The sequence below is a fragment of the Desulfurivibrio modestus genome, assembly GCF_044068625.1.
GTDB lineage: Bacteria > Desulfobacterota > Desulfobulbia > Desulfobulbales > Desulfurivibrionaceae > Desulfurivibrio.
Genome location: NZ_JBIPKH010000001.1, coordinates 56511 through 112970 on the forward strand (window position 1 = coordinate 56511; position 56460 = coordinate 112970).

General features: G+C 62.0%; 50 protein-coding genes and 2 tRNA genes (2 of these 52 running past the window's edge). 35 read left to right on the top strand and 17 right to left on the bottom strand.

The window, feature by feature from the left end:
• Positions 1-472 carry the beginning of an ATP-binding protein gene (locus tag ACHHRT_RS00275; RefSeq protein ID WP_395496659.1) on the bottom strand. It extends 1112 nt beyond the left edge of the window, so the window shows 472 of its 1584 coding nt (coding positions 1-472); the start codon lies at positions 470-472; its stop codon lies off the left edge, out of view.
• A gap of 248 nt (positions 473-720) precedes the next feature.
• Here ACHHRT_RS00275 and ACHHRT_RS00280 point away from each other — a divergent pair, with 248 nt between their 5' ends.
• Both ACHHRT_RS00280 and ACHHRT_RS00285 read left to right on the top strand, forming a co-directional pair.
• Positions 721-1629: a phosphate/phosphite/phosphonate ABC transporter substrate-binding protein gene (locus ACHHRT_RS00280; protein WP_395496660.1), complete on the top strand. Its 909-nt coding sequence runs from the start codon at positions 721-723 to the stop codon at positions 1627-1629.
• The gene (locus ACHHRT_RS00285) at positions 1626-3902 is read left to right on the top strand and encodes a response regulator (RefSeq protein ID WP_395496661.1); all 2277 of its coding nucleotides are present in this window, start codon (positions 1626-1628) and stop codon (positions 3900-3902) included. The genes ACHHRT_RS00280 and ACHHRT_RS00285 overlap by 4 nt, the downstream gene beginning before the upstream one ends.
• A gap of 67 nt (positions 3903-3969) precedes the next feature.
• Here ACHHRT_RS00285 and ACHHRT_RS00290 read toward each other — a convergent pair.
• The 3 genes from ACHHRT_RS00290 to malQ form a co-directional block, all read right to left on the bottom strand.
• Positions 3970-4045, bottom strand: a tRNA-Glu gene (locus ACHHRT_RS00290).
• A gap of 43 nt (positions 4046-4088) precedes the next feature.
• Positions 4089-4682, bottom strand: a complete 594-nt coding sequence (locus ACHHRT_RS00295; RefSeq protein WP_395496662.1) for a flavodoxin family protein — start codon at positions 4680-4682, stop codon at positions 4089-4091.
• A complete protein-coding gene (gene malQ, locus ACHHRT_RS00300) occupies positions 4683-6230 on the bottom strand; it encodes a 4-alpha-glucanotransferase (RefSeq protein ID WP_395496663.1) in 1548 nt (515 codons plus the stop codon).
• Positions 6231-6461: 231 nt separating this feature from the next.
• On the opposite strand from malQ, the gene ACHHRT_RS00305 reads away from it, so the two are divergent.
• On the top strand, positions 6462-7793 hold the full coding sequence (locus ACHHRT_RS00305; RefSeq protein ID WP_395496664.1) for a sigma-70 family RNA polymerase sigma factor: 1332 nt from the start codon (positions 6462-6464) through the stop codon (positions 7791-7793).
• A 3-nt stretch (positions 7794-7796) separates the two neighbouring features.
• A complete protein-coding gene (locus ACHHRT_RS00310) occupies positions 7797-10361 on the top strand; it encodes a DNA internalization-related competence protein ComEC/Rec2 (RefSeq protein WP_395496665.1) in 2565 nt (854 codons plus the stop codon).
• Here ACHHRT_RS00310 and ACHHRT_RS00315 read toward each other — a convergent pair.
• Complete coding sequence (locus tag ACHHRT_RS00315; RefSeq protein WP_395496666.1) at positions 10348-11430, bottom strand: type IV pilus twitching motility protein PilT; 1083 nt, start codon at positions 11428-11430, stop codon at positions 10348-10350. The genes ACHHRT_RS00310 and ACHHRT_RS00315 overlap by 14 nt on opposite strands.
• A gap of 110 nt (positions 11431-11540) precedes the next feature.
• Between ACHHRT_RS00315 and ACHHRT_RS00320 the strand changes: the two genes are divergently transcribed.
• The 4 genes from ACHHRT_RS00320 (at position 11541) to ACHHRT_RS00335 (ending at position 14723) form a co-directional block, all read left to right on the top strand.
• A complete protein-coding gene (locus ACHHRT_RS00320; RefSeq protein WP_395496667.1) occupies positions 11541-12419 on the top strand; it encodes a PHP domain-containing protein in 879 nt (292 codons plus the stop codon).
• On the top strand, positions 12416-13801 hold the full coding sequence (locus ACHHRT_RS00325) for a sigma-54-dependent transcriptional regulator (RefSeq protein ID WP_395496668.1): 1386 nt from the start codon (positions 12416-12418) through the stop codon (positions 13799-13801). Before ACHHRT_RS00320 ends, ACHHRT_RS00325 begins: the two co-directional genes overlap by 4 nt.
• 103 nt (positions 13802-13904) lie before the next feature.
• Entirely contained in the window at positions 13905-14291 is a 387-nt protein-coding gene (locus ACHHRT_RS00330; RefSeq protein ID WP_395496669.1) for a DUF948 domain-containing protein, read from the top strand.
• 39 nt (positions 14292-14330) lie between these two features.
• Positions 14331-14723: a YtxH domain-containing protein gene (locus ACHHRT_RS00335; protein ID WP_395496670.1), complete on the top strand. Its 393-nt coding sequence runs from the start codon at positions 14331-14333 to the stop codon at positions 14721-14723.
• 54 nt (positions 14724-14777) lie between these two features.
• Here the strand turns inward: ACHHRT_RS00335 and ACHHRT_RS00340 are convergent, their stop codons facing one another.
• The 5 genes from ACHHRT_RS00340 to ACHHRT_RS00360 all read right to left on the bottom strand — a co-directional run bounded on the left by ACHHRT_RS00340 (position 14778) and on the right by ACHHRT_RS00360 (position 20281).
• Entirely contained in the window at positions 14778-15635 is an 858-nt protein-coding gene (locus tag ACHHRT_RS00340) for an NAD(+)/NADH kinase (RefSeq protein ID WP_395496671.1), read from the bottom strand.
• A 1-nt stretch (position 15636) separates the two neighbouring features.
• Positions 15637-16461 (bottom strand): pyrroline-5-carboxylate reductase, encoded by an 825-nt coding sequence (proC, locus tag ACHHRT_RS00345; protein ID WP_395496672.1) that lies wholly within the window; start codon positions 16459-16461, stop codon positions 15637-15639.
• 193 nt (positions 16462-16654) lie between these two features.
• The gene (lpxC, locus tag ACHHRT_RS00350; RefSeq protein WP_395496673.1) at positions 16655-17635 is read right to left on the bottom strand and encodes a UDP-3-O-acyl-N-acetylglucosamine deacetylase; all 981 of its coding nucleotides are present in this window, start codon (positions 17633-17635) and stop codon (positions 16655-16657) included.
• Positions 17636-17879: 244 nt separating this feature from the next.
• The gene (gene lpxK / locus ACHHRT_RS00355; RefSeq protein WP_395496674.1) at positions 17880-18965 is read right to left on the bottom strand and encodes a tetraacyldisaccharide 4'-kinase; all 1086 of its coding nucleotides are present in this window, start codon (positions 18963-18965) and stop codon (positions 17880-17882) included.
• Complete coding sequence (locus ACHHRT_RS00360) at positions 18962-20281, bottom strand: 3-deoxy-D-manno-octulosonic acid transferase (RefSeq protein ID WP_395496675.1); 1320 nt, start codon at positions 20279-20281, stop codon at positions 18962-18964. The genes lpxK and ACHHRT_RS00360 overlap by 4 nt, the downstream gene beginning before the upstream one ends.
• Before the next feature lie 17 nt (positions 20282-20298).
• Between ACHHRT_RS00360 and ACHHRT_RS00365 the strand changes: the two genes are divergently transcribed.
• Positions 20299-21015 (top strand): 16S rRNA (uracil(1498)-N(3))-methyltransferase, encoded by a 717-nt coding sequence (locus ACHHRT_RS00365; protein WP_395496676.1) that lies wholly within the window; start codon positions 20299-20301, stop codon positions 21013-21015.
• A gap of 6 nt (positions 21016-21021) precedes the next feature.
• Here the strand turns inward: ACHHRT_RS00365 and murJ are convergent, their stop codons facing one another.
• Positions 21022-22629 carry a murein biosynthesis integral membrane protein MurJ gene (gene murJ, locus ACHHRT_RS00370; RefSeq protein ID WP_395496677.1) on the bottom strand — a complete coding sequence of 536 codons (1608 nt, stop codon included), beginning with the start codon at positions 22627-22629 and terminating at the stop codon, positions 21022-21024.
• A gap of 223 nt (positions 22630-22852) precedes the next feature.
• On the opposite strand from murJ, the gene ACHHRT_RS00375 reads away from it, so the two are divergent.
• Positions 22853-23347, top strand: coding sequence for a MogA/MoaB family molybdenum cofactor biosynthesis protein (locus ACHHRT_RS00375; protein ID WP_395496678.1), 495 nt, complete (start codon positions 22853-22855; stop codon positions 23345-23347).
• A 9-nt stretch (positions 23348-23356) separates the two neighbouring features.
• Here the strand turns inward: ACHHRT_RS00375 and purM are convergent, their stop codons facing one another.
• Positions 23357-24418, bottom strand: coding sequence for a phosphoribosylformylglycinamidine cyclo-ligase (purM, locus tag ACHHRT_RS00380; protein WP_395496679.1), 1062 nt, complete (start codon positions 24416-24418; stop codon positions 23357-23359).
• Between the two features lie 278 nt (positions 24419-24696).
• Here purM and ACHHRT_RS00385 point away from each other — a divergent pair, with 278 nt between their 5' ends.
• The 11 genes from ACHHRT_RS00385 to ACHHRT_RS00435 all read left to right on the top strand — a co-directional run bounded on the left by ACHHRT_RS00385 (position 24697) and on the right by ACHHRT_RS00435 (position 32955).
• On the top strand, positions 24697-25356 hold the full coding sequence (locus tag ACHHRT_RS00385; RefSeq protein ID WP_395496680.1) for a zinc ribbon domain-containing protein: 660 nt from the start codon (positions 24697-24699) through the stop codon (positions 25354-25356).
• Positions 25357-25470: 114 nt separating this feature from the next.
• Positions 25471-25547, top strand: a tRNA-His gene (locus ACHHRT_RS00390).
• A gap of 415 nt (positions 25548-25962) precedes the next feature.
• On the top strand, positions 25963-26988 hold the full coding sequence (locus ACHHRT_RS00395; RefSeq protein ID WP_395496681.1) for a helix-turn-helix transcriptional regulator: 1026 nt from the start codon (positions 25963-25965) through the stop codon (positions 26986-26988).
• 119 nt (positions 26989-27107) lie between these two features.
• On the top strand, positions 27108-29414 hold the full coding sequence (locus ACHHRT_RS00400) for a putative monovalent cation/H+ antiporter subunit A (protein ID WP_395496682.1): 2307 nt from the start codon (positions 27108-27110) through the stop codon (positions 29412-29414).
• Positions 29402-29818, top strand: coding sequence for a Na+/H+ antiporter subunit B (locus ACHHRT_RS00405; protein ID WP_395496683.1), 417 nt, complete (start codon positions 29402-29404; stop codon positions 29816-29818). Before ACHHRT_RS00400 ends, ACHHRT_RS00405 begins: the two co-directional genes overlap by 13 nt.
• 2 nt (positions 29819-29820) lie before the next feature.
• A complete protein-coding gene (locus ACHHRT_RS00410) occupies positions 29821-30168 on the top strand; it encodes a Na+/H+ antiporter subunit C (RefSeq protein ID WP_395496684.1) in 348 nt (115 codons plus the stop codon).
• Positions 30165-31664 (top strand): Na+/H+ antiporter subunit D, encoded by a 1500-nt coding sequence (locus ACHHRT_RS00415; protein ID WP_395496685.1) that lies wholly within the window; start codon positions 30165-30167, stop codon positions 31662-31664. The genes ACHHRT_RS00410 and ACHHRT_RS00415 overlap by 4 nt, the downstream gene beginning before the upstream one ends.
• The gene (locus ACHHRT_RS00420; protein WP_395496686.1) at positions 31661-32140 is read left to right on the top strand and encodes a Na+/H+ antiporter subunit E; all 480 of its coding nucleotides are present in this window, start codon (positions 31661-31663) and stop codon (positions 32138-32140) included. The genes ACHHRT_RS00415 and ACHHRT_RS00420 overlap by 4 nt, the downstream gene beginning before the upstream one ends.
• Entirely contained in the window at positions 32137-32415 is a 279-nt protein-coding gene (locus ACHHRT_RS00425) for a monovalent cation/H+ antiporter complex subunit F (RefSeq protein WP_395496687.1), read from the top strand. Before ACHHRT_RS00420 ends, ACHHRT_RS00425 begins: the two co-directional genes overlap by 4 nt.
• Positions 32412-32750 carry a monovalent cation/H(+) antiporter subunit G gene (gene mnhG, locus ACHHRT_RS00430; RefSeq protein ID WP_395496688.1) on the top strand — a complete coding sequence of 113 codons (339 nt, stop codon included), beginning with the start codon at positions 32412-32414 and terminating at the stop codon, positions 32748-32750. The genes ACHHRT_RS00425 and mnhG overlap by 4 nt, the downstream gene beginning before the upstream one ends.
• A 34-nt stretch (positions 32751-32784) precedes the next feature.
• A complete protein-coding gene (locus ACHHRT_RS00435; protein ID WP_395496689.1) occupies positions 32785-32955 on the top strand; it encodes a hypothetical protein in 171 nt (56 codons plus the stop codon).
• 7 nt (positions 32956-32962) lie between these two features.
• On the opposite strand, the gene cooS is transcribed toward ACHHRT_RS00435, so the two are convergent.
• On the bottom strand, positions 32963-34852 hold the full coding sequence (gene cooS / locus ACHHRT_RS00440) for an anaerobic carbon-monoxide dehydrogenase catalytic subunit (protein ID WP_395496690.1): 1890 nt from the start codon (positions 34850-34852) through the stop codon (positions 32963-32965).
• Positions 34853-35066: 214 nt separating this feature from the next.
• On the opposite strand from cooS, the gene ACHHRT_RS00445 reads away from it, so the two are divergent.
• Positions 35067-36539: a ketol-acid reductoisomerase gene (locus ACHHRT_RS00445; RefSeq protein ID WP_395496691.1), complete on the top strand. Its 1473-nt coding sequence runs from the start codon at positions 35067-35069 to the stop codon at positions 36537-36539.
• 74 nt (positions 36540-36613) lie between these two features.
• Here the strand turns inward: ACHHRT_RS00445 and ACHHRT_RS00450 are convergent, their stop codons facing one another.
• The 3 genes from ACHHRT_RS00450 to ACHHRT_RS00460 are packed head-to-tail and all read right to left on the bottom strand — an operon-like array spanning position 36614 to position 40088.
• On the bottom strand, positions 36614-37183 hold the full coding sequence (locus ACHHRT_RS00450) for a response regulator (protein ID WP_395496692.1): 570 nt from the start codon (positions 37181-37183) through the stop codon (positions 36614-36616).
• Positions 37180-38898 carry an ATP-binding protein gene (locus tag ACHHRT_RS00455; protein WP_395496693.1) on the bottom strand — a complete coding sequence of 573 codons (1719 nt, stop codon included), beginning with the start codon at positions 38896-38898 and terminating at the stop codon, positions 37180-37182. The genes ACHHRT_RS00450 and ACHHRT_RS00455 overlap by 4 nt, the downstream gene beginning before the upstream one ends.
• A 2-nt stretch (positions 38899-38900) precedes the next feature.
• Positions 38901-40088: a deoxyguanosinetriphosphate triphosphohydrolase family protein gene (locus ACHHRT_RS00460; protein WP_395496694.1), complete on the bottom strand. Its 1188-nt coding sequence runs from the start codon at positions 40086-40088 to the stop codon at positions 38901-38903.
• A 215-nt stretch (positions 40089-40303) separates the two neighbouring features.
• On the opposite strand from ACHHRT_RS00460, the gene ACHHRT_RS00465 reads away from it, so the two are divergent.
• The 4 genes from ACHHRT_RS00465 to ACHHRT_RS00480 are packed head-to-tail and all read left to right on the top strand — an operon-like array spanning position 40304 to position 46004.
• Entirely contained in the window at positions 40304-41320 is a 1017-nt protein-coding gene (locus ACHHRT_RS00465; RefSeq protein WP_395496695.1) for a histone deacetylase family protein, read from the top strand.
• Positions 41317-41961, top strand: a complete 645-nt coding sequence (locus ACHHRT_RS00470; protein ID WP_395496696.1) for a CBS domain-containing protein — start codon at positions 41317-41319, stop codon at positions 41959-41961. Before ACHHRT_RS00465 ends, ACHHRT_RS00470 begins: the two co-directional genes overlap by 4 nt.
• Before the next feature lie 60 nt (positions 41962-42021).
• Positions 42022-44118 (top strand): acetate--CoA ligase family protein, encoded by a 2097-nt coding sequence (locus ACHHRT_RS00475; protein WP_395496697.1) that lies wholly within the window; start codon positions 42022-42024, stop codon positions 44116-44118.
• Positions 44119-44123: 5 nt separating this feature from the next.
• Entirely contained in the window at positions 44124-46004 is a 1881-nt protein-coding gene (locus ACHHRT_RS00480; protein WP_395496698.1) for a GNAT family N-acetyltransferase, read from the top strand.
• 71 nt (positions 46005-46075) lie between these two features.
• On the opposite strand, the gene ACHHRT_RS00485 is transcribed toward ACHHRT_RS00480, so the two are convergent.
• Positions 46076-46816, bottom strand: a complete 741-nt coding sequence (locus tag ACHHRT_RS00485) for an AP2 domain-containing protein (protein WP_395496699.1) — start codon at positions 46814-46816, stop codon at positions 46076-46078.
• Between the two features lie 466 nt (positions 46817-47282).
• Here ACHHRT_RS00485 and ACHHRT_RS00490 point away from each other — a divergent pair, with 466 nt between their 5' ends.
• From ACHHRT_RS00490 to tkt, 9 genes are all read left to right on the top strand, one after another.
• Positions 47283-47690 carry a MazG family protein gene (locus ACHHRT_RS00490; RefSeq protein ID WP_395496700.1) on the top strand — a complete coding sequence of 136 codons (408 nt, stop codon included), beginning with the start codon at positions 47283-47285 and terminating at the stop codon, positions 47688-47690.
• A 129-nt stretch (positions 47691-47819) separates the two neighbouring features.
• Positions 47820-48185 (top strand): 30S ribosomal protein S6, encoded by a 366-nt coding sequence (rpsF, locus tag ACHHRT_RS00495; RefSeq protein ID WP_395496701.1) that lies wholly within the window; start codon positions 47820-47822, stop codon positions 48183-48185.
• A gap of 77 nt (positions 48186-48262) precedes the next feature.
• The gene (rpsR, locus tag ACHHRT_RS00500) at positions 48263-48502 is read left to right on the top strand and encodes a 30S ribosomal protein S18 (RefSeq protein WP_395496702.1); all 240 of its coding nucleotides are present in this window, start codon (positions 48263-48265) and stop codon (positions 48500-48502) included.
• 21 nt (positions 48503-48523) lie between these two features.
• On the top strand, positions 48524-49450 hold the full coding sequence (locus ACHHRT_RS00505; RefSeq protein WP_395496703.1) for a DUF2232 domain-containing protein: 927 nt from the start codon (positions 48524-48526) through the stop codon (positions 49448-49450).
• 35 nt (positions 49451-49485) lie between these two features.
• Positions 49486-49974: a 50S ribosomal protein L9 gene (gene rplI, locus ACHHRT_RS00510; protein WP_395496704.1), complete on the top strand. Its 489-nt coding sequence runs from the start codon at positions 49486-49488 to the stop codon at positions 49972-49974.
• A 97-nt stretch (positions 49975-50071) separates the two neighbouring features.
• On the top strand, positions 50072-51445 hold the full coding sequence (gene dnaB, locus ACHHRT_RS00515) for a replicative DNA helicase (RefSeq protein WP_395496705.1): 1374 nt from the start codon (positions 50072-50074) through the stop codon (positions 51443-51445).
• Positions 51446-51556: 111 nt separating this feature from the next.
• A complete protein-coding gene (leuS, locus tag ACHHRT_RS00520; RefSeq protein WP_395496706.1) occupies positions 51557-54046 on the top strand; it encodes a leucine--tRNA ligase in 2490 nt (829 codons plus the stop codon).
• Between the two features lie 14 nt (positions 54047-54060).
• A complete protein-coding gene (lptE, locus tag ACHHRT_RS00525) occupies positions 54061-54618 on the top strand; it encodes an LPS assembly lipoprotein LptE (protein WP_395496707.1) in 558 nt (185 codons plus the stop codon).
• A gap of 46 nt (positions 54619-54664) precedes the next feature.
• Positions 54665-56460, top strand: partial view of a transketolase gene (tkt, locus tag ACHHRT_RS00530; RefSeq protein ID WP_395496708.1) — the 5' portion only. The gene runs 205 nt beyond the window's last position; 1796 of the gene's 2001 nt are visible here — the first part of the coding sequence; its start codon is at positions 54665-54667; its stop codon lies beyond the right edge, outside the window.

The following is a 56460-nucleotide window of genomic DNA, read 5'->3' on the forward strand; positions in this document are numbered from 1 at the left end:
CCTCATGATGTTTCTGCAACGAAAGCAGCTCCCTGGTGATCTCCCGCCCAAAAACGTCATCAACGCCCAGAACCCGGTGTTCCGGCAGAATCCGGCCATGATTTTCCAGATCCTGAAGGATGGTATCCAAGTGGGCGGAAATTTTGCCCTGGCCGCTTTTGGCAATGCAGGCGTCAGCTCCGTAGTCGGCAGGATCAAGCCCAACCTCGGCGGCCACCGACGAGATAATCACCAGGCACACCCCGGCCAGTTGCGGGCGGGAACGCACGATCCGGCAGATTCGGCCGCCATCGATGTTGGGCATCACCAGGTCAACGAAGATCAGATCCGGCACAAACCCCTTCAGCACATCCAGGGCCGCCAGCCCATCCGCTGCGGTGCGCACTCCATGGCCCAGCTTTTCCAGCCGGGAGCTGATCATTCTGCGCACCAAGGGATGATTGTCCACCACCAGAACTTTCTTCACCTTCATCCTGCCCCCCTTTTTGCCATAGCTAACCATGCCTGAATAGTAGCAGAGATCGTAATAATGGGCAAAAGAGGGCCCCGCAGAGATAATAGTAATTTTTTTAAAGATAATCTGATATTTTAACAAAGAGAGCAACACGCAGGCGCCACCGTGGCTTGACAGTCATTGCCGGCCTGGCTAGAGTACCTGAGGTTGAGCAAAATCAAAGAGGCGCTGTTGCACCGAATACCCGGCAGGGGAGACTTGAGGATATGGTCGCGCGAAATTGGTTGCTGCTGTTGTTGACCGGGCTGCTGCTGGCCGTTGCTTCCCACCGCCCGGCTCCGGCCCTGGCCCAATCCCCGGAAGAGATGGCACCATTGCGCTTTGCCATCGTGCCCTACAAATCACCCCGGTCATTGGCCGAAACTTACGACCCGCTGCTCCATCGCCTGGAAGAGCGGCTGCAGCGGCCGGTGCACCTCCTCTCGACCAGGGATGTAGCGACCTTTCTCCACCGGGGCCAGGCCAGGGAGTACGATCTGCTCCTGGCCCCACCCACCCTTTTGCTGCAGCTGGAGGAGGCCGGCTACCGGGTCATCGCCCGGGGCGCCCCCGATTTCCGGGGCGGAGTGGTGGTCCTGGCAGGCAGCGCCATTCATGAACCGGCCGATTTCCGGGGCAAAAGGGTGGCGGCCATCGGCCGCCACTCCTATGGGGGTTATCTCTTTTTCCACCACCGCCTGGAGGAGGCCGGCATCGATCCCCACGAGGAGCTGGAACTGTTTTTCACCCGCCAGGTGGACACCATTGTGTACGGGGTTTTAAGCAGTCGCTACGACGCCGGGGTGATCAGACTGGACACCCTGGAAACCCCGGCCGTCTCCCCCTTCCGCCAACGGCTGCGGGTCGTGTTCGAATCGGTTGATATTCCCCAGTTTCCCTTCATGGTTAAGGGGGAAATGGACGATCAGGCCGTGGCCGTCATCCTCGAAGAACTGGTCAAGCTGGCCCCGTCAAGTCCCGAAGATCTCAAAATTCTGCAAAGCCTGCAGGTTAGCCGAATCGAACCGGCAACCACCAACGACTACCAAGAATTTCTGCGGTTGATCAAACAACCGGCAAACAGCTTTTGCTGTTCAAACAAGCCTGGGCCGTCGGACGCAAGAGAAGCCGAATGAGCACCAGATCTTTTTCTTTTACTTTGCGGACCCTGCTGCTTATCTACTGCACGGTGGTCACCCTGCTGCTGACCACGGCCCTTCTATTCCTCCACTCCCGCCTGTTCGAGCAGTACGCCGTCGACCGGCTGACGGCCCACGGCAAAGCGATCACCCTGAACACCGCTTTCTTCGTGGCTGATGACCTGATCACCGAAAACTACGCCGCGTTGCAGGATTTTGCCCTCAGTTTCGCGGCCCGAGCCGATATCGAGGCACTGCTGATCAGTGACCAGCAGTGGCAGATCATCACCTCTTCTGAGCCGGAACTGCTGGGAACCACCATGGAAAAGTTCCCTCCCGGCGTCTGCCTGTTGGTCGATGGGGATTTCAATGTCCGGCTCAGTGCCACCGGTGAGCGGCTGTGCGTCACCTCACCGGTAATTATCGGCCGGCAAACCCTGGGACATGTGCGGGTGATGCTCTCCACCACCCCCATGCTGGCCCGTCTGCACCAGTTGCAGCGCCAGGGAATTATGATCGGAGCAAGCTTCTGGTTTCTGGCCATGCTGGGCGGCTACCTGATGGCCCGCCGCCTCACCGGGCCGCTACGGCAATTCATGACCGCCACCGAGAGCATCCGCCAGGGTGATTTCCAGGTCGAAATTCCCTCCGGCAGACCGATTCGGGAACTGCATGGTTTCGCCCTGACCCTGCGGCGAATGGCGGCAACCATCGGCCGGCGCGAGCGGGAACTCGCCAAAATGCGCAACTATCTGCATAACATCATCGAGTCGATGCCCTCCTCGCTGGTCACCATCAACGACCAGGGCGAGATAACCCAGTGGAACGGTGCCGCCACCGAATTCACCGGCATTCCGACCACCAAGGCCCTGGGCCGCAATCTTTATGAAATCGTGCCCCTTTTCAGCCGTTACGCCGAGCGGTTGGCGGAGAGCAACCGTTCTCGCCAGCCGGTCACCCTGCACCGGGAACGGCTGGAGGGTGAGAAGGAACAGTTCTGCAACCTGACCTTTTTCCCCCTGATGGCCAACGGGGTCGACGGGATGGTGATCCGCCTGGACGACATCACCGAAATGGAGAAAAAGGAGCAGCAGCTACGCCAGGCCCAGAAGATGGAAACCATCGGCACCCTGGCCGGCGGCCTGGCCCATGATTTCAACAATGTCCTCACCGGCATCATGGGCAACCTCTCCCTGCTTCGCTTCAAGCAGAAGAGCGGTCAGGCCATCGAAAGCGCGGAACTGGCTGAATACCTGGGCCAGATGGAAACCGCCGGCAAACGGGCAACGGATATGGTGCGCCAGCTGCTGACCCTGGCCCGGCGCCAGGAAACCCGGCGGGTACCGGTGGATCTGTTGCTGACCATCAAACATGTCCGGGCCATCTGCGAAACCACCTTCGACCGTTCGGTGCGCCTGGTGGTCCAGGTTGCCCCGAAGTTGCGCCAGGCCATGGTCATGGGCGATCCCACCGAGATCGAACAGACCTTGCTCAATCTTTGCGTCAACGCCCTCCACGCCATGACCTTCATGCGAGCCGCCAGCGAGTGGGGCGGCACCATCAGCATCAAGCTGACCCCGGTGGAGATCGGCCCCGACCTGCTGCACCGCCCCGAAATCAAACCCGGCTCATACTGGCGGCTGGCGGTCAACGACACCGGGATCGGCATGGACCGGGAAATCAGAGAGAAGATCTTTCTGCCCTTCTTCACCACCAAGGAGCGGCATGAGGGCACCGGGCTGGGGTTGGCCATGGTTGAAAGCATCGTCCGCCAGCACAACGGCCATGTCATGGTCTATTCCGAGCCCGACCTGGGCAGCACCTTCTCCATCTACCTGCCCCGGATGGAACAGGCCGACCAGACTGAAAACGGGGAGGAAAATATCCCGGCCATCGAACCGGGATCAGGGTTGATTCTGGTGGTTGATGATGACCCCGTGGTCCGTCAGCTGGCCGAAGAGGCCCTGAAAATCCTGGGCTATCAGGTGCTGACCGCCGCCGATGGCCTGGAGGCTTTGGAGGTCTACCGCCAGCATCAAGCCGAAATCAGGGCGGTACTCCTCGATATGGCCATGCCGGTGATGTCGGGGCGAGAAGCCTTTCTGGAGCTGCAAAAGATCAATCCCGAGATCCTGGTGGTGATGAGTTCGGGGTTCCGCCAGGATGAGCGGCTGGAGGAGGTGATGCAACGGGGCGCCCGTGCTTTCCTTCAAAAACCCTACGACCTGACCAGCCTGGCCCAAACCATGGCGCACGTTCTGCGTAGCTAGTCGGCCGTTAACGGGCAACAAAAAAGGGTTGTTAAGAGCAGGCTCTTAACAACCCTTGACTGTTTGATGGTGACCCCTACGGGACTCGAACCCGTGTTACCGGCGTGAGAGGCCAGCGTCCTAGACCGCTAGACGAAGGGGCCATGCAAAAGCGTGGGCTCTATCTACCTTATGTGCGGCCCAAGGTCAAGCTGATAATGTTGCCAGCAACTTTCGGCCCCGCTCTCCGGCTTCCCGCAAAGCCTCGGGGCGGGCGGCGGCATCCAGGCGCTGTTCCAGGCCCCGGACCAGCAGTTCACCGCCATGGGCAAAACCCATGGCATCGAAAGCGTACTTGGCGGTGAGAATGGCGCCGTCAAAAACCTTGGCGCCACTGGTGGCGGCCACCGCCAGCAGCAAGCCGCGCCGGGAAGGATCGGCTGCTCGCCGACCAGGTCCTCCCGGCACCCGCCAACGGTTCCAGAGGGCCTGGGTACGATCCACCATGGCCTTGGCCTGGGCGGTGATTCCATAAAAATAGATGGGGGAGGCCAGCACCACCCGATCGGCGGCAATAATTTTTTCGTAAAGTTGGGTCATGTCATCGACCAGGACACACTCGCCGCTCTCGTCACACCCGCCACAGGCGACACAGGGCTGAATGGTCAGATCGCAGAGCCGGATAATTTCAATTTCGCCGCCGGCGGCCACCACCCCCTCCGCCAGGGCGGCGAGCATGGTGGCGGTATTCCCCCCCGCCCGGGGGCTGCCGTTAAAGGCCAGCACCTTGATTTTGGCCATCTACTCCTCCTCGGTTGCCGCTTGATCCCTCCTGGGCAAGCGGTTGTAGAATTCGGTTTCATTACGCAAACGCGCCATCAGTTCCGCCGAGAGAAAGCGGGGGGCCACCCGCCAGCGCCAGTTGCCCCGGTCGGTGCCGGGGATGTTCATTCGGCAGTCGCTGCCGAACCCCAGCAGATCCTGCAGGGGAATGATCGCCAGGGCGGCCACCGAGGCCAGCGCGAGCCGGATAAAATCCCAGTGGATCGGGCTGCCTTCCCGACTGCGGGCGTAACGCAACAGGCGCTCCTTGGCCGCGGGCTCACTGCGGTCACTGAAGTACCAGCCCACCGCCGTGTCGTTGTCATGGGTCCCGGTGTAGACCACGCAGTTGCGCTCGGCGTAATTGTGGGGCAGATAACTGTTTCGCTCATCGGAATCGAAGGCAAACTGGAGAACCTTCATCCCGGGGAAACCCAGGGCATCGCGCAACTCTTCCACCGCCGGAGTAATCAGCCCCAAATCCTCGGCGATGATCGGCAGCGGCCCTAAAGCTTTTTCCAGCCGCCGGAAAAAATCCAGCCCCGGGCCTTTGACCCACTCTCCCCGCACCGCGTCGGGTTCGCTGGCCGGAACCCGCCAATAGGACTCAAACCCCCGGAAATGATCGATCCGGACAAGATCCGTCAACCTGAACTGGTGTCGCAACCGCCGCTGCCACCACTCTTCGAGAACGGCCCGAACCTCCGGCCCGCCATCCCAACGAAAGAGGGGATTGCCCCAGCGCTGACCGAGATCACTGAAGTAATCGGGCGGCACTCCGGCCACATGAGTGGGCCGCATGGTCTCCTCGTCCAGCAGGAAAAGTTGTGGCCAGGCCCAGACCTCGGCACTGTCCGGGGCCAGATAGATGGGGAGATCACCGATTAATCGCACTCCCCGCTCTCCGGCATAGCGGCGTAACCGCTCCCATTGCCGGAAGAAGATAAACTGAACGAAACGATGGTAGTCAAGCCGCTGGGCCAGCCGTTGGCGGGCCGCGGCCAGCGCTCCGGGCAACCGCCGGGCAAGCCCAGAGGGCCAGGAGTACCAGGGCAGGCCATGCTGCTCCTCATGCAGGGCCACGAAGAGCACGTAGTCATCAAGCCAGCTTTCAGCGGCAATAAATCGCGCGTATTCGCTCCGCAGGGGATGGCCGGCGATAAAGTGGGCAAAGGCGGCGGCCAGAATCTCCTCCTTCCAGGGCAGCACTTCGTCGAAAGCAACCAGGTATTCGGAGAATTGGGGAGCCTCATGGAGGAGGTCATAGGGCAACAGCCCATCTTCCACCAGACACTCCGGACTGATCAGCAACGGATTGCCGGCAAAGGCTGAAAGCCCCATATAGGGGGAGTTGTCCAACTCCCGACTGGTGGGACACAGGGGCAGAAACTGCCAGTACTGCTGGCCGGCCTCTGCCAGTAGATCAACAAAGGCCCGGGCCGCCGGACCCAGGTCGCCGATCCCGAAACGGCTCGGCAAGGAGGAGAGATGCAACAAAATACCACTGCCCCGGCCAGAAATTATCACGCTGTGGTTGCCTCCTGTGCTAAAATGTAACCGCGAGCCACGCAGTACGGCCCAAACAGCGGCTCCCGATCCCCCAACCAGCCGGGCCGAACCCGGAGTAAAGCAAATTACGTAAGATTTTACTATTGCCCTTTGGCCGGATAAACATTAGTGTATCGTGTTTGACACGCTTAATCAGGCCGGGGAATAACGCCCAGCCCTCAAATCATACTGTATCGGGAGATCACCATCGTGTCCGCCAACATCAAATCAAGGTTACTCGAAGCCGGCAAGGACGACGGCTGCATCACTCTCTCCTTTTTAAACGACCTGATTCCCGATGACAAGGATTCGGATGCCATCGACGGAATATTCGACTTTCTCCAGGAAAACAACATCGAAGTAATCACCCACGACAAGGATGGCGAGAAGAAGGATCTTAGCGGCAAGCATCTGGATGAAAAGGATGATGCTGTTGATCTGGATGAGGAGGGTCCACTGGCGGCCAAGCTGGCCGGCCGCGATGACCTGGCCGAGCCCGAGGAGACCACCACCACCTACCTCCGCGAAATGGGCCAGTTTGACCTGCTGACCCCCGAGGAGGAAGAGAAATATTCCAAGACTATCCGTGAAGGGTTCAATGCCATTGTCAACGCCATCCGCAAGGATCGCTCCGGCCTGCCCGAGATGAAACAGATGGCCGAGCGCCTTGATCTATGGGAAAAGCGCGACCCGACCCTCAAACCCAAAAAACAACACCTGAACTATATGGTCCGCACCCTGACCAAGATCTGCGAGCAGTATCCGGAGAGAAAACGGCTCCGGCAGAACTATTGCCGGGTTGAGCTTTATGCCCGCTCCATTGAGGTGGCCAAGGACGCGATGATCAAGGCCAACCTGCGGCTGGTGGTCAGCATCGCCAAACGTTACATGCACCAGGGCCTGACCCTGGCCGACCTTATCCAGGAGGGCAACTTGGGCCTGATGCGGGCGGTTTTCCGTTTCGACTACACCAAGGGCAACAAGTTCAGCACCTACGCCAGCTGGTGGATCCGCCAGGCGATCACCCGGGCCATTCTCGACAAAACCCGGACCATCCGCCTGCCGGTTCACTTTCTCGAACTGCGCAGCCAGTTCTTCAAGGCCTTCTACTCCCTGCTCAAGGAGCTGGGAAGGGAACCCACCCCGGTGGAGATCTCCGAAAAAACCGGCCTGCCCATGGAGAAGATCCTGGCCATTTTCGAAGCCTCCCGCGAACCGATCTCCCTGGAGACCCCGGTGGGGGACGATGACTCCACCCTGGGCGACTTCCTGGAAAACCAGGAGTCGGTCTCCCCCTATGAGGCGGTCAAGGGCAACCAGTTGGCCGAACGGGTCACCAGCATTCTTTCCACCCTGAGTGAGCGGGAGGAGAAGATTATCCGCCTCCGTTTCGGAATCGGTGAAGATGCCGAGTACACCCTGGAGGAGATCGGCAAACGCTTCAACGTCTCCCGGGAGCGCATCCGTCAGATCGAGAAAAAGGCCCTGAATCGCCTGCGCCATTCCAGTCGCCGGGAAAAACTGAAAAACTTCCTCGATTAGGTCATGGCGGCGGCCCGACGGCCGGAACCGAGGGTTTTTCCCGGCCTCTTTATCCCCGTAACCCTGGCCCTGATGGCGGGAATTGTCGCCGCCCGCTATTTCGCGGTGCCGCCCCTGCTTACCTTGCCGGTGGCCCCGGCGGCGGCCCTGGCTACTTACTGGCTTCTCCGCCGGCCAGCAGCACCCCCAACCCCCATCCTGCTTTTTTTGCTGCTGCTGATTCTCTTCCTGGGTGCCGGCTACCACCTGGCCCGCCCCCACCTTGCTCCCCCCACCGACCCCAACCATCTCTACAACCTGCTGCCCACCGACCGCCAGAGCGTCAGCGAAGCCGACCATGACGTGGTGCTGGTGGGGGTTTTACGGCAACTGCCCCGACCCGCCGGTGGACGCACCCGGCTGGTGCTGGCCGTGGAAGAATTGCGCCGCCCCAAGGGTAGCCAACCGGCCCACGGCCTGATTCAGATCACCATCAATGGCAGCCTGTCCGCGGATATCCGCCCGGGGGAACTGCTGCTGCTCCGGGCTCGGGTGGGGCCGGTACGCTCATTTCGGGTGCCCGGCGCCTTTGACTACCATCAATTTCTGGCCCACCAGGGGATCAGGCTCAGCGGCTGGGTGGCCAATCCCCTCCAGGTGGCCAGGCTGGAACCAATCCAGCCGCCAACCCCGGCCTTCCGCCTGCGCCATTTCCCCGAGCGGCTCCGCCATGCCGCCAACGGTCATTTGGAACAGCACCTGGCCGACCACCAGGCCCTGCCCCTGCTCAAGGCCCTGCTGATCGGGGACCGCAGCGGGATCCCACCGGCCACCCTGGAAACCTTCAAGGCCGCCGGAGCCATGCACCTGCTGGCCATCTCGGGAATGCACCTGGGGCTGATCGCCATGATGAGCATGGCCGCCAGCGAATGGCTGCTCAAACGCTCCCCACGGCTGCTGCTGACCTTGCAGGTCCGCAAAGTCGCCCTGCTGCTGGCCCTCCTTCCCATCATCGGCTATGCCCTGATCACCGGGCTCAATCCCCCGGCCCAGCGAGCGCTGTTGATGACCCTGGTGTTCATGGGGGCGATTCTGCTCGATCGCCAGTGGTGCAGCCTCAACAACCTGGCCATAGCCGCCCTGCTGATCCTGGCTTTGGACCCCCCGGCCCTCTTCGGGGCCTCTTTCCAGCTCTCCTTTGCCGCCACCGCCGGAATCATCATGCTGCTGCCCTCCCTGCAAAATAATTACCGGGAGATCGGGGGGCCGGCAAGCAAGCCGCGGGAGAGGAGCCCAGCCATCCTCATCGGCCGCAAAATTCTTTTCTGGATCGGAGCCAGCCTGCTGGTCTCCACCGTGGCCACCCTGGTCACCACACCCCTGGCCCTCCACCATTTTCACCGGGTCTCCCTGCTCAGCCCCCTGACCACCCTGCTGGCCACACCCCCCCTCTTTTTTTTGACCCTGCCTTCAGCCCTGGCCGGTCTGGCCCTGACCGCCCTCAATCTACCCGGCGGCGGGCCCTTGTTGCTGCTCTCCGCCTGGGGGGTCGAATTCACCACCGCCATCACCAGCCGCCTGGCGGCCCTGCCCTTCAGCTTTTACTACCTCTCACCGCCGAGCCCGGCGGAGTGGGGTGCCTGGCTCGGACTGTTCGGAGCCCTGCCGCTTTACCGGCGTCACCGCTTCTGGGCCGCCGCCACCGGCTTTACCATGCTCCTCTTACTGCTCCTGCTGCCGGCTCTGGAACAGTGGCGCCGGTGGCAAAGCCCGAACAGCCGGGTTACCTTTATCGAGGTGGGCCACGGTCAGGCCACCGTGGTGGAACTGCCGGGCAACCGCACCGTACTGGTGGACGGGGGTGGCCCGGCGACCCTGAGTACCGATATCGGTGAACAGCTGATCGCCCCCTTTCTCCGCCAGCGCCGGATCAGACGCCTGACCGCGGTGGTGATCAGCCACCCCCACGCCGATCATTACAACGGCTTCCCCTTCCTGCTTCGGTATTTCCACCCCCAAACCCTGTGGATCAACGGCCAGCCGGGAGTCAGCTCCGACTACCAGGCCCTGCTGCAGACCGCCACCGAATTGGGGATCGAGATCGTGGTGCCCTCCGGCGGCGAAGAGTTGGTGGGCCGAGAGCTTAAGGAAGGGGGTGCGGCCCGGCTGTACAATCTGGCCGACTTTCATCGCCGGGAGGCGGCCGGCGACCTTCCCCCGAAAGATCCGGTCAACGACCAGAGCCTGGTGATCGGCTACCAGCATGATGATTTTTGGTTCATCTTGCCGGGAGATATCGGCACGAACCAAGAGCGCCGGCTGCTGCCCGAACTTAAGGCCACAACCCAGGCCCCGGTACTGGCCGCCTCCCACCATGGCCGCCGGACCTCCATGGCCCCGGAGTTCATCGCGGCGGTGGCACCTGGCTATATCGTCGTTTCGGACGATGAGCGGCGCACCGATTACCGGCGGGTGGCAAAATGGCAAACCATGGGCGCCGACGTGTTCACCACCGGGCGCGACGGCTCCATCACCTGCACCGTGGCCGGGGGGGAGCTGACCTGCCAACCGGCGATCAGGCGTCGGTAAAGTCGGCGGGGGGCTTCTTGAGGAACTGGACGAACTTGCTCTTGTCGATGGCGTTGATGTAAGCGTCCTCGCCGGAGATCCAGCCCTTGTTGAGCAGCTCCATGATGGCGTCGTCCAGGGTCTGCATCCCGAACTTCTTGCCGGTCTGCATGGCCGAAGGGATCTGATAGGTTTTACCCTCCCGGATCAGGTTCCGCACCGCCGGGGTGCAGATCAGAATCTCCAGGGCGGCACAACGCCCCTTCTTATCGATCCGCTTGAACAGGGTTTGGGAGACCACCGCCTTCAGGGCGTCGGCCAGGGTTGAACGCACCTGGGCCTGCTGGCTGGCGGGGAAAATTTCGATGATACGATCCACCGTCTTGTTGGCGTTGAGGGTATGAAGGGTACCAAAGACCAGATGGCCGGTCATGGCCGCCTCCATAGCCAGGGCAATGGTTTCAAGGTCACGCATTTCCCCCACCAGGATGATGTCGGGGTCCTCACGCAGGGCCCCGCGCAGGGCGGCGGAGAAACTCTTGGTGTGCAACCCCACCTCGCGGTGGTTGACGATACAGCTGGCGCTCTTGTGCACGAACTCGATGGGATCCTCAATGGTCAGGATATGATCCTTGCGGGTCTTATTGGCCTGATCAACAATGGCTGCCAGGGTGGTCGATTTACCGCTGCCGGTGGGCCCGGTAACCAGCACCATTCCCTTGGGCAACGAGGCCAGTCGCGAGATTACCGCCGGTAACCCCAACTGTTCACAGGAGAGAATATCGCTGGGAATTTCTCGAAAAACCGCCCCGATCCCATATTTCTGCATGAAGAGATTGCCACGATAACGGGCCAAGCCCGGAATTTCATAGCCGAAATCGACATCGCCGCTCTCTTCGAAGGCCTTGATCTTCTCCTCGGAAACGATCTCATAAAGCATCCCCTTGAGGCTGTCGTTTTCCAGGACATTGTATTTGACCCTCTCCATCTCGCCCCGAATCCGTAAAATGGGCTGCTGGCCGGAAACCATGTGAAGATCGGAAGCTCCCTGTTCATTCATCAACTTGAAAAAGGCGTCGATCTGAGCCATGACGATTATGCTCCTTTAGGGTTAATTTTACCGGGCGATATGGTACACTCCGGCACAATATCACAAAATATCACCAAGGCGGCAAGACAAAAACTGTTTGCACACCAGCTATGAAATGGATCGACCTCCACATCCACTCAACTTTTTCCGACGGCACCCACGACCCGGCCAGTCTTATCGATCTGGCCGCCAGAAAGGGGCTGGCGGCCCTGGCCCTGACCGATCACGACACGGTGGCCGGAATTCCCGACTTTCTTAACTATGCCGCCGAGCGCAACTTCTCGGTGCTCTCCGGGATTGAAATCAGCGCCTGGCATGGTCAGGAGTCGCTCCATATTCTGGGTTACGGCATCGATCACAACAACCCCGAGCTGCTTAGGGTGTTGGAGGAAATTCAGCGGGCCCGCCATCAGCGTAACCTGGGTATTCTGGAAAAACTGGCCGCCATGGGCATCGAAATCAGCCTTGCCAGTATCGAAAGTCAGGAAAACGGCCAAGTGGGGCGGCCCCACATCGCCCGGGAACTAATCAGGCTGGGAGTGGTCCACGACATGCACACCGCTTTTGTTCGTTACCTGCGACGGGGGGCGGCGGCTTATGTGGAAAGCCATCGCATTCACGCCCTGGACGCGGTTCGGCTGATCGCGGCCGCCGGCGGGGCTCCGGTCCTGGCTCATCCGGCGGTGATGGGCGGGGCCCTGGAGGGGTTGTCCACCCTGCTGCCGCAACTGCGCCGGGCCGGGCTGGCGGGACTGGAGGTTTACTATCCGGCCCATACCCGCAAACAGCACCTTCAGTTACAGCAGCTGGCCGCTGAACACCAGTTGATTGCCACCGGCGGCACCGATTTCCACGATGACCCCCCCGGCGGAATCCCTTTGGGAGGGAGCAGCCATGGCGGTCGTGTACCGTTCAGTTGTTTTACCGAGCTGGTCGAATTTCTCGGCGGCCGACCAAACTCCATCGCACCCGGCGGGGAGCAGCAATGAAAACCATCCTGGTCATCGACGACGAGCCCAACTACCTGATCATCCTCGGCGAGTTGCTGCGTGATGAGAATTACGAGGTTTTCACCGCCGCCAGTGGTGAGGAGGCCCTGAATATCATCCACCGGTCCGACCTGGATCTGATCATCACCGACATGCGCATGCCGGGTATGGATGGCCTGGCCCTGCTCAAAACCGTCAAGGCCCAGCATCCCGACCTGCCGATGATCATGATTACCGCCTTCGGCGAGGTGGATAAAGCGGTGGAAGCGATGCGCAACGGCGCCTTCAACTACCTGGCCAAACCCTTTAACAACGATGAACTGCTGGTAAGCGTCCGCAAGGCCATCGAGCATTACGAAGTCATCCGGGAGAACACCCGGCTGCGGGCCGAAATCAGCCAGCAGACCTCCTACGCCAACATGGTGGGCAAAAGCCGCCGGATGCGGGAGATTTACAGCCTGATTGATAAGGTGGCGCCCGCCCCCACCTCGATCCTGATCACCGGGGAATCCGGGACCGGCAAGGAGCTGGTGGCCCGGGCGATCCACAACCGCAGCCCCCGGCAAAAAGGGCCCTTTATCTCGGTGAACTGCGCCGGCTTACCGGAAACCTTGCTGGAATCGGAACTTTTCGGTCACGAAAAGGGGGCTTTCACCGGGGCGGTGGCTCTACGCAAGGGCCGCTTCGAACTGGCCGACAACGGTACCCTTCTCCTGGACGAGGTGGGCGAGATGCCTCTGCCCCTGCAGACCAAGCTGCTGCGGGTGCTCCAGGAAAGGGCCTTCGAGCGGGTGGGGGGCAGCAGTACCCTGAAGGTGGATGTCAGAATCATTGCCGCCACCAACAAGGATCTCAAGGAGGAGGTGGAACGGGGCAACTTTCGGGAGGATCTTTACTACCGGCTCAACGTGGTCCATATTCACCTGCCGCCCCTGCGGGAGCGACAGGATGATATCCCGATCCTGGCTTCCCATTTCGTCGGCAAATTCGCCAAGGCTCTGGAGCGGCCTAAGCTGCAGATCACCCCGGAGACAATTCGCCTCCTCACCACCATGGCCTGGGAGGGCAATGTCCGCGAACTGGAGAACACCATCGAACGGGCCGCCGTCCTCTGTGCCGGCGACCTGATCACTCCGGAGGATGTTCAGCCCGACTCCGTGGGCGGCCAGGAGCCTCCAGGCTGGGGAGAGGAGCTGGAGATTGAACAGTTGATCCCTCCCAACGCCCCGCTGCCGGAAGTCCTCAACGCCATTGAAAAAAAACTGGTGGCAAACGCGCTGAAAAAATCTGATAATGTCCAAACCAGGGCGGCGGAGTGCCTGGGCATCACCAAAAGCCTGCTCCAGTACAAGATGAAGAAATTTGGTCTGCAGCGGAAATAACCACCTGGCAGATAGATCTTCGCTTCTTTCCATCATGGCTCCATGCTATAATCAGGTCATGGAGAAAATTACCCGAACACCCCGTTAAACCCGGAGGAACAAAGTGACCCCCCTGGATATCTTTCTGATCTTCACCGCCTGCGGCGTGGTGATTCTCACCGCCGTGCTGGTTCCCACCCTGCTCCAGCTCAAGCGGACCTACCGTAAGGCTGAGGACACCCTGAAAATATTGGAAAAAGAGCTGACCCCCATGAGCCGTAAGATCAGCGATGCCGCCAGCGAGTTGGAGCTGCTGGCCGCCACCTGTAACGCCCGGGTGGAGGAGGCGGACGTAGTCCTGCGCACCGCCCGGCAGGCCGGGGATACCCTGCTTCTTACTTCACAGGCCATGAAGGAATCGATCCGGCCCATCATCAGCGGCATCGGCGGCCTGAGCGCCGGCCTGCAGATGTTCGGCCGGGTCATGTTCGGCGGCCGGGAAAAAAAATAGTTCGCGCACGAGAAAGAAACCAACCAAGGAGGTTAGACCATGACCCACCACACCGAGAATTGCAACGCGGGACTGACCGTACTCTCTTTCCTGGCCGGCGCGGTAACCGGCGCGGCCATCGCCCTGCTGGTGGCCCCCAAATCGGGCCGGGAAACCAGGGAGATGTTGAGCAACTACGGCGAGGGATTGCAGGAAAGATTCCGTCAGCTGCCGGATGAGGCCAGAGAGCATGCCGGTGGCGCGGTCGAGCGCGGCAAGGCGATGATCGACCAGGGCAAGGAGTTGATCGCCAAGGGCAGCAAACTGGCCACCCAGGGCAAGGAGTATCTTGACGAAAAGAAGAGGACCCTGAGCGCCGCCATCGAGGCCGGTAAAAGGGCGATGGCCGAGGAGAAGGAATCCCTGGACCAGGCCCTGGACAAGAACAGTTAGCCGCCGGGAGGAAAAAAAACCCTCCCCTGGCCCCGGACAGGCCGTGACCGCCACCTATCTGGTCACGGCGTGTCCGGCGGCCCAGTTCAGCTTGCCGCGCAGGATCTCGAAATACCCTTTCCAGGGGGAACAGATCAGGCGAAGGCTCTGCTTCGCCGCCGCCACCTCCAGAGTATCGCCGGTTTGCAGTTCCGTGTAAAGCCGGCCATCGACAATAACCTGCAACTTTTCAGCGATCCGTTCCCCGGAATGGCTGGTGGCCAGCCGGACCCGAACCCGACTGGTGGCGTCCAGCAACACCGGTCGGCTTTCCAGCATGAAGGGGCAGATCGGAGTAACCAGGATGGCGGCCAGACGGGGGTGGACAATGGGGCCTCCGGCCGAAAGATTGTAAGCGGTGGAGCCGGTGGAAGTTGAGACAATCAAGCCGTCGGCCCGGTAAGTCGCCAGATATTCCTCGTCCACCCAGACACCCACTTCAGCCATCCGATCCACCGCCCCCTTGCTGATCACCACATCATTCAAGGCGTGGAGCCAGGGCCGGGCTGCTTCCCTTCCCCCTTGCTGCCGCAGCAGGCGAATTTTGAGCATCATCCGGTTTTCGATGGTCGGTTCACCATCCAGGATCTCCGCCAGGGCGGCATAACGATCCTCCACCGCCACTTCGGTGAGAAAGCCCAGACCGCCCAAGTTGATGCCAAGGACCGGGATCCCGTGGCCGCACGCCTCCGCCGCCACATGCAACAGGGTCCCATCGCCGCCGAGGACAATCAGCAGATCCTGATCCGCCTCGATCCGATCGATCTGTCCCTCGATCCCCCGGGCGGCAAACCATTCCATCAGCTCGTGACCAATGCGCCGCGGCTCATCGGAGTCGCGCTTCAGGATAATCCCCACCTTGCCGACTTTCATCCTACCCCCGCCCCAGCTCGACGGAACGCTGGGTGGCAGCCTCCACCGCATCCATAACCAAGCCCCGGAAACCACCCTTCTCCAGAACATGGAGTCCGGCGATGGTGGTACCTCCAGGCGAGGTCACCATCGCCCGGAGAGCGGCGGGGTTTTTCTCCGGGGTCGCCAGGGCCAACCGCACCGAGCCCAGGATGGTCTGTCGGGCCAACTGCTCCGCCACCTCCCGGCTCAACCCCACCTTGACCCCGGCATCGATCAGCGCTTCAAGGAAGGTAAAAACATAGGCGGGGCCACTGCCGCTCAAACCGGTGACCGCGTCCAGCAGTTTCTCCTCCAGCACCACCGCTTCCCCCACCGCGGCAAAGATTCGCCTGGCCAGCTGCAAATCTTCCTCGCGAGCATGACGACCGGGGCTCAGGGCCGATGCCGCAGCCAAAACCAGGGCGGGGGTATTGGGCATCACCCGGATCACCCGGACCGGGGCCGGAGCCAGCCGCTCCTCCATGAAGGTCAGGGTGATCCCGGCGGCAATGGAGATCAACAGATGATCCTTGCCCAGTTGGCCACTATAATGTTCCAGAACTGCGGCCACCACCTGGGGCTTGACCGCCAGGATCAACACCGGACAGGCGGCCAGCAACGGGCCGGCCTCCGCGTGAACCGTCACTCCATGGCGCTCAGCCAACTCCTCCCGGCGTGGCCCGTGGGGCTCGGCCACCATAAGCTGCTCGGCCCTATAAAGATCGGCCGCCAAGATTCCTTTAATCAGGGCCTCGGCCATCTGCCCTCCCCCGATAAAACCAAGACTTTGCGTCTCGCTCGCCATAGTTTGCCTCCAGCGTTTTAAGATCAAATGGTGAGGCAGAATAGCCGATCCGGCTCCCCAGGTCCAGAGCTATGCAAAGAGGAGCAGGCGTCACCCCCGGATGATTAAAGGGCTGCGACGGGAACAAAAAACCCGCCGGGAAGATAATCCCGGCGGGTTAACATGGCGCTGTTTTAGCTTTAGCTGCTTTTTCTCAGCAGTACTCACCGGCCAAGGCCAACGAGGGGGGCAGCAGATAGGGCAGGATCCGATCGCCCACCGCCTGGGTGGTCACGGCCAACTGGCGCAACACCTGGCTCTCGCCCTGGGTTTCGTAGGCCACGATATCCCAAGCCTCCGGGTGGGCCGCCACCGCCTGCATCAGGCCGAGATGCTGACCATGGCCCGACTTCTCCGCCACCACCCGTCCCAGCAAGGGGAAGCCCAGCAGAGCCAGATCACCCACCAGGTCCAGTACCTTATGACGGACAAACTCGTCGGCGTAACGAAGGCCCCCGCTGTTGAGCACGCCGCTTTCATCCATCACCACCGCGTTGTCCAGAGAGCCCCCCAGGGCCAGGCCGTTGCGGCGCAGGGCCTCGACCTCATGCAGAAAACCAAAGGTCCGGGCGGCGGCCACCTCCTCGGCAAAGCGCCGGGGATTGAGGTCGATGTCGATCCGCTGGCTGCCGATCCGGGCGTGGGGAAAGTCGATCCCGCAGCTTACCCGAAAACCGTTATAGGGTTCGATGCGCACCGACCGCCCCTGACCGTCACTGAACCTTACCACCTCGTTGAACTTGAGCATCCAGCGACAAGCCCGCTGGCGGCGGCGACCGACCCGGCGCAACAGGTGGACGAAAGGGGCGGCACTGCCATCCATGATGGGAATCTCGGGCCCATCCACCGCGACCACCGCGTTGTCGATGCCCAGACCGGCCAGGGCGGCCAGCAGATGCTCGGTGGTGGAGATGGAAGCGTCGTGATCGGTACTGATCGTGGTGGCCAGGCGGGTATCGACCACCCGGTCCATGAAGGCCGGAGTGGGCTCAAGCTGCCCCAGATCGGAACGAACAAAGCGCAGGCCGCTGTTGATCTCGCCGGGGTAGATCACCAGGCTGACCGGCTTGCCGGTATGCAAGCCGATCCCGGCGACACTGATGCTTTTTTTCAGGGTATGCTGAAATGAATCCATGGCGCTGAGGTCCTTATCGCAAAACCGCCGGGGCGGTGGGTTATCTTTTCCTTACGGCAACCATCCCGGTAACCGTTCCTTAACCGACTCTACCTCAAGCAATGCAATTTAGAGACCGCCAAGAGAATAAAAAAGAACAACCAAGCAATAAACGCCTGAACTCAGCAATAAATAATCAAATTCCGCCCCGAAACCGCCCCCCAACCCCGGACCTTTTTTGTGGCAAAAAAAACACACTCTCCGTTCATTGCCCACAGTAGGCCAGCAAGCGGCGACGCAGGAACTCATCGAAAGACTCCTCCATGAAGAGGGCGACCCGCAGGGCCAGCAGCGGATAATCGCCGGCCAGGGGCTGGAGCTTGACCAGATCCTTTTCGGTGGTGATCAACCCCCCGGCCCTTCGCTGCCGGGCGGCGGCGATCAGTTCGGCCATATCCGCGGCCGTGTAGGGATGATGGTCGGCAAAGGAGCGGAATCCGGTGACCAGGAAGTTCGCCCTTTGCAGGGTTTCCTGAAAGGACCCCGGCTGGGCAATTCCGGCGAAGCCGAACCAGGGCTTGCCCCGTCCTTTATCCAGAGCCATGCCCTTGCCCGAATGACCGTCCAGCAGGCAGACCGGGAGATACTCCCCGATAAAGCTGGGAGTACCCGGCAGCAGCTCTTGGAGGAAATGGCGAAACCGCCCCACCTGTTCCCGGTTGCCGTCATCAACTCCGGTAATGACTAAGGCATCGGCCCGTTCCAGGGCAGACCAGGGTTCCCGCAGGGGGCCGCCGGGAAACACCCTGGCCCCAAGGGGCAGGTCGCGGGCACTGAACAGGACCAGATCAAGATCACGAGCCAGGGCCAGATGCTGAAAGCCGTCATCTAATAGCAGGGAGTTCGCCCCCAGCTGATCCACGGCATGCCGACTGCTCAAGACCCGCCGTTTGGCAACCAGCACCGGCACCCCCGGCAGGGAGCGGGCCAGCAGAACCGGTTCATCCCCCGCCCTTTCGGGCCCGGCCAGCAGTTCACCACCCGGCGATCCGTCGGCAACCACCACCACCCGGCCTTCTTCCCCCCGGATGGATTGCCGCCCGTAGCCCCGGCTGAGGATGGCGGGTTTCAAGCCCATCGCCTCCAACAGCCGAGCGATATAGATCACCAGGGGAGTTTTACCGGTTCCCCCCATGGTCAGGTTGCCGACACTGATTACCGGCACCGCCATCTTGTGCCGCCGCAGCAAACCATGGTGATAAAGCCGGGCCCTTAAACGCATCGCCAGGTCATAAAGGGGGGAAAAAGGCAGGCCCAGCAAAAACAGGAACCGCAGACGGCGTGAGGTCATCTCTTATCCTCCGGTGGCAGATCCGAACCAAGCAACTTGGCGATCATCTCCAGGTGAGCGGCCAACACCCCCTGGCTCCTGGTTGCCACCAACTGGCCGGCTTGTCCACCGGCGGCGGCCCGGACCGCAGGCTCCCGCAACCAATGGGTCACAGCGGTGACGATCTCCTCCTCATCTTTGACCTGGCAGGCCCCTCTCGCCGTCAGCAGATCAAGGCTGATTTCGGCAAAGTCCTCCATATGGGGACCGAAAAGGCTGGGCCGACAGCCAGCGGCGGCCTCCAGGGGATTGTGCCCCCCCGCCGGCACCAGGCTGCCACCGACAAAGGCCAGGTCAGAGAGGGGGTAAAGAGCGGCCAGTTCACCGTAGCTGTCCAGGATCAGCACCCGAATCCCAGGGCTACTGGGAGCGGTGCGCAACCGAGCCCGGGGGTCATACCTGCGGGCCAGCTCCAGCACCGCCCCGGCCCGCTCCACCCGGCGGGGAGCCAGCAACAGAACCAGCTCCGGAAATTCGCGGTTAAGCCGCCGCCAGGCCCGCAGCAGGATCTCCTCCTCGCCGGCATGGGTACTGCCCGCCAACCAGAGCAGTTTATCGGGCTCGATTCCCAGCAGCTCCCGGCTCAACCGCAAGGTTGAGGAGGCCGGCGGCCATGGGTCCAGGGCGGCAGGATATTTGAGATTGCCCAGCACCCCCACCCGGGCCGGCGGCAGGCCCAGATCACGCAAACGGACCGCCTCCGCCTCGGTCTGCATGGCCAGGAAGGCAAAAGGGTCGAAAAGCAGGGGGCGGACCAGGAAACGCAGGCGCTGATACCAGCGCCAGGAGGAGGCGGAGAGCCGCCCGTTGCTCAGCAGCAGGGGCACTCTCTCTTGTGCCAGGGAGCGGAGCAGGTTGGGCCAAAAATCGGTTTCCACCAAGATAAAGAGATCGGGGCGCAACCGCCGGACCAGCCTCTTCATCACCCAGGGCAGATCGTAGGGCAACACCTCCAGACGATCCGCCAGGCCGGTGCAACTTGCCGCCGCCAGGGCGGCGCCGGCCCGGGTGGAGTTGGAAAGAACCAGGGTGGCCTCGGGGTAACGATGGCGCAGGGCGCGCAACAGCGGCCGGGCGGCAACGGTTTCCCCCACCGAGAGGGCATGGAGCCAGATCAGCTTCCCTTTGCGGGGAGAACAGGCCGTGCCATCTCCGCCGGCAATCAGGCCCAGACGACGGCCGATCCAGGCAGTGTAGCCGGGAACGCGGATCGCTTTGACTATCAGCAGCGGAAGGGCTAGAATCAACGCCACCGGCAGACCGATGTTATAGATCAACCTTATCATTGACCACCATGAATATTATTCTGATCCACCCCGGGGAAGCCGAGGGCGATCGGGTGATCCTGCGCGACCACCGGGCCCGGCATATCCACAAGATCTTGAAGAGCAAAACCGGCGATACTCTGCGGGTGGGCCTGCTCGACGGCCCCATGGGCACCGGCCTGATCCTGGGGCTTGCCCCCGGGCAGGTGGAACTGCAACTGGATTGCCGCACTCCGCCGCCGACTAAAGCCGCCACCGACCTGATTCTGGCCCTCCCCCGCCCGATCATGCTGAAAAGGGTGTTAGCCCAGGCCACGGCCATGGGGGTGAGCCAAATTCATTTGCTCAACGCCAACCGGGTGGAAAAAAGTTTCTGGCAATCGTCCCTGCTGGCTCCCGAGGCTTTGACCGCCGCCCTCCAGCAGGGCCTGGAGCAGGCGGTGGACACCCGGCTGCCCACCCTGACCCTCCACCACCGTTTCCGTCCCTTTGTTGAAGACCGGCTGCCCAGCCTGACCCCCGAGTATCCCCTGCGCCTGCTGGCCCACCCCGGCCCGGAACCCTCACCCCGGCCCACCCCGACCACTCCCCAACGCCGGCTGCTGGCCATCGGCCCCGAGGGGGGCTGGGTCGATTACGAGGTGGACTGCTTCCGCCAACTTGATTTTAAACTCTTCTCGCTGGGCTCCAGAATCCTGCGGGTGGATACCGCCGTGCCCGCCCTCCTGGCGGCCACCCGGGGCTGACTTGCCTTATTTTCTAATTTTTTGCCGCAACCGCTCAACCAGCATGGTCAGCTCGGGCAGATTGAGGCGATGGAGTACCAAGCCGTAAAGCAGGGCGCCGCTGACCACGCAGACCGCCACCGCCAGGATGTCGAGCAGGAGCCGATCTTCCGTCAGGCCGGCGGGAAAGAGCCACTGGCGCAAGGCGAAAAGCCAGAGCGCCATCAGCAAAGAGGCCAGGCCGATCTTGCCCAGGCCCTTAAAAACCGGAACCAGGGGGTGCCCCCCCACGGTCCGGTAGAGCATGACGCTCAGAAAGATAAAGTTGGCGGTCATCGCCACCGAAATGGAGAGTGCCAGGGCCTGGTGCCGCAGCCATTCAATGGTGGCCAGAATGAAGAGCAGATTGACCGCCATGGTCAGGAAGCTGCCCATCACCGGATAGCGGGGCCGATCCAGGGCGTAGAAAACCGGCACCATGATCTTGACCGCAGCGTAAGCGAAAAGGCCCACGGCATAACAGCTCAGGGCCTCGGCGGTACCGATGGTGGCCAGGGTATCGAAACGGCCATGTTGAAAAATTATCCGGATAATCGGCCGGGCCAGCAGCACCAGCCCGATCGCCGCCGGGATGCTGAGGCAAAAGGCCATGTTAAGCGAAGAAACATAGGTCTCCTTGAGGCGGGGAAAATCGCGCTCGGCGGCAAAGCGGGAAACCACCGGCATGGTGGCCACCGACAGAGCCACCCCGAACAACCCCACCGGCAACCAGAAGAGCCGGAAGGCGTAGTTGAGCCAGGAGAGGGTCCCCTCGGCCAGGGAGGAGGCGAAATAGGTGTTGATCAGGATATTGAGCTGCAGGGGAGCCAGCCCCACCACCGCCGGCAGCATCAGGACCAGAATGCGCCGCAGGCCGGGATCGCGGAGATCCAGGTGGAAGGTAAAACGGAAACCGGCGCGGAACAGGGCCGGCAACTGGCAGGCCAGTTGCAGCACCCCGCCCAGCAAAATGCCGATCGCCATCCCGACAATGGCCGGCTGGCCGAAACGGGGCAGCAGCAGCGCCAGCCCCACCCCGCCCACCAGTGAACCCAGGTTGAAAAAACTGGAGGAGAGGGCCGGCACGAAAAAGCGGCCCTTGGTGTTCAAAACCCCCATCACCACGGCGGACAACGATACCAGGACCAGAAAGGGAAACATGATGGCGGTGAGCCTGGCGGTCAGCTCCACCTTGCCCGGGGTCTGGGCGAACTCCGCCTGGACCAGCAGCCCCACCAATTGCTCCGAGGCCATTATCCCCACCAGGGTCAGGATACTGAGAAAAACTCCGAAAAAAATCAGAACGTTACTGGCCAGTTTCCAGGTTTCCCGCTCTCCCCGGGTGGCGTTGTAGCCGGCGAAAACCGCGACGAAGGCGGCACTCAAGGCCCCCTCGCCAAAGAGGTCCCGCAGCAGATTGGGGATCCGGAAGGCCACCACAAAGGCGTCGAAGGCGTAACCGGCCCCAAAGAGGATGGCAAAGGCCTGCTCCCGCACCAGCCCCAAGACCCGGCTGCACAGCACCGCCACGCTGACCACCGCGGCGGAACCGGCAATGGTGGCGGTGGTGGCGTGGTGGTCGGAGGTTTTCGGCATGGGCTGACAGCCTCGGTCTTTAGTCAAAGCTTCCCAGCCACAAAGGGCGGGATGGGGGCAAGGCGGAAACAACTTAGCAGGCGCAACCGGCAAAAACAAGGGTCGTTTCACCCCGCCGGCTTGACATGGGCCCGGGGAGCGGAATAGTATGCCCGGCAGGCAGGACTTACAGCGGCACCACGAGTTGTAGAACCAATATCCAAGGTTGAGAAGAGGCGGGAAGATGTCGAGCTATACCTGTGCGGTGCTGACCACCAGCGACAAGGGCTCCAGGGGGGAGCGGGAGGATACCAGCGGCCCGGCCCTGCGCCAATTACTGGCGGAGCAGGGATTTACCGTGGCCGGGCATGCCCTGGTACCCGACCGGATCGAGGAGATCCGCCAGGCGGTACTGGCTTGGGTTGACCGGGATCAGATCGACCTGATCGTCATTACCGGGGGCACCGGCCTTAGCCCCAGCGACGTTACCCCCGAAGCGACAAGAACTCTGCTGGATCGGGAAATTCCGGGAATGGCGGAAGCGATGCGGGCCGCCAGCCTGCTCAAGACCAAAAACGCCATGCTCTCCCGCGGCCTGGTCGGCACCCGGGGCCGGAGCCTGATCATCAACCTGCCCGGCAGCCGCAAGGCCGCCCTGGAAAACCTGGAGGTACTGCTGCCCGTCCTGCCCCATGCCCTGGAAAAGATCCAGGGCAGCACCCGGGATTGCCAACCGTAACGGCCGGGCTCAGCAGCTTATCTCAACTATTGGCTCATCCTTCTTTTTCTTGGGCAGAGCCGCGATCTCCCCGATCAGGTAAGGCTTTTCCCCCAGAGCCTCCAGCTGGTTGCAGGCGTCTTCCGCTTCCTTGGCGTCCACCACCACCACCATCCCGATTCCGTTGTTGAAAGTCCGGCACATCTCAAACTTGGAAACCTTGCCGTTTTCACGCAGAAATTCAAAAATCGGCAAAACTTCCCAGCTCTGGGAGTTGAGCACCGCCCTGCAGCCGTTGGGCAAGACCCGGGGAATATTGTCGATGAGCCCTCCGCCGGTGATATGGACCATCCCCTTGACCTTGTAGTTCTTGATCAGGTTGAGCAGGGTCTCGCTGTAGATCCGGGTGGGTCGCAGCAGCTCCTCCCCCAGGGTACAACCGAATTCGTCGATCCGGTCGTTAACCGAAAGTTTCATATCCTCGAAGCAGATCTTGCGGACCAGGGAGTAGCCGTTGCTGTGAATTCCGCTGGAGGCCAGGCCGATCAGGGTATCCCCCACCCGGATATCGGAACCGTCGATGATCCTTTCCCGTTCACAGATCCCGACCACAAAGCCCGCCAGATCATACTCGCCACTGCGGTACATCCCCGGCATCTCGGCGGTTTCCCCCCCAATCAGTGAGCAGTGGGCGATCTCACAACCCCGGGCGATCCCTTTAACCACATCGGCGGCCACCTCGAGGTCGAGACCTCCGGAGGCGAAATAGTCCAGAAAAAAGAGAGGATGGGCCCCGGACACCGCGATGTCGTTGACGCACATCGCCACCAGGTCGATGCCGATGGTATCGTGTTTGTTGCACATCTGGGCGATCATCAGCTTGGTCCCCACCCCGTCGGTGGAGGAGACCAGCACCGGGTCCTTGTATTTGCCGCTGCCCAGGGCAAACAGGCCACCAAAACCACCGATGCCGGTCAGGACCCCGGAACGGAAGGTGGCGGCAACCATCGGCTTGATCCGTTCAACAAATTCGTTACCCTTGTCGATATCAACCCCGGCCTCGGCGTACCGGGAGCTTTCCTTCTTAGCCATATAATATCTCGTGATTACTTGCGAAAGTTTGGGGAATAAGGTCAAAAATTAAAGAGCGGGGGCCCATGCCTGCCGGCGTGAGACAAGCCGTACTCTTTACTGACCAGCGGTCAAAAAGTCAACGAATTTTGCCTTTGCTCACATTGACCTTAATCCGATTGTGCATTATCTTCCCACACAATACAAGGTCATTTCGAATCCGCTTTAAACCTCCTGGCCCAGCCATCGGATTATCGACGGAAACCAATCACCCTCCACCACCAAGGAGTCACCAAGGTATGGAAGATCGCACCGAACGTTGCCTGCGCCTGGCGCGGGAAGAACATTTCTGTCCCCATTGCCAGCAGAAACTCTCCTGCTGTGAAGCCCCCCCCTTCCATGTCGGCGACGGCCTGGGCTGGGGCACCGATATCATCTTCGTCTGCCTGAACGATGAATGTCCCCTCTACGTCAAGGGCTGGCAGGAGTTTGAGGACCGCTACGGCCATTCCGCCTCCTGCCGCTACATCCTCTGCCCGGGTAACGAAAAAGGAGAGAGTATGATGGTGGGCGGACCCAATGCCTTCAAGGGCTCGGAGGTCGACATCGACACCCTTATGGCCCAGAATGCCCGCTACCATCGCGAGAAGGAAGCACAGGCCAAACTGGCCACTTGTGTCGCCGAGAACAACCTGGAACCGGTTCTTTATCTGTTAACCGACGAGCATGCCGAACTGGCGGTTCGCAAACAGGCCTGCGAGCTGCTGCTGCAGCTGAAGGACCTGGCCTGCATCGACCCCCTGCGCAACCACAGTTTCCGCAACACCGACCTGGAACAGCAGGTCAACATGACCATTCCGGAGTTGCTGAAAATGATGCACCGCAAGGAGTGCCCGGCCTGTGCCGAAATCGTCAAAAGCCAGGCCAAAACCTGCAAGCATTGCGGCCAGGCCCTGTAACCGGGGAGCAATCGTACCCCGGCCGCGCAATTTCCCCTTGCCAAAGGCGGGGAGATTGGCTATATAAGGCGATTCCTGGCCCCGTCACCTCAAAGCGGCGGAACCGGGACTATGGTGGGCGTGGCTCAGTTGGTTAGAGCACCGGGTTGTGGCCCCGGAGGCCGTGGGTTCAAGTCCCATCGCTCACCCCATAGCATAATCCGGCCCCGTCCGGTGAGATACGAAAACCCGCTTCCGGCAAAGGAAAGCGGGTTTTTTTTGTCGGCCAGCCACATTCTATCTTGAGGGCAGCGGCTATAAGAGCCGTCGCCCCCAACGCAGATAGGTCGGGATCTGGAGATACTGCTCACAGACCATTGCCGACCGCGGACTGCGATCACGCCCTCCGCCAACAAGCGAACCGTTGGCCTTACCCTCGGCCCCCGGCGCGTCGTTATTCCCCGTCCCCAAGCAATCCGGGCAGCACTCCACCCCTTTTCTCTCTTTCGAACAATCCATACCTTTCCTCCTCCCGATGAAAAAATATTTGAGCCAAAACTGTGATCTATTGTACCCTGGGGGGTCAGACATATGGTGTCCTAGCAATAAAAAATATGAGCGCGAACCATGCCGGAAAACAAGTCGCAACTGGCCCGCCTGTTGTTCATCGACGACAGAATCCGTCGGGGGATGGCCAGCGGCAGATTGGCCAACTGCTCCAGCCTGGCCGGGGAGTACGAAGTTTCCACCAAAACCATCCAGCGGGATATCGAGTTTCTCCGGGAGCGCTGGAACGCGCCGCTGGCCTACGACCAGCGGCGCCGGGGATTTTATTATCGCGAGGAAAACTACGGCCTGCCCGCCCTCCATGTCAACGAGGGCGAAATGGTGGGACTGTTGCTGGCCCGGCGGGGGCTGGAGGCCTATCGCAATACCCCCATCCATGACAGCCTGGTTTCGGTTTTTAAAAAACTGGCCGAATCACTGCCCGACCGGGTCTCGGTGGACGCGGCCTGGCTGGGCGACCGCATTTCAGTCCTGCCGGAGCAGCACACCATCATCGACCCCGAGAGCTGGCACAGGGTATGCCGCGGCTTACAGCAAAACAGCACCCTGGCCTTCAACTACCGCAAGCCCGGCGCCGCCTCTTCCCGCCGCCGCCAGGTTGACCCCTACCATCTGGCCCATTACCAGGGGGGCTGGTATCTGCTCGGCCACTGTCACACCCGCCGGCAACTGTTAACCTTTGCCCTCTCACGAATCAGCGCCGTGGAACCATTGGCCGACCACTTTCTCCCCCCGGCGGATTTCAACCCGGAGGAAAGTCTGCAAAAAAACTTCGGCATCTTCATGGGCAACAGGCCTTGCCGGGTAAGCCTTTTTTTCAGCCCAGCCGCCGCCCCCTACGTGGCGGAGCGGGTCTGGCACCCGGAGCAAACCCTGCGACCCCTCCGGGATGGCGGCGCCATCCTGACCCTGCCGGCTGCCGACCTTACCGAGATCCGCCGCTGGGTGCTTTCCTGGGGCAGCCAGGTGAAGGTCCTGGGCCCCGAGGAGCTGGTCCAGGCGATCAGAGCGGAAACTGCCGCAACCCTGGCCCGCTATCACCACGACAGTCAACCCGCCGCCCCACCGGGCCACGACAGAGAATAATCGCGGCCCCCTTGGCGAAATCACGGCAATTTGCCCGACAACTGTGCTATGATTGGGCCCCGACGTTTTTTTTCGACAAGGCTTAGGCAACAGGGAATCGCAAAGCAAATGGTTAGCGGATGATCTGGTCGGTTTTGGCAATTTTTGGGGTCGCCCCCTGGGCTGTCCTGATGGCACGGCTGCTCCCCCGGCAGTGCGGGCTGGCCCTGGCCCTGCTCCCTTTGGGCCTGAGCCTGTTTTTTCTCACCCGGTTGCCGCGGATCGCCAGCGGTGAGGTGATCACCGAGTCGTGGTCCTGGGCGCCGGGGCTGCAGATCAATCTCTCCCTCTACCTGGACGGCCTGAGCCTCCTTTTCGCCCTGCTGGTTACCGGCGTGGGGGCCCTGGTGGTTTTTTATGCCGGGGCCTACCTGCGCGACCATCCCCAGTTGGGCCGCTTCTATTGCTGGCTGCTGCTCTTCATGGCCTCCATGCTCGGCCTGGTGCTGGCCGGTAATGTATTGACCCTGTTCATCTTCTGGGAACTCACCTCCATCACCTCCTATTTCCTGATCGGTTTCGACCACGAGCGGGAAAAAGCCCGCAAGGCCGCCCTGATGGCGCTACTGATCACCGGGCTCGGCGGCGCCGCCCTGCTGGCCGGTCTGCTGCTGCTGGGGGCGGCGGCCGGCGACTACGAGTTCACCACCCTGCTGGCCCAGGGAGAGTTGCTGCGTGACCATCCCCACTATCTGGCCGCTCTGCTGTTGGTGCTGGCCGGGGCCTTTACCAAGTCGGCCCAGGTGCCTTTCCATTTCTGGCTGCCGGCGGCCATGGAGGCGCCAACCCCGGTCAGCGCCTACCTCCATTCAGTGACCATGGTCAAGGCCGGGGTCTATCTGCTGGCTCGCTTTCACCCGGTTCTCGGCGGTACCGACCCCTGGCTGTTGCTGCTCACCGGCTTCGGGGCCGCCACTCTGCTCCTCGGAGCCTGGCTGGCCCTGCTGGAGACCGACATGAAAAAGATTCTGGCCTATACCACGGTCAGCGCCCTGGGCACCCTGGTCTTTTTGCTGGGCCTGGGCACGCCGTTGGCGCTGCAGGCCGCCATGGTCTACCTGCTGGCCCACGCCCTCTACAAAGGGGCCCTGTTTCTTTCGGCCGGGGCAGTGGACCATGCCATGGGCACCCGCGACATCTCGCGGTTGCGGGGTCTGGCCCGACCGCTGCCGCTACTGGCGGTGGCGATCTCCCTGGCGGCCCTTTCCATGGCGGGCATCCCTCCCCTGTTGGGGTTTATCGCCAAGGAGTCCCTCTACAAGGCGGCCCTGATCCAGCCGCTGGCCATGGCCGTGGCCTGGACCGCCGGGGTGTTGCTGGTGGCGGTGGCTGCCCTGCTGGTCCTGCGCCCCTTTTTCGCGCCGGCTGAGAACCCGATGCCGGTCAAGCACCAGCCCGCCCCCGCCCTCTGGCTGGCGCCCCTGCTGTTGGCCCTGGCCGGTTTGCTCTGGGGGATCTTCCCGACCCAGATTGACACCTCTCTGCTGGCGGCGGCCTCGGGCGCCATCGGCGGCACCCCGCCCATCCCCCTGGAGCTGGCGCTGTGGCACGGGGTCGACCGGGTGCTGCTGCTCAGCCTGCTGACCCTGGCGACCGGCCTTCTGCTCTACCGGCTCCAGCCTTGGCTGCTCAATCGACTGGCGGGCCTGCCCCCCCTGGCCGCCTGGGGACCGGAGCGGCTCTACGAACTGGGCCTGGCCGGCCTGTTCGCCGTGGCCCGCCGGCAGACGGCAATCATCCAGAACGGTTATCTGCGTTACTATATCCTGACCATCGTGCTTTTTGCCATCGGCTTGACCGGCACCACCCTGATGCTCAAGGGGATCGCCCTGCCGGTCCCGGCCTTGACCGGGGCCAGACTGTTCGAGATGACGGTGACGGTAATGATTCTGGGTGCGGCGGTGATGGCGGTCCTCTGCCCCAGCCGCCTGGGGGCGGTGGTGGCCATGGGAATCATCGGTTACGGGGTGGCCCTGTTTTTCATCTATTTCGGAGCCCCCGACCTGGCCATCACCCAGTTCGTCATCGAAACCGTCACGGTGATCCTCTTTGTTCTCTGTATTCGCCTGCTGCCCCCCTACCTGCCCCGGGAAAAGGGGGTGGTCCGGTGGCGCAACGCCCTGGTGGCGGGGGCCAGCGGCACCCTGATGACCCTGCTGGTGCTGGTGGTGCTGGAGACCGGCGGCGGCTCCAGGCTGTCCGACTTTTTCGCCGATCAGACCTGGCCGGCGGCCCACGGCCGCAACATCGTCAATGTGATCCTGGTTGATTTCCGGGCCATGGATACCCTGGGAGAGATCGTGGTTCTGACCCTGGCCGGGGTGGGGGTTTACGCCTTGCTGCATCTTCGCGGCCGGGGCGGGGAGGGCAAGTCATGCCGTCTTTGATTCTGCGCACCGCCACCCTCTATCTGATGCCCATGCTGCTGCTGCTTTCCGCCTTTCTACTGCTGCGGGGGCACTACCTGCCGGGCGGCGGCTTCGCCGGCGGCCTGCTGGCGGCCACCACCTTCTCGCTGCACTGCCTGGCCAACAGCGCCGAGGAGACCCGTCGCCTGCTCCGGGTGCCCCCCATCTCCCTGGCCGCCATTGGCCTGTTGCTGGCAGCGTTAAGCGGCAGCTGGTCCCTGCTGGCGGGCGAACCCTTTCTCACCGGCCAGTGGGTCAAGCTTGAGGCCGGAGTTCTGGGCCAGTACAGCCTGGGTACCCCGCTGCTGTTTGATCTGGGAATCTACCTGGTGGTGATCGGGGCCACCCTGGCCATCGTGCTTACCCTGGCCGAGGAGGAGTGACCATGGAAACCCTGCTGGCCCTGGTGGTGGGTTTTCTCTTCGCCGCCGGGGTTTATCTGATGCTCAGCCGCACCCCGGTCAAACTGGTGATCGGGCTGGCCCTGCTCTCCAACGCGGTCAACCTGCTGATCTTCACCGCCGCCGGCCTGACCCGGGGCAAACCGCCGCTGGTACCTCTCGATGCCGTCAGACCCGCAGGGCTGGTCTCCGACCCCCTGCCCCAGGCCCTGGTGCTGACCGCCATCGTGATCTCCTTCGGGCTGCTGGCCTTCACCCTGGTCCTGTTTCGCCGCACCCACGAGGAGCAGGGCACCCAGGATATTGACGAAATGACCGAGGGTGGCCCATGAACCTGCTGGTTCTGCCCATTCTGCTGCCCCTGGTGACGGCGGCGCTTACCCTGCTCTGCTGGCGCTCCGTGCCGGCCCAGCGCTGGATCAGCAGCCTGGGGGCCACCGCCCTGTTGGCGGCGGCGATCCTGCTGTTCATCGAGGTGCGCCAGAACGGGGTGATCGCCACCCAGCTGGGCAACTGGCCGGCGCCCTTCGGCATCACCCTGGTGGCCGACCTCTTCAGTGCCGTCATGGTGGTGATGGCCGGGCTGATCGGCTGGGTGGCCGCCATCTATTCCCTGGGCAGCGTCGACCGGCAGCGGGAAGAGACCGGTTATTACCCCTTTGTCCATTTCCTGCTGATGGGGGTCTGCGGTGTTTTTCTCACCGGCGATCTGTTCAACCTCTATGTCTGGTTCGAAGTGATGCTGATGGCCTCCTTCGTGCTGATGGCCCTGGGCGGCGACCGGTTCCAGATGGAAGGAGCCTTCAAGTACGTGGTGCTCAACCTGATCTCCTCGGTATTTTTTCTGGCCGGGATCGGCATTATCTACGGCCTGACCGGCACCCTCAACCTGGCCGATCTGGCCCAACAGCTTCCCCTGCTCGAAAACTCGGCCCTGGTCACCACCCTGGCCATGCTCTTTATCACCACCTTCGGGATCAAGGCCGGTATCTTCCCCCTCTTCTTCTGGCTGCCCGCCTCCTACCATACCCCGCCGGTGGCGGTCACGGCGCTGTTTGCCGGCCTGCTGACCAAGGTGGGGGTCTACGCCCTGATCCGGGTCTTCACCCTGCTCTTTGTCGGTGATCTCGGCTATACCCATACCATCCTGCTGGTGCTGGGGGGGCTGACCATGGTGACCGGGGTACTGGGGGCCGTGGCCCAGGAGGAAGTCCGCCGGCTGCTCTCCTTCCATATCATCAGCCAGATCGGCTACATGGTGATGGGGCTGGGGCTTTACTCCCATCTGGCCCTGGCCGGAGCGATCTTTTTTCTGGTCCATAACATTCTGGTCAAGACCAGCCTTTTTCTGGTCAGCGGGATCGCCCGCTATTACGGGGGCAGCTACCGGCTCGACCAGCTGGGGGGGCTCTACCGCTGGGCCCCCTTCCTCTCCCTGCTCTTTCTGCTGGCGGCCCTCTCCCTGGCCGGGATTCCGCCCCTGTCGGGATTCTGGGGCAAACTGATGCTGATCCGGGCCGGCCTCGAGCAGCAGGCCTGGCTGCCGGTCGCCACGGCCCTGGGGGTCGGGCTGCTGACCCTCTTTTCCATGACCAAAATCTGGATGCGGGCCTTCTGGCCGGCCCGGGCCATCATCCACCCCCCGCTGCAACCCATCGACTGCGCCGAACTGCGCTGGCCCCTCTACGCGCCGCTGGTGCTGCTGGTTAGCCTGAGCCTGGTGATGGGCCTGCTGCCGCAAGCCGCCCTGGAGGTGGCCTTTACCGCCGCCGCCCAGCTAATGGACCCGGCGGAGTATATCCGGGTCGTTTCGGGAGAAGGACCATGAGCGTATTCTGGGGCAATATCTTTCTGCCGCTGGTCTGGATGGCCCTGACCGGCCAGTTTACTTTTGCCAACTACCTGATCGGCTTTTTGATCACCTCCCTGGCCCTGTGGGTGGTCCACAAGCCCGGTGAGGTCAATCTGCTGATCTACCTGGCGCGGCTGGGCCGCTGGCTGCGCTTCGGCCTCTTTTTTCTCAAGGAGCTCACCGTTTCCAGCCTGCGGGTGGTGCACGATATTCTCACCAAAGGCCACGGCATGCAGCCGGCTGTGATCGCCGTGCCGCTGGACCTGCAAAGCGACCTGGAGATCACCCTGCTGGCCAGCCTGGTCACCCTGACCCCGGGTAGCCTCTGTCTGGAGGTCTCGCCGGAGCGGGACGTGATGTTCATCCACGCCATGTATGTGGATGATGCGGAGGAGTTTCGCCGCCAGATCAAGGAGAAGATGGAGTATCAGGTGCGGGAGGTGCTGCGATGACCCTGGTGCAACAGGCAATCTACCTCGCGGTGCTGCCGCTGCTGGCCCTGGCCCTGCTGCTGGCTTTTGTGCGGATGCTGCTGGGCCCCAGCCTGCCGGACCGGGTGGTGGCCCTGGAGACCATCGCGGTGACCTCGGTGGGGATGATCGTGGTTTACGCCGTGGCCAGCGACGAACCGGTACTGCTGGATGTGGCCAGTGTCTGGGCGATCATCTCCTTTGTCAGCATCATCGCCTTCGCCCATTACATCGAACGCTGGAGACGCAAATCATGAAGGAGCTGATCGTCATCGCCCTGCTGCTGTCGGGGGCCTTTTTCATGGTGGTGGCCGCCCTGGGCATTCTGCGCATGCCCGATATCTACATGCGGATGTCCTGCAATGCCAAAGCGGTGACCATCGGCCTGGGCCAACTGCTGCTGGCCCTGGCCCTCCATTTTGGCGAGATCGGGGTCGGCGCCCGAGCCCTGGCCACCATCGGCTTTGTGGTGCTGACCATCCCGGTGGCCTCCCATCTGCTGGGGCGCGCCTCCTACCTGAGCGGTCAACCCCTCTGGCAACAAACCAGCCGCGACGAATGGCGGGGCAAAGAGGCAAAACCCGGCAAGTGAAGTGACCGCCACCCCAACCCCAAGGAACCTTTTAATGAACCGTTTACTGGCCCAAATCGTGCTGGTCCTGATGGCCATCGGCCTGCTCTACAGCATGTACGCCTTCTCCCAAGGTCGTTTCATCGAGGCCATGGTGATCTACCCCCTGCTGATCGCCGGCTACCTCTTTTCCCGGACCATCGGCAAAAACCGCGGGGATGACTGACCAACTCTCAGCCGTTCAGCCCCAGGACCCGGCGCTTGCCGCTGATCCTGGCATCCAGCAGGTCGGCGGCCTTGAGCGGATCGGCCTCCACCACGAAACTGGCCCCCACCAGCCCCTCCAGGCCATGCAGGGCCAGATCGGTCACGGTTTTTGACCCGAGAATGTTGGGGGGCAGGCCCAGGTGGGTGTAGATCCCGCTGGCCACGGCGTAAAGCCCGATGGCGGCAGCCTTTTCCGAATACCATTCCGGCGAGGAGGCCGCCACCGGCAGATCGGAGATATCCACTCCCAGTTCCCCGGCAATCAGGGCACAAAGATGGATAATCCGGGAGTTGTCGACACAACTGCCCATGTGCAGCACCGGCGGGACCCCCAAGGCGCCGCAAACCTCCTTAAGGCCCGGACCCGCCATGGCGATGGCCTCGGGCAACAGCAACCCGGCCTTGCCGCAGGCGGTGGTAACGCAACCGGTGACCAGCACCATGATATCTTTTTCGATCAGGGCCCGGGCCAGCCCAACGTTGCAGGAATCCTGGCGCAGCTTGGGGTTGTTGCAGCCGACAATGGCGACAAAACCACGCACTTTTCCCGCCTTGACCGCCTCCAGCAGCGGCGTCAGGCTGCCGCCCAGGGCGGCAAGCAGGGCCTCGTTGCTGAAACCGGTCATCATCTCCAGGGAGGAGCCGGGAATCTCCACCCGCCGGGGGTCACGCCGACTGAACTGGCCGATGGCGATCCTGACGATCTCCTTGGCCTGGGCCAGGGCGGTGGCCGGCTTGATGTCGAAATGGATCGCCCCGGTGAAGCGGGCCTTGTTGGCGGTGGTGATGAATTTGGTGTGATAGCAGGCGGCGGCCTGGACCAGGCTGGGCATAATGCACTGGTAGTCCACCACCACCGCCTCAACCGCCCCGGTGACGATGGCCAACTCGGTCATCAGGTGGTTGCCGGCCATGGGGATACCCCGACGGGCCAGAATTTCGTTGCCGGTGCAGCACAGACCTGCCACGTTGATCCCTTCGGCCCCGGCGGCGGCGGCTTCGGCCAGCAGCTTCCGGTCGTTGGCCGCCTCGACAATCATCTCGCTGACCACCGGATTATGACCATGGACCAGGATATTGACCTGATCCTGGCGTAAAACCCCCAGGTTGACCCGGGCCTTTTTGGGGGTCGGGGTTCCGAAGATCACATCGGAGAGCTCTGTGCCGATCATCGATCCGGCCCAGCCGTCGGAGAGCGCGGTCCGGGCGGCATGGATCAGGGTGCTGGCCGCGTCGTTATCACAGCCCATGTGGGTCCGGTGCATCATCTCGGCGATCTCCCGATCCACTCCCCGGGGAGTCATCCCCAGCCGACGCCAGAGCTCCTTGCGCTTTTCCGGCACCCGGCAGAGAAAGGCGACCTCGCGCTGGCGGGATCCGAAATCGGCATAAAGCAGTTCCATCAACTCCCGGCCAACCGCCAGCAGCTCCCGACCCTCTACGGCGATCCCCAGTTCGGCGGCAAGCCGGCGCAGTTTGCCCTCATCACTGATCCGATAATCGCTGGTTTCCCCGGTGACGATGGCCTCCAGCACCTCGATCAGATCCCGGCCATGGTCGGAGTGGCCGGCCGAGCCCCCGGCGATGAAGCGTCCGAAGTTCCTGGCCACGATCACATCGGCGTCGGCCCCGCACACCCCCCGCTTCAGCTTGCTCCCCTCCTTGTCGCTCACCCGGCAGGGGCCCATCACACAGTTACGGCAGGTGGTGCCCAGCTCGCAGAATTTGCAGTGGGGGGTTTGGGTTTCCAGGCGATCCCAGGCGGTTTCAACCCCGTCCCGCTCCGCTTTGACCAGCATCTTGGCGGCATCTTCCCAGATGGTTTTCTCTGCGATGCTCTTTTTTTTCGGGGCCATGGCTTCCTCCCTTGCTCCTTTTTTTCAGTGGCGGTTGACCCCGCCATTCTACCCGCCCAAGCCGACAATATCACATCTTAATTCCCCAACGCTTTTACGGTTTACGGCGGGCCCGCTTTCGGGTATATAACACGATTCGTCCTTTTTCCCGGATTATCAACCGAGCTAATTAATTGCCATGCGCGCATAAGCCAAATAGATGGAGGAAGTTCCGATGGATCTCACATTCAAGTCCGCTGTTTTCACCACCGAAACCCTGAAGCTGGCCGATACCCAAGAGATGATCGTTCGCGGCGGTCGCGACAAATTTCCCCTGCTGCCCAAGGCCTTTGCCGGCATCAAGCAGATCGGGGTGATCGGCTGGGGCTCCCAGGGTCCGGCCCAGGCCCAGAACCTGAGAGACTCCCTGGTCGGCACCGACATTCGGGTCAAGATCGGGCTCAGGGCGGGCAGCTCCTCCATGGCCGCCGCCCGGGGCGCCGGCTTCACCGAGGAGAGCGGAACCCTGGGCGAGATGCATCAGGTGATCCGGGAATCGGAGATGGTTCTCTTCCTGATCTCCGACGCTGCCCAGGCCGAGCATTACCAGGAGGTGTTCGACAACATGAAACCCGGAGCCACCCTGGGCCTCTCCCACGGTTTTCTGCTGGGGTATCTCGAAAGCATCGGCAAATATTTTCCCAAAAACATCAACGTGGTCGGGGTTTGCCCCAAGGGGATGGGACCTTCGGTGCGCCGCCTCTACGAGCAGGGCAAGGAGGTCAACGGGGCCGGCATCAACTGCAGCTTCGCGGTGGAGCAGGATATCGACGGCAAAGCCACCGATCAGGCCCTGGGCTGGGCGGTGGCGGTGGGCGCCCCCTACATCTTCAAAACCACATTAGGCAACGAGTTCCGCAGCGACATCTTCGGTGAGCGCGGCATTCTGCTGGGGGCGGTCCACGGGATCGTGGAGATGCTCTACCGCCGCTTCGTGATGGAGCAGGGGGTTGACGAAAAACAGGCCTTCATCGATTCGGTGGAAAATATCACCGGCCCCATCAGCAAGACCATCTCCCACCGGGGAATTATTGCTGTTTACGAACAGTTGGATGCCGAAGGCCGGGCGATCTTCGAGCGGGCTTACTGCCACAGCTACCTGCCGGCTTTCGATATTCTGCTGGAGATGTACGACGAGGTCTCAAGCTGCAACGAGATTCGCAGCGTGATCATGGCCGGCCGCCGCCACTCCCGTTTCCCCATGGGCAAGATCGACGGCACCCGGATGTGGCAAGTCGGCGAGCAGGTCCGGGCCGAGCGCCAGGGGATGCCGGCGGTCAACCCCCTGACCGCCGGGGTTTACTGCGCCACCATGATGGCCCAGATCGACCTGCTGATCGAAAAAGGCCACTGCCTGAGCGAAGTGGCCAACGAATCGGTAATCGAGGCAGTGGATTCGCTGAACCCCTACATGCACCACAAGGGCGTGGCCTACATGGTGGACAACTGCTCCACCACCGCCCGCCTGGGTTCGCGCAAATGGGCCCCGCGCTTTGACTACAACCTGGCCCAGCAGGCGATGGTCGATTTCGACGCCGGCAAGCCCGCCGACACCAACCTGATCGAGGCCTTCAAGAGTCACAAGATTCACCAGGCCCTGGCCGCCTGCGCCGAACTGCGGCCCACCGTGGATATCGCGGTTCTTTAAGCCTTTTTCGTCGCGAACCAACCAACTCAAACCCAAATCGCCCGTCATGGTTCAACCTTGACGGGCGATTTGGGTTATTCCAGCTCTTTTTTGGCGACTTCGAAACAGATCGGGCAGTAGGAGTGGCTGGGCCGAATCCCCGCCTTGCGGGAGAGGTACTGTTCCATGCTCAACCAGGGACCGCTGCCCGGCTCCCGCCCCTCGTCGTCCCGGATCTTACGACAGACCGCGCAGACCGGCAAAATATCCTCGTAAAGCTTGATCCGTTTCTTCAGGGCTCTTCTTTCCAGGCAGATATTGACCCGCACCTGCAACTCTTCAAACTGGTAGGGCTTGAGCAGATAATCGTCGGCTCCCAGACGAATCGCCTCGATGGCCGACGGCAGGGCCCCATAGCCGGTGAGAATAATCACCGCGATATCAGGCTCCTCCTCCCGCAGACGGCGCAGCAATTCCAGACCATCCATCCCCTCCATCAACAGGTCGCTAATCACCAGATCGAAAGAGCCGGGAGAAAAAAGCCGCAGGGCCTCGTCCCCGCTGGCCGCCGTCTCCACCAGGTAACCCGCCTCGGTCAGGTCGAGCGCCAGGCTGGCCCGAATCAGCTCTTCATCGTCAACCAGCATGATTTTCTGCTTTTTCATCTTTTCTCCTGCTCCTCCGTCAGCGGCAGCCAAACCGTGAAAGAGGTTCCCTTGCCCGCCTCGCTCTCCACCTCGATACGGCCGTTGTGGCGCTGAATGATGCCATAGCTGACCGACAAGCCCAGGCCGGTACATTTAACCGCCGGTTTGGTTGAAAAAAAGGGCTCATAGATATGGGCCAGGTCATCAGGGGCGATCCCGCTACCGGTATCGCTGATCCGTACCATCACCTCGCCGTCAACCAAACCGGTGCTGATCAGGATTTCGCCCCCCTCGGGGCCGATCGCCTCCCGGGCATTGGTCAGCAGGTTGAGAAAAACCTGCTTCAACTGATCGGGCACCGCCTTGACCCTGGGCAGATCGGGGGAAAAATCCCTCCGTACCTGGATCCTGGCGTTCTGCATATCTTTTTTGCAGAGCAACAGGATATCTTCCAAGGCAACATGGAGGTCCAGCGGGGCGGTCTTGGCCGAAGTCGGCCGGTTGAAGCTTTGCAGATCACTGGTCAGCCGGGCCACCCGATCGCACTCACGCACCGCCATGTCCACCAGTTCCTGATCGCCGCCGGCCAGGGGCAACCGTCGGCGCAAGCCATGCAGCACATTACGGATGCCGCAGATCGGATTATTGAACTCATGGGCGATGGAGGCGGCCAGTTTTCCCACCGCGCTCAGTTTTTCCGAGTGGAGCAGTTGCCGGTAAAGTTTTTCCACCTCCGCCGTTCGTTCCGCCACCCGCCGCTCCAGAACATCGTGGGAAAGCTGAAGATCCTCTTCGATCTTCTTGCGCCGCTCCACCTCGGCCTGGAGTTCGCGGTTTCTCTGGGCCAGTTCCGCGGTCTGGCGGCTGATCTCCTGCTCCAGCTGCCACTGGTAGCGATTGCGAATATCTTCCACCCTTTTCCGTTCGGTAATATCCTGAAGCACCAGCCAGCAGGAACTGCCGTCGCCCCCGGCTTGGGGCAACAGGGAAACCAGGACCTGGGCTTCGCCCAGGAAAAGGGAACTCTCCTCCCCCAGAATCAGCGGCGGCGGGCCGCCCGTATCGGTCACCTTGGCCGGCGGAGCTTGCAAGGCCGCGGCCAGCAGGGGCAGGGCCTCCCCCCGCAAATATTGGAAAAAATCGTTGGCAAGCAGCTTCTCTTCGGCGATCCCGATCATCGCGGTCACGGCCCGGTTGGCAAAGACAATCCGGAGTTCTTCCCGGTTCAGCTGGACCACCCCATCGGTCATGTTCTGCAAAATAGCGTCGAAGTAGTGGCGAACATTGAGCAACTCCCGGGTAATATCCCGCCGATAGAGCTCTTCCCGACCCAGAACCCGATCACCCACCACGCCGGGCTGCTGGACAAACATCGCCAACACTTCGCGAATATTGCCCTTGAGCTGGGCAAAGGGGCCTTTGGCGATACAGGCATCGGCCCCCAGGGCGCGAAAATCAATATCCACGTCGGCGGCCACCGCCGAGAGGACCACCAACCGTACCCCCTGCAGCTCGGGAATGGCCCTGACCACCCGGCAGAGCTTATCCCCGCTGATGTTGGGCATGATCAGGTCAACGAAGATCACCTCGGGCCGGAAACTCTCCAAAACCCGCATGGCATCCAGGCCGTCGGTGGCACTCTTGACCTCATACCCCTCCTCGGCCAGAAAGTGGCAGAGCAGTTTGACAATCACCGGGTTGTTGTCCACCACCAGGATGCGTGCAATGGCCATGTTCACTCCCCTCCCCTCAGGGTTCGCCGCATCTTTGGTGTCTTGCAGCCACAGATTCGAGCCTGATTGAGAAAATATTCATCGGTCATGCCGGCGATAAAGTCGCGGACCACCGCCGTCTCGCCGGCCTGCTCCCGGTAGTGGGGAGCCAGCAGGCGGAGATATTCGGTGAAGATGGGGGCCCCATTCCGTTGGGAGCGAAGGTCGTCGAGGAAACGGCCGAACATGGTGCGGTAACAGGCGGCGATCAGGTCAAAGCCCTCCTTGATCAAGGGGTTGCGGTAAATGGCCTGGTAATTGAACTCCTTCAGGCGCCCCAGGGCCTGACCCACCGGCGGCGAAAAGCCGATCCGGTCCTCTTTAATCCCGTTGACGATCAGATCGGTGACCAGCCGGTAAACAATGCTGCCGTTGCTGCGCCCCAGCAGTTCGGAACACTCCCGGGGAATATCCTCCCGGCTGATCAACCGCAGCTCAATGGCGTCCTCGATATCCCGACCGATATAGGCGATGGTGTCGGCCAGCCGCACCACGCAACCCTCCAGGGTCATGGGCAGCAGCTCCAGGCCGGAGTCGGCCTGCTTGGCGGCGAACTCCCGGTCGAAGGCGGCAAAATCCTTATCCCGGTGGGGCTTGATCACCCGGTGATGGATCTCGCCGTCATGGCACATGATCCCGTCCAGCACCTGCAGAGTCAGGTTGAGCCCCCGCCCCCCCTTTTCTATTTTTTCCAGAAAGATCACGCTCTGCAGATTATGCTGAAAGGAGGGCAACCCATGCTCCCGGCAGAGCTGGTCCAACACCTTTTCCCCATCATGACCGAAGGGGGGGTGGCCCAGATCGTGCCCCAGGGCGATCGCTTCGATCAGGTCCTCATTGAGCCCGAGAAAACGGCCGATGGTGCGGGCGATTTTGGAAACCAACTGCACATGCAAGACCCGGTGGGTGATATGATCGTTGCGGACCATATAAAAAACCTGGGTCTTATCGATATAACGGGTGTAGGCCCGGGAATGAAGCACCCGGTCGGTATCGACGGCAAAGGACTGGCGGTGATCCCCCGGTTCCGCCCCACGCCGCCACGCACTTCGGCTCAAGGCGGCCAGGGGGGAGAGATGCCGGCTTTCCTTTTCGTCCAGGGCCTTTTTCAGGGCCAGCAGGGCGGGATCGACGGAGCAGGAGGGGTTCATGAATCACCGCTAAAAATTTTTCAGCAATTTTTTTTGCCAAAAGCCGGAGAAGGGTATCGCGGGCAACCAGCGAAACCACGATACTAATCATGCCCGGTTCAGGGCCGACTTGCAAGCCCATTGTAGGATCAGCCCCCCCCGAGCCCTCCCAATATCCCTCGAATTAAGCATCGGTCGTCTTGACAGCCCCGGCTTAAAACATATACACCATGGGCATGCCCCACTCAAACCAGCCACTCCTGGTGATCCAGGATCAGCATTTTCTCCAGCACGATACCGGCCCGGACCATCCCGAGGGCTCCTGGCGCTTAACCGCCATCGCCCAGCGCCTGGGGGCCGGCTCGCTGGCGGGCCGCATCGCCACCTTTCCCTCCCGGCCGGCTCAACGTCAGGAGCTGACGGCGATCCACGACGAAAACTACCTGCTCCGCTTCGAGGAGGCGGCCCTGACCGGCCGCAGCTATCTCGACCATCCCGACAACCAGATCTGCTATGATAGTTACCAGGCCGCCCTGCTGGCCGCCGGGGCCGGACCCGCCGCCATCGACCTGCTGGAGGCGGGTCAAGGTTGCGCCGCTTTCGCGGCGGTGCGCCCCCCGGGCCACCATGCCGAACGGGCGATGGCTTTGGGTTTTTGTTTTTTCAACAACGCGGCGGTGGCGGCCCGCTACTGGCAAAACCGTTACCAGCGGCGCCGGCTGATGATCATCGACTGGGATGCTCATCATGGCAACGGGATCCAGGCCGCCTTTGAAGAGGATCCGGAGGTATTTTATCTCAGCATCCATGAACACCCGACCTGGAGCTTTCCCGGGACCGGGTGGGGCGAGGAGCGGGGCAGTGGAGCCGGCCGGGGGACCACCCTCAACCTGCCCCTGCCGCCGGGGGCTGACGACGCGGCGGTACTGCGCCTGATCAGCGAAAAGGTGGAGCCGGCCCTGGCCGACTTCCGGCCCCAGGCCCTGATCATCGCAGCCGGCTTTGACGGCCATCGCGATGATGATATGTCCGGACTGGCATACAGCGACCAACTCTACCGGCAACTGGGCCGAGCGGCCGCCTCCTGGGCCGGCCGCCACTGCCCCGGCCGGCTGCTCACCTTGCTGGAGGGGGGCTACCGGACCGACATTCTGCCCCTGGCGGTTGAAAACTACCTTACGGGCCTGCTCGCCGAAGAGCTGCCGGCAGCCGACAGTCAAACCCATTCCAACCAGCAAAGGGAAATGCCATGAAGATCAGTCAACATATGACCCGGCCGGTGGTGACCGTGCCGCCGGAACTCACCATCCCCGAAGCGCGCGAGTTATTGCGCTCCCGCCATTTTCGCCACCTGCCGGTGGTGGATGGAGAGGGCGCCCTGCTGGGGATAGTCACCGATCGTGATCTGCGCTCGGCCTACCCCTCCACCGTCCTCGACGAAGCCGAGGGCAAGGCCCGCCTCCAGGATCTGGCCCAAACCCCGGTCAGCTCCATCATGAGCCAGGCCATCTTCACCCTGCCCGCCGCCGCCACCCTGGATGACGCCCTGCTGCTGCTGGACCGGGAACAGGTCGGCGCCCTGCCGGTGGTCGACGAGGGGGGCAGGGTGGTGGGCATTTTCTCCATCCGCGACCTGATGCGGGCCTACCGCACCCTCTTCGGTTTGGGGGAACGGGGTTCGGCCATGCTGACCCTGCTCGATGACGGCCGGCCCCGCCCCCTGAGCCGCCTCTGCGCCGCCCTGGAACAGGCCGATATCCATTTCAACCGACTGCTCAAGACCCAGGCCGAAGATGGTCGTAAAATTATTTATCTGCGAGTCAACACCTATAATCTGGCCGCGGTGCACAAAGTTGCCGCCGCCGCCGGTTTCGAGCCCCATCGGGAAGCATAGGCCAAAACGTCGGCGGCCATCACTCCGCGCGACTCAGCTGACTTGCAAAGAGGTGAAACCATGCCGTCCCCACTGCACCCCCTGCTCTATCCCGCCAGCATCGCCATTATCGGTGCCTCGCGCACGCCCGGTAAAGTTGGCCATGACATCCTGGCCAACCTGCTGGCCAGCGGTTTCACCGGAGAACTGGTGCCGGTAAACCCGGCCGGCAGCGAAATCCTGGGATTAGCCTGCCTGCCGGAACTCAAAGGATCGGGGAAGAAGATCGATCTGGCGGTGATTGCCGTACCCAGGCCCCTGGTGGAGGGGGCGGTCACCGACGCCCTGGCCGCCGGGGCCGGAGCGGTGGTGGTGATTACCGCCGGCTTCAAGGAGATGGACGCCCAAGGAGCGGCCCTGGAAAAAAGGCTGGCCGCTCTCTGCGCCGCCCGCCAGGCCAGAATGCTGGGCCCCAACTGCCTGGGCCTGATCAACAGCCGCCACCGAATGAACGCCTCCTTTGCCGCCAAAATGCCAACCCCCGGCGATATTTCGGTGATCTCCCAATCCGGGGCCCTGGCCACCGCTATCCTTGACCTGGCGGCGGGCCGCCACCTGGGCCTGGCCAAGCTGATCAGCATCGGCAACAAGGCGGATATCAGCGAGGTCGATCTACTCTTGGCCCTGACCGCCGACCCCGACACCAAGGTGATTATAGCCTATTTGGAGGATATCAGCTCCGGGGAGGAGTTTATCAAGGCGGCCACCGAAACCAGCAGCCAAAAACCGGTGGTGATCCTCAAGTCCGGCACCACCGCCGCCGGCCAGCAAGCCGCCTCCTCCCACACCGGCGTCCTGGCCGGAGCCGACCTCGCTTATGGCGCCGCCTTCCGCCGCTCCGGGGTGATCCGGGCCGACACCTTCGAATCCCTCTTCGATTACGCCACCGCCTTCGCCATGCAGCCCCTGCCGGCCGGTGACCGGGTGCTGATCATCACCAACGCCGGCGGGCCAGGGACCATGGCCGCCGATGCCGTCGAACAGGCGGGAATGAAGGTGGCGGTGCTGGACAGCAACACCGCCGCCGCCCTGCGCAGCAAACTGCCCCGGGCCGCCAGCGTCGGTAATCCCATCGACGTGCTGGGGGATGCCGAACCGGAACGTTATGCCACGGTGCTGACCGCCGCCCAGGACGATCCGGCGGTGGACGCCATCGTGGTGATCCTCACCCCCCAGGCCATGACCAGACCGGCGGAGACCGCCCGGGCCATCGCCGCCTGCCTTAAAGGGGACAAGCCGGTGGTAGCCGCCTTCATGGGGGGCGAGGATGTCCTGCCCGGCCGGGCCGAACTGGTGGCTGCGGGGCTGCCCGACTACCCCTCGCCGGAACGGGCGGTGGCCGCCCTCAAGGCGATGTATGACTATGCCTGCTGGCGCAAGCGGCCGCCGCGGGTGGTCACCCGCTTTCGGGTCAACCGGCGGCGGGTGGAGCGGATCATCACCCGCCGGCTGCGCAGCGGCCACAGCCAGCTGGGCGAGGTCAAATCCAAGAGCGTGCTGGCGGCCTACGGCTTCCAGGTGCCGGAGGGCTATCTGGCCACCACCACCGAAGAGGCGGTGGAGGTGGCGGAACGGATCGGTTTTCCGGTGGCCCTCAAGATCGTCTCTCCCGATATCATCCACAAATCGGATCTGGGCGGGGTACGGCTCAATGTGATCGACGCCGCCGCCACCCGGGATGCCTTCGACCTGATGATGCTGCGGATCGGCCAGCGGGCCCCCAACGCCCTGGTGGAGGGGATCTACGTGGAAAAGATGCTGAACAAGGGGCTGGAGGTGATCATCGGCATGAGTCGCGACCCCCAGTTCGGACCGATGCTGATGTTCGGCCTGGGCGGCATCTTTGTCGAGGTGATGAAGGATGTCACCTTCCATCTGGCCCCCATCAGTGAAGCCGACGCGGTAATGATGTTGAAATCGACCCGCTCCTATGAAATTCTCGAGGGCCGACGGGGGCAACAGGGGGTCGACCTGGTGGCCATCGCCCAGGGGTTGCAGCGGATCAGCCAGCTGACCACCGATTTCCCCCAGATCACCGAGCTGGATATCAATCCTTTTATCGTCGGCGAAATCGGCCGCCCACCGGTGGTGGCCGACGCCCGCATGACCCTGAGGTGATAATGATGACGAGCCATTTACAGATCAACACCGACCCCGACTGGCGACAACGGTATCAGGACCTGCTCTGCACCCCCGACCAGGCCCTGGGCAAGCTCAGGCCCGGGCAGCGGGTCTTCATCGGCACCGCCTGCGCCGAACCTTCCGCCCTGGTCAAGGCCCTGACCAGCCGGGCCGGAGAGCTGACCGACGTGGAGATCGTCCAGCTGCTGACCAAAGGGGAGGCCTCCTATACCGCCGATCGGCTCCACGACTGTTTTCACATCAACAGCTTCTTCATCGGCCGGGCGATCCGGGAGCATATCCAGCAGGGCCTGGGCGACTACACCCCCACCCTGCTCTCCGACATCCCTCGGCTCTTCTCCTCCGGCCAGCTGCCCATCGACGTGGCCCTGATCCAGGTTTCAGAACCGGACACCCGGGGCAAGGTCAGCCTCGGGATCTCGGTGGACGTGGTCAAAAGCGCCACCGAGAACGCCTCCCTGGTTATCGCCCAGGTCAACCCCCGAATGCCCCGCACCCTGGGCGACAGCTTTATCGATATTTATGATATCGACCTGCTGGTGGAAGCCGAAGAGGAGATCATCGAACGCCAGTCCACGGTCCCCACCCCGGCGGCCCGGCAAATCGGGGAACATATCGCCGCCTTGATCGAGGACGGCTCCACCCTGGAGTTCGGTATCGGCCGCATCCCCCATTCACTGGTGGAGTTTCTCCGCGACAAAAGAGACCTGGGGATTCACACCGAGATGATCACCGACTCCATTCTGGAGTTGATCGAGGCCGGGGCGATCAGCGGCGCCCGCAAGACCACCGATCGGGGTCGCATTGTCGCCAGTTTCTGCATGGGATCCCGCAAGCTCTACGACTTTGTCGACAATAATCCCCTCTTCAGCTTCCGGCCCACCGAATATGTCAACGATCCCCACATCATCAGCCGCCAGCATAAGATGGTGGCAATCAATATGGCCCTGGAGGTCGATCTCACCGGCCAGGTCTGCGCCGACTCCTTAGGCTCCCGCTTCTTTTCCGGAATCGGCGGCCAGGTCGATTTCAACCGGGGCGCGGCCGCCGCCGTGGGGGGCAAAGCGGTGATCGCCCTGGAGTCCACGGCCAAAAAGGGGGAGGTCTCCCGAATCGTCACCCACCTGACCCCCGGAGCCGGAGTGGTGACCACCCGAGGGGAGGCCCACTACATCGTCACCGAGTACGGGGTGGCCTATCTCCACGGCAAAAGCGTTCAGGAACGGGCCATGGCCCTGATCAGCATCGCCCATCCCAAATTCCGGGAAAGGCTGTTCCGGGAAGCGCTGGCGGCCAAATATCTGCGTCGCGAGATGGCGGATCTTGATGGTCGACTGCTGATGGTTTCCCAGGAGATGCAAACCTCAACTCTGCTCGACGACGGCACCCAGGTCTCCTTTCGACCGGTCCACCCCACCGACGAGCCCCGGATGCGCGACCTGCTCTACGCCCTCTCCCAGGAGACCTTATATTACCGCTTCATGAGCGCCAGCGGTCGCTTCGCCCACCAGGAGATTCAGAATTTCGTCTATATCGATCACCGCAAGGACGCCGCCATCGTCGGCACCGTTCCTGAAGCCCATGGAGAGGATATCATCGCAGTGGGTCGCTACTATCTGGATGAAAAAACCAACCGGGCCGAGGTGGCCTTCGTCATCCGTGATGAATGGCAGAACCGGGGGATCGGCACCTTTCTCTTCAAACATCTGGTGGGGATCGCCAAGCGTAACGGCATCGCCGGTTTCACCGCCGAAGTGCTGCGGGACAACCGGCGGATGCAGGCGATCTTCAACCACAGCGGCTACACCGTCCAGAGCAAGGTGGAGGGGGACGTCTACAGCTACAGCATCGATTTCGGCTAAAAAAACGGGGAGAAAAGGCTGGTTACAGCACTTTCTCCCCATGCATGCGAGGAAAACTGTAACGCTAAAACTCAGCGAGCCGCTTTCTTGCCTTTGGACGCGGCCTTCTTGGGGGCGGCCTTCTTGGGGGCGGCCTTGACCGAACTCTTTTTAGCCGCCGCTTTCTTGGCCGGAGCGGCCTTGACTGGAGCTTTTTGGGCTGCCGCCTTCTTGGCCGGCGCCACCTTGGCCGGAGCTTTCCTGGCCGCCGCCTTCTTGACCGGCGCCGCCTTGGCCGCACTCTTCTTAGCCGCGGGCTTCTTGGCCGGCGCCGCCATAACCGGCGTTTTGGGAGCCGCCGGGGCCACCGCGGGCTTACGGCCTCGCCGGGTGGCGGCCGGCTTCTTCAGGCCCAGGCGTTCGGCCTCCTTCTCCTGCCGAATCTGACAGGCCAGTTCGAAGGCCTTCTCCTGGCCGTGGCGCCGGATGGAGATGGAGGTCTTGCCCTGCTTGCCCAGCTGGTTGACCCAGCTCACCTCATAGCGATTCAGTTTTTCGTTGTGCCGGACGCCGACCACCCCGGTCTTGGTGTTGCTCACCGTCACGATATGCTTGTCGGTCCGAATTTTGCCCAGACTGATCTCGGTCTGATCGCGCCAGGCCAGGGCCGCCAGCAGGCTGGAATAGCGGCCGCCGTGTTTGCCGTCGGAAAAGAATTTGGCATGGGTCTTGCCCTGAAAACGGACACGCACATACCACCCATGGGTCCTTTTGCTCTCCTGGTCGATCCGGGCGACATCCTTGTGTTTTTCCAGCTTCGATCTTTTAACCATCTTATCTGCTCTCCTTTGATTTTAACTTAACACTCCGCCGGCCCATTGACCCCTAACATAAACAAATCAATACAACAAGTACAGCACTCAACTTCCTGGCACCTTTTGGCTGCAACACCTCTTTTCCGGGATGGCCAATCACCATATTCTGACAGGGTCTTGCAGTTCCCTATCACACACAAGCAATCTACATACCAACAACCAGTCAAACTGGATAATATTTTCAATCTGTTGTATTTACAGCTAATTTAAACCTGATCCCTTTCCCCGCAACTCCATCCGCAATCCCCGCTGGTCCATTTTGTCGCACTTGGGGCGAATTCAGCCGCATGACATGCGACAAGGGTGGGGCAAAGCAACCATCTTGCAATCTCCCGCCGGTCAGGGTAGCCTTGCCCCCATCAACCTCGCCGATTCTCCCCCACCGGCTAAGCCGGGACCATTATTAAACGCCCAAGAGGAAGCCATGACCCCCCAGAATTCAGTCGACTCCTTCAAGCAGCTGATCGAAATTGTCGCCCGCCTCCGGGCCCCCGACGGCTGCCCCTGGGATCGTAAACAGACTCCGGAAACTTTTAAGGGATATTTACTTGAGGAAACCCATGAGTTGCTGGAGGCCCTGGAGGGAGACAACCGCGAGCACATTCGCGAGGAGCTGGGCGACCTGCTGTTCCAGGTACTTTTTCTCTGCCAGCTGTACAGCGAGGAGGGATCCTTCACCCTGGATGAGGTAATTGACGGCATCAAAAGCAAAATGATCCGCCGCCACCCCCACGTCTTCGGCGACGCCAAGGTCGAGTCGGAAGCTGACTTGCGCCGCCAGTGGCTGGCGATCAAGGCCGATGAGAAAAAAAGCCGGACATTGGGCTCTTGACAGCAGGGCCGCAGGCATGGTAAAGGTCTCCTTTTTCCGTGCGGCGGCTATTTGTCCCGCCGCGATCTTTTCACCTCTTTGCTCTCTCGCCAGGATTCGGGGGGGCCGCATGCCCGTAAGGAGGAAACCGTGCGTAACTATGAGAGTGTCATCATCATCCGTCCCGGCGATGCCGCCGAGACCGAACTCACCGCCATCACCGAAAAATATTCGGCGGTGATCACCGACCATGGGGGCGAGATCGCCGGCATTGACCGCTGGGGCCTCAAGAAGCTCGCCTACCCGATCAAGAAGGAGACCCAGGGGGTTTACATCCTGGCCCGCTTTGCCGCCACCCCCGAAGGGGTCAAGGAGATGGAGCGTCTGCTGCGGATCGACGATCGAATCCTCAAGTACCTCACGGTCAAACTCACCGGCACCGGGGAGCCCTTCTCCCTGACCGATGAAGATGAGGCTACTTCCGGCGATAACGACGACAACGACGATAACGAGTAAAAGGGCCTGGGGAAAGACGACTACGATTGACAACCCCACCGCCGGCACCAACTCTTTGATGATCTGAGGAACACACCATGATGAAACGCAATAAATTCTTCGGCCGCCGCAAGGTCTGCCGTTTCTGTGCCGACAAGAGCATTGTCATTGATTATAAGGATGTTAAGACCCTGCGCAGTTTTCTCACCGAACGGGGCAAGATCATTCCCCGGCGGATCTATGGCAACTGCGCCAAGCATCAGCGTCAGTTGTGCGAAGCGATCAAGCGGGCCCGACAGATCGCGCTGCTGCCTTACTCCGGCAATCCTTATCTATAGAGCTTTCGGGATTTCAACTTGTTGAACCATGGGGGCGGGGCGTCATTCTCACCGGAACGGCTCAAGGCGCCGCTGCTGATTGCGGCCCCCTTGCTGCTGCCGCTTTGGGGGCCGGGACTATCCTGGCTGCACGCCCTGGTTCCCCTGGCCGTGGCCTATCACCTGGTGATCCTGGGCGGCCGGCAGGGCAACGGCGCCGTAGTGAAGGCCCTGCTCCTGGCCGGCCTGGTCGCCCTGCTCAGCGGGGAGTTGTTGCTCTATCTTTTCGGTCTGACCATGGTTCCCCTGGGTTATATTCTGGCCCACGCCATCCAGCGCCGCGATTCCGCGACCTGGACCGGACTGAAGGGGTTGGCCTACCTGGTCGTGCTCTGGCTTTTGCTGGGGGCCTACGCCGGGATGAGCGGAGCGCCCAGCCCCCTGCAGATGGTGCATGAAAGTATTGACCACGCTCTGACCGCCGGGGGACTAGGGGAGCCGGAGTTGGCCGCCGCCCTTGAAGGGCTGCGTGATTTCGTCAACCGGGTCTGGCCGGCCCTTTTTGCGATTTCGCTGATCGGCCTGATCTGGCTCAACCTGCTCACCAGCCACTGGCTGCTGCGGCGAAAAGAGTTAAGCCCCTGGCCCGATCTTCGCCTCTGGCGAATGCCCGACCATTTCGTGGCGGTGGCGGCCTTGGCCCTGCTCTTTCTGTTGCTCCGGATCGAGCCCTTGGCCACCATTGGCCTGAATGGGGTGCTGCTCATGGGCATCCTCTATTTCATGCAGGGCCTGGGGGTAATGAGCTATCTGATGGCTTATTGGAACCTGCCGCCGCTGCTACGGGGCGTCTGTTACGCCCTGGTCCTGCTCCAGGGCTACGGGATGATGTTACTGGCCCTGCTGGGGATGGCCGAAGTCCGGCTCAATCTGCGCCGGCGCCTGCAATTAAAATATCCATCAGCATAACTGCTGATAATTTGAACAAAACGGAGAATTGAACCATGGAACTGATCCTCAAGGAAACCATCGATACCCTGGGTGAAGTGGGCGATGTCGTAAGGGTGAAGCCCGGCTACGGCCGTAATTACCTGTTACCCCAGGGCAAGGCGCTGCTGGCCACCAAGAGTAATCTCGCCGTGCTGACCAAGCAGCAGGCCGCCATCGACGCTCGCCGGGCCGAACAGCGCGGCCAGGCGGAAAAGCTGGCCGCCAGCATCGCTGCCGTCACCGTAACCATCGCTCAGCGCACCGGCGAAGACAACAAGCTCTACGGTTCGGTGACCAGTGCCGATATCGTAGCCGGCCTGGCCGCCCAAGGGGTGGAGGTAGACAAGAAGAAGCTGCTGCTGGATGAACCGATCAAGACGCTGGGCAGCCACACCGTGATTTACAAGGCCGGCTACCAGGTAACCGCTGAAGTCAAGGTGGAAGTTGTGGCTCAGGAGGAAGATGCCGCCAGCGCCCCCGCCGACAACCAGACCGCCGCCTGATCTTTCCTCCGGTTTCCGCGGGGCCCTAGCCGGCCCGCGGAAACCGGAGGACTACTAGCTCTTAACAGCTTTGCCAGGAGCCCCCCACCAGGAACCCATGGAAAACAGATCCGGTTCCGCCGGCCCCACCATCCATCGCCTGCCGCCCCAGAATGTCGAGGCCGAGCAGTGCGTTCTGGGCTCCATCCTGCTGCAACCCGGCGCCATGGCCCGAGCGGTGGAGATCCTCAGCCCCGATGACTTCTACCGGGAAGCCCACCGCGCCATCTACACCGCCATGGTGGCTCTCTTCGAGAAGAGCGAGCCCCTGGACCTGATCACCATCACCAGTCTGCTCCAGGACACCCGTAAGCTCGACGGCGTGGGCGGTCCGGGCTATCTGGCCTCCCTCACCGACCTGGTGCCGGTGGCCGCCAATATCGCCCATTACGCCCGCATCGTGCGGGACAAGGCGATTCTCCGCCGCCTGATCCAGACCAGCACCGAGATCGCCGGCCGCTGCTACGAGGAACAGGACGATATCGACGGCCTGCTCGATGAGGTTGAGCAGACCGTCTTCGAGATCTCCCGAGCCAAAAGTGGTCAGTCCTACTGGCCGATGAAGACGGTGATCAACGCCACCTTCAAGCATGTTGAATCGCTTTACGAGCGCAAGGAACATATCACCGGGGTTCCCACCGACTACCACGAACTCGACCGGATGACCGCCGGGCTGCAACCCGCCGACCTGATCATTCTGGCCGCCCGCCCCAGTATGGGCAAAACAGCCCTGGCCATGAACATCGTTCAGCACGTGGCCCTGATGCACAAAACCCCGGTGGGGGTATTCAGCCTGGAGATGTCCAAGGAGCAGTTGGGGCTGCGGATGCTCTGCTCGGTGAGCCGGGTCGATTCCCAGCGTCTGCGGACCGGTTTTCTCAAGGAGCAGGATTGGCCCAAACTGACCCGGGCCTACAACATGCTGCTCGACGCCCCCATCTACATCGACGACACCCCCGCCATCACCGTCCTGGAGATGCGGGCCAAAGCCCGCCGGCTCAAGACCGAACACAATATCGGCATGCTGGTGGTGGATTACCTCCAGTTGATGCGGGGCCGCAGCAACGTCCAGTCCCGGGAACAGGAGATCAGCGAGATCTCCCGCTCACTTAAAGCGATGGCCAAGGAGCTGAGCGTTCCGGTCATGGCCCTTTCCCAGCTCAACCGAAGCCTGGAAAGCCGGCCCAACAAACGGCCCCAGCTCTCCGACCTGCGCGAGTCGGGCGCCATCGAGCAGGATGCCGACGTGATCTGCTTTATCTATCGCGACGAGGTTTACAACAAGGCCGAGGACAATCCCAAACGGGGAATCGCCGAACTGATCATCGGGAAACAGCGCAACGGCCCCACCGGCACGGTGGAGCTGGCCTTCCTCGACCACTTCACCACCTTCGAAAATCTGGCCCGCCAGGATTATTCCCCCGCGGCCTGATTCCCCGCCCAATTTTGATCGAGGCGGTTGTTTTTTAGGCGGCAGTCAGGTAAAAGAGCAGGACTCACCGGCAGCTGCCATCAAATAAAATTTTCCGGACCTTTACCGATCATGAGCAACAACCTGTCCCGTTATGATTTCGCGGCCATCGAGGAGAAATGGCGCACCCGCTGGCTGACCGCCAAAACCTGGAAAGTCACGGTCGACCCCAACCGCCAGAAATATTATGTCCTGGAGATGTTCCCCTACCCCTCCGGGCGGATCCACATGGGGCATGTCCGCAACTATACCATCGGCGACGTGGTCGCCCGCTATCGGCGGATGAGGGGAGACAACGTCATCCATCCCATGGGCTGGGACGCCTTCGGCCTGCCGGCGGAAAACGCCGCCATCAAAAACGATACCCACCCCGCCAAGTGGACCTTTGAGAATATCGACTACATGCGGGGCCAACTCCAGCGCCTGGGCCTGAGCTACGACTGGGACCGGGAACTGGCCACCTGCAAGACCGACTACTACCGCTGGGAACAGCTCTTCTTCCTCAAGATGTATGAAAAAGGGCTGGCCTACCGCAAAAAAACCACCGTCAACTGGTGTGAGCCCTGCCAGACGGTACTGGCCAATGAGCAGGTGATCAACGGCACCTGCTGGCGCTGCGACACCCTGGTCACCCCCCGTGAGATGCAGGGCTGGTTCCTCAAGATCACCGCCTACGCCGAAGAGCTGCTGGCCGGTTGCGACCAGCTGCCGGGCTGGCCGGAAAAGGTGCTGACCATGCAGCGCAACTGGATCGGCAAAAGCCTCGGGGCGGAGATCGAATTTCCGGTGGAGGGCCGGGCCGACAAGCTGACCATCTTCACCACCCGGCCGGACACCATCTTCGGCGCCACCTTCATGTCCCTGGCTCCGGAGCATCCCCTGGTGACCCAGTTGAGCCGGGGCACTGAACAGGAAGCGGCGGTGGCCGACTTCGTGAAGCGGACCGTCGCCGCCCGCCGCCGCCTCAAACCCGGTGAAGAACCCGAGAAGGAGGGGGTCTTCACCGGCGGCTACTGTCTCAATCCCTTCACCGGCACCCGGCTGCCGATCTACGCCGCCAACTTCGTGCTGATGGAATATGGCACCGGGGCGGTGATGGCGGTTCCGGCCCACGATCAGCGCGACTTCGAATTCGCCACACTTTACCGGCTGCCCATCGTCCCGGTGGTCCTGCCCGAGGGGGCAGAACTGACCGCCGAGACCATGACCCAGGCCCACGAGGGCCCCGGAAATCTTAGCGACTCCGGCGAGTTCACCGGCCTGGACTGGGAGGAGGCCAAAGCGGCGATAACCCGGCGGGCCGAGGAGCAGGGATTCGGTCGGGCCAGGACCACCTATCGTCTCCGCGACTGGGGGATCTCCCGCCAGCGCTACTGGGGCACCCCAATTCCGGTAATCCATTGCCAAAAATGCGGAATCCAGCCGGTACCGGAGGCCGACCTGCCGGTGGAACTGCCCACCGATGTCAAGATCGATAAATCCGGCAAGTCGCCCCTGCATACCCTGGAAAGTTTTATCCGGACTACTTGCCCGGCCTGCGGCGGCCCGGCCCGGCGGGAAACCGACACCTTCGACACCTTCATGGAATCCTCCTGGTATTTCGCCCGCTACGCCTGCCCCGATTTCCATGACGGCCCGCTGGGCCGCGACCAGGTCGACTACTGGCTGCCGGTGGATCAGTACATCGGCGGGGTGGAGCATGCCATCCTCCATCTGCTCTACTCCCGCTTCTTCACCCGGGTATTGCGCGATCTCGGCTACCTGGGAATCGACGAACCCTTCACCAACCTCCTCACCCAGGGGATGGTGATCAAGGATGGCAGCAAGATGAGCAAATCCAAGGGCAACGTGGTCGATCCCAGCGAGCTGATCGCCAGGTTCGGGGCCGATACCGTGCGGCTCTTCAGCCTCTTTGCCGCCCCCCCTGAACGGGACCTGGAGTGGAACGACCAGGGGGTGGAGGGCGCCTTTCGCTTCCTGAGCCGAATTCAGCGCTTTGTCGGCGATCATCTGGAGCTGCTGCGCCGGGCCGACGACGCTCTGCCGGCCACGCTAAGTGAGACCGACCGGGCCCTGCACCGCAAAACCCACCAGACCATCCGCAAGGTCGGCCGCGACCTGGAGAGCGATTTTCACTTCAACACCGCCATCAGTGCGGTGATGGAGCTGACCAACACCCTCTTCGCCCTCACCGCCCCCGAAAGCAAGGAAACTCCGCAGCCGCCCCTGGTGCGCCGGGCGGTGGAAGCGATCCTCACCCTGCTCTTCCCCATGGTCCCCCACCTGACCGCCGAACTGTGGGAGGTCACCGGCCACGACCGGGAGCTGGATGCCATCCCCTGGCCGGAGTACGATCCGGAAGCCGCCAAGGATGAAGAGATCACGGTGGTGATCCAGGTCAAAGGCAAGGTCCGCGGCCGCCTGCAGGTGGCGCCGGGCACCGCCGAGGATGAGCTGCGGCAACTGGCCCTGGCCGACGACAAGGTCAAGGGGTTCATCGGTGAGGCCCCGATCCGTAAAGTCATTGTCGTGCCGGACAAGCTGGTCAATATCGTAATCTAACCATCCCCCAAGAGATGAAACCTCAAACCGGACCGACTATAATTCTGGCTGTGCTGGCGGCAGGCTGGCTGTTGCTGGCTTCCTGCGGCTACTACAACCCCAACGTGCTGCCGGAACAGCGCGACCTGCCTCCCACCCGACTTTACGCCCCCATGTGGCAAAATGCCACCAACGAGCTGGGGCTGGAAAGCCGAGCCCACGGGGCGGTGAGCGACTGGTTGCTGCAGTCGGGCCGCATCGTCCTGGTGGCCGATCAAGAGGAAGCGGAATATATTCTGACCGGTCGGATCAGTTCCATCCGCTATCCCGGCTTCTCCTACGACATCACCACCACCGCCCGCGCCCTCAATGCGGTGCTGACCAGTTCCGTCAGTCTGACCGAAAGGGAAAGCGGCCGGATAATCTGGCAAAATCCCAGCCTGCGCCTGGAGGAAACCTACAACCTGGACGCCAGCGTCAGCCAGACCGACGCCAACCAGCGCGAGGCTCTGCGCCTGCTGGTTGACAGCCTGGCCGAACAGGTATACCTGCGGGTGTTGCGCAGCTTGACCGCCGTACACAGATATCGCTAACCCAGACACTTGATATTTCCATCAGTAAAGCCCATCGGAGGAAGAGATGACCATACCCCGTAAACAACTTGCCAACGCCATCCGCGCCCTGAGCATGGACGCCATCCAGAAAGCCAACTCCGGCCACCCCGGCGCCCCCATGGGGATGGCCGACATCGCCGAAGTTCTGTGGAACGATTTTCTCAAACACAACCCGGCCAATCCCAGCTGGCCCGACCGGGACCGTTTCGTCTTCTCCAACGGCCACGGCTCGATGCTGCTCTACTCGGTGCTGCATCTGACCGGTTACGATCTGAGTATCGAAGATATCAAGAACTTCCGCCAGCTCCACTCCAAAACCCCGGGGCATCCCGAACACGGCTACACCCCCGGGGTGGAAACCACCTCCGGCCCCCTGGGCCAGGGGATCGCCAACGCGGTGGGCATGGCCATCGCCGAACGGACTCTGGCCGCCCAGTTCAACCGGCCCGGTCACCGGATCATCGACCACTACACTTACACCTTTCTGGGCGATGGCTGCATGATGGAGGGGATCTCGCATGAGGCCTGCTCCCTGGCCGGCACCTTGGGCCTCAATAAGTTGATCGCCCTCTACGACGACAACGGGATCTCCATCGACGGTGAGGTCGCGGGCTGGTTCTCCGAGGATATCCCCCAGCGCTTCCGCTCCTACGGCTGGCAGGTGATCGCCGGAGTGGACGGCCACGATCCCGAGGCGATCAAGGCGGCCATCACCGAGGCCCGTGAAGAGCAGCAGCGGCCCACCCTGATCTGCTGCAAAACCATCATCGGCTGCTGCTCCCCCAACAAGCAGGGGAAAGAGACCTGTCACGGCGCCCCGCTGGGTGAAGAGGAGATCAAGCTGACCCGGGCCGAGATGGATTGGCCCCATCCCGCCTTTGTGATCCCCGAGGAGATCGCCGCCGCCTGGAACGCCCGGGCCCGGGGAGCGGAGGCCGAAGGGTCCTGGCAGGAGAAGATGGCCGCCTACACCAAGGCTTTCCCCCGGGAAGCGACGGAACTCCAGCGCCGGCTCAGTGGCCGCTTACCCGCCGACTGGGCCCAACAGGCGGCGGCCTTCGTGGCCGCCAGCGAGGAGAAAGCGGCCAAAGTGGCCAGCCGCAAGGCTTCCCAGTTGGCCCTGGAAGGCTACGGCCCGCTGCTGCCGGAGCTGATCGGCGGCTCCGCCGATCTGGCCGGCTCCAACCTCACCATCTGGTCCGGCAGCCGCGATATCAAACAGCACCACGACGGCAACTACATCTATTTCGGGGTGCGGGAGTTCGCCATGATGGCCATCGGCAACGGCCTGGCCCTCCATGGCGGCTTTATCCCCTACACCGCCACCTTCCTGGTCTTTGCCGATTATGCCCGCAACGCCATTCGCATGGCCGCGCTGATGAAGCAGCGGGCCATCTTCGTGCTGACCCACGACTCCATCGGCCTGGGTGAGGACGGTCCCACCCACCAGCCGGTGGAACATGCCGCCTCTCTGCGGCTGATCCCCAACCTCCAGGTCTGGCGACCCTGCGACGCCGGGGAAACCGCGGTGGCCTGGAAAACGGCCCTTGAACGGGAGGATGGCCCCAGCGCCCTGCTCCTTTCCCGGCAGAACCTGCCCCACCAGCCCCGTACTCCGGCACAGAGCGCCACGGTAAGCCGGGGCGGTTATATTCTGCGGGATTGCCAGGGCACTCCCGAACTGATCCTGCTCGCCACCGGCTCGGAGGTGGAGCTGGCCGTTGCCGCCGCCACCAAACTGGCCGAAGCCGGCAGGCAGATCCGGGTGGTCTCCCTGCCCTGCCTGGAGCTGTTCGAGGCCCAGGATGAGAGCTATCGCCA

Excerpts from the sequence above, each read along its gene's own strand:
- ACHHRT_RS00280 (WP_395496660.1), top strand. The coding sequence starts at position 721 with ATGGTCGCGCGAAATTGGTTGCTGCTGTTGTTGACCGGGCTGCTGCTG.
- ACHHRT_RS00285 (WP_395496661.1), top strand. The coding sequence starts at position 1,626 with ATGAGCACCAGATCTTTTTCTTTTACTTTGCGGACCCTGCTGCTTATC.
- ACHHRT_RS00295 (WP_395496662.1), bottom strand. The coding sequence starts at position 4,682 with ATGGCCAAAATCAAGGTGCTGGCCTTTAACGGCAGCCCCCGGGCGGGG.
- ACHHRT_RS00310 (WP_395496665.1), top strand. The coding sequence starts at position 7,797 with ATGGCGGCGGCCCGACGGCCGGAACCGAGGGTTTTTCCCGGCCTCTTT.
- ACHHRT_RS00315 (WP_395496666.1), bottom strand. The coding sequence starts at position 11,430 with ATGGCTCAGATCGACGCCTTTTTCAAGTTGATGAATGAACAGGGAGCT.
- ACHHRT_RS00320 (WP_395496667.1), top strand. The coding sequence starts at position 11,541 with ATGAAATGGATCGACCTCCACATCCACTCAACTTTTTCCGACGGCACC.
- ACHHRT_RS00325 (WP_395496668.1), top strand. The coding sequence starts at position 12,416 with ATGAAAACCATCCTGGTCATCGACGACGAGCCCAACTACCTGATCATC.
- ACHHRT_RS00335 (WP_395496670.1), top strand. The coding sequence starts at position 14,331 with ATGACCCACCACACCGAGAATTGCAACGCGGGACTGACCGTACTCTCT.
- ACHHRT_RS00340 (WP_395496671.1), bottom strand. The coding sequence starts at position 15,635 with ATGAAAGTCGGCAAGGTGGGGATTATCCTGAAGCGCGACTCCGATGAG.
- proC (WP_395496672.1), bottom strand. The coding sequence starts at position 16,461 with ATGGCGAGCGAGACGCAAAGTCTTGGTTTTATCGGGGGAGGGCAGATG.
- lpxC (WP_395496673.1), bottom strand. The coding sequence starts at position 17,635 with ATGGATTCATTTCAGCATACCCTGAAAAAAAGCATCAGTGTCGCCGGG.
- lpxK (WP_395496674.1), bottom strand. The coding sequence starts at position 18,965 with ATGACCTCACGCCGTCTGCGGTTCCTGTTTTTGCTGGGCCTGCCTTTT.
- ACHHRT_RS00365 (WP_395496676.1), top strand. The coding sequence starts at position 20,299 with ATGAATATTATTCTGATCCACCCCGGGGAAGCCGAGGGCGATCGGGTG.
- murJ (WP_395496677.1), bottom strand. The coding sequence starts at position 22,629 with ATGCCGAAAACCTCCGACCACCACGCCACCACCGCCACCATTGCCGGT.
- ACHHRT_RS00375 (WP_395496678.1), top strand. The coding sequence starts at position 22,853 with ATGTCGAGCTATACCTGTGCGGTGCTGACCACCAGCGACAAGGGCTCC.
- purM (WP_395496679.1), bottom strand. The coding sequence starts at position 24,418 with ATGGCTAAGAAGGAAAGCTCCCGGTACGCCGAGGCCGGGGTTGATATC.
- ACHHRT_RS00385 (WP_395496680.1), top strand. The coding sequence starts at position 24,697 with ATGGAAGATCGCACCGAACGTTGCCTGCGCCTGGCGCGGGAAGAACAT.
- ACHHRT_RS00395 (WP_395496681.1), top strand. The coding sequence starts at position 25,963 with ATGCCGGAAAACAAGTCGCAACTGGCCCGCCTGTTGTTCATCGACGAC.
- ACHHRT_RS00400 (WP_395496682.1), top strand. The coding sequence starts at position 27,108 with ATGATCTGGTCGGTTTTGGCAATTTTTGGGGTCGCCCCCTGGGCTGTC.
- ACHHRT_RS00405 (WP_395496683.1), top strand. The coding sequence starts at position 29,402 with ATGCCGTCTTTGATTCTGCGCACCGCCACCCTCTATCTGATGCCCATG.
- ACHHRT_RS00410 (WP_395496684.1), top strand. The coding sequence starts at position 29,821 with ATGGAAACCCTGCTGGCCCTGGTGGTGGGTTTTCTCTTCGCCGCCGGG.
- ACHHRT_RS00415 (WP_395496685.1), top strand. The coding sequence starts at position 30,165 with ATGAACCTGCTGGTTCTGCCCATTCTGCTGCCCCTGGTGACGGCGGCG.
- ACHHRT_RS00420 (WP_395496686.1), top strand. The coding sequence starts at position 31,661 with ATGAGCGTATTCTGGGGCAATATCTTTCTGCCGCTGGTCTGGATGGCC.
- ACHHRT_RS00425 (WP_395496687.1), top strand. The coding sequence starts at position 32,137 with ATGACCCTGGTGCAACAGGCAATCTACCTCGCGGTGCTGCCGCTGCTG.
- mnhG (WP_395496688.1), top strand. The coding sequence starts at position 32,412 with ATGAAGGAGCTGATCGTCATCGCCCTGCTGCTGTCGGGGGCCTTTTTC.
- ACHHRT_RS00435 (WP_395496689.1), top strand. The coding sequence starts at position 32,785 with ATGAACCGTTTACTGGCCCAAATCGTGCTGGTCCTGATGGCCATCGGC.
- cooS (WP_395496690.1), bottom strand. The coding sequence starts at position 34,852 with ATGGCCCCGAAAAAAAAGAGCATCGCAGAGAAAACCATCTGGGAAGAT.
- ACHHRT_RS00445 (WP_395496691.1), top strand. The coding sequence starts at position 35,067 with ATGGATCTCACATTCAAGTCCGCTGTTTTCACCACCGAAACCCTGAAG.
- ACHHRT_RS00450 (WP_395496692.1), bottom strand. The coding sequence starts at position 37,183 with ATGAAAAAGCAGAAAATCATGCTGGTTGACGATGAAGAGCTGATTCGG.
- ACHHRT_RS00455 (WP_395496693.1), bottom strand. The coding sequence starts at position 38,898 with ATGGCCATTGCACGCATCCTGGTGGTGGACAACAACCCGGTGATTGTC.
- ACHHRT_RS00460 (WP_395496694.1), bottom strand. The coding sequence starts at position 40,088 with ATGAACCCCTCCTGCTCCGTCGATCCCGCCCTGCTGGCCCTGAAAAAG.
- ACHHRT_RS00465 (WP_395496695.1), top strand. The coding sequence starts at position 40,304 with ATGCCCCACTCAAACCAGCCACTCCTGGTGATCCAGGATCAGCATTTT.
- ACHHRT_RS00470 (WP_395496696.1), top strand. The coding sequence starts at position 41,317 with ATGAAGATCAGTCAACATATGACCCGGCCGGTGGTGACCGTGCCGCCG.
- ACHHRT_RS00475 (WP_395496697.1), top strand. The coding sequence starts at position 42,022 with ATGCCGTCCCCACTGCACCCCCTGCTCTATCCCGCCAGCATCGCCATT.
- ACHHRT_RS00480 (WP_395496698.1), top strand. The coding sequence starts at position 44,124 with ATGACGAGCCATTTACAGATCAACACCGACCCCGACTGGCGACAACGG.
- ACHHRT_RS00485 (WP_395496699.1), bottom strand. The coding sequence starts at position 46,816 with ATGGTTAAAAGATCGAAGCTGGAAAAACACAAGGATGTCGCCCGGATC.
- ACHHRT_RS00490 (WP_395496700.1), top strand. The coding sequence starts at position 47,283 with ATGACCCCCCAGAATTCAGTCGACTCCTTCAAGCAGCTGATCGAAATT.
- rpsR (WP_395496702.1), top strand. The coding sequence starts at position 48,263 with ATGATGAAACGCAATAAATTCTTCGGCCGCCGCAAGGTCTGCCGTTTC.
- rplI (WP_395496704.1), top strand. The coding sequence starts at position 49,486 with ATGGAACTGATCCTCAAGGAAACCATCGATACCCTGGGTGAAGTGGGC.
- dnaB (WP_395496705.1), top strand. The coding sequence starts at position 50,072 with ATGGAAAACAGATCCGGTTCCGCCGGCCCCACCATCCATCGCCTGCCG.
- leuS (WP_395496706.1), top strand. The coding sequence starts at position 51,557 with ATGAGCAACAACCTGTCCCGTTATGATTTCGCGGCCATCGAGGAGAAA.
- lptE (WP_395496707.1), top strand. The coding sequence starts at position 54,061 with ATGAAACCTCAAACCGGACCGACTATAATTCTGGCTGTGCTGGCGGCA.